The organism is Butyrivibrio sp. AD3002 (genome assembly GCF_000420905.1).
Lineage (GTDB): Bacteria > Bacillota > Clostridia > Lachnospirales > Lachnospiraceae > Butyrivibrio.
Genome location: NZ_ATVV01000006.1, coordinates 57672 through 115342 on the forward strand (window position 1 = coordinate 57672; position 57671 = coordinate 115342).

Annotated in this window: 46 protein-coding genes (2 of these 46 cut by a window edge); 44 read left to right on the forward strand and 2 right to left on the reverse strand. The window is 45.7% G+C overall.

Going from position 1 to position 57671, the window contains the following annotated elements; all coding sequences use genetic code 11:
- The 41 genes from G596_RS21210 to G596_RS0106420 all read left to right on the forward strand — a co-directional run.
- Nucleotides 1-259 carry the final stretch of a VanW family protein gene (locus tag G596_RS21210; RefSeq protein ID WP_022760975.1) on the forward strand. It extends 1457 nt beyond the left edge of the window, so the window shows 259 of its 1716 coding nt (coding positions 1458-1716); the start codon falls outside the window, past its left edge; it ends in the stop codon at nt 257-259.
- 68 nt (nt 260-327) lie between these two features.
- A complete protein-coding gene (locus tag G596_RS23610) occupies nt 328-1389 on the forward strand; it encodes an AIR synthase related protein (RefSeq protein ID WP_022760976.1) in 1062 nt (353 codons plus the stop codon).
- A gap of 66 nt (nt 1390-1455) precedes the next feature.
- Nucleotides 1456-1944, forward strand: coding sequence for an Lrp/AsnC family transcriptional regulator (locus G596_RS0106225; protein WP_022760977.1), 489 nt, complete (start codon nt 1456-1458; stop codon nt 1942-1944).
- On the forward strand, nt 1941-3101 hold the full coding sequence (locus G596_RS0106230) for an aminotransferase class I/II-fold pyridoxal phosphate-dependent enzyme (RefSeq protein ID WP_022760978.1): 1161 nt from the start codon (nt 1941-1943) through the stop codon (nt 3099-3101). Before G596_RS0106225 ends, G596_RS0106230 begins: the two co-directional genes overlap by 4 nt.
- A gap of 13 nt (nt 3102-3114) precedes the next feature.
- On the forward strand, nt 3115-4500 hold the full coding sequence (locus G596_RS21225; RefSeq protein ID WP_022760979.1) for a S1C family serine protease: 1386 nt from the start codon (nt 3115-3117) through the stop codon (nt 4498-4500).
- Nucleotides 4501-4577: 77 nt separating this feature from the next.
- The gene (locus G596_RS0106240) at nt 4578-5525 is read left to right on the forward strand and encodes a 3'-5' exoribonuclease YhaM family protein (RefSeq protein WP_022760980.1); all 948 of its coding nucleotides are present in this window, start codon (nt 4578-4580) and stop codon (nt 5523-5525) included.
- On the forward strand, nt 5525-7906 hold the full coding sequence (locus tag G596_RS0106245) for an endonuclease MutS2 (RefSeq protein ID WP_022760981.1): 2382 nt from the start codon (nt 5525-5527) through the stop codon (nt 7904-7906). Before G596_RS0106240 ends, G596_RS0106245 begins: the two co-directional genes overlap by 1 nt.
- 84 nt (nt 7907-7990) lie before the next feature.
- Nucleotides 7991-8689: a response regulator transcription factor gene (locus G596_RS0106250; RefSeq protein ID WP_022760982.1), complete on the forward strand. Its 699-nt coding sequence runs from the start codon at nt 7991-7993 to the stop codon at nt 8687-8689.
- 6 nt (nt 8690-8695) lie between these two features.
- Entirely contained in the window at nt 8696-10135 is a 1440-nt protein-coding gene (locus tag G596_RS0106255) for a sensor histidine kinase (protein ID WP_022760983.1), read from the forward strand.
- A complete protein-coding gene (locus G596_RS0106260; RefSeq protein WP_022760984.1) occupies nt 10135-10629 on the forward strand; it encodes a tRNA (cytidine(34)-2'-O)-methyltransferase in 495 nt (164 codons plus the stop codon). Before G596_RS0106255 ends, G596_RS0106260 begins: the two co-directional genes overlap by 1 nt.
- A 91-nt stretch (nt 10630-10720) precedes the next feature.
- Nucleotides 10721-12496: a 23S rRNA (uracil(1939)-C(5))-methyltransferase RlmD gene (rlmD, locus tag G596_RS0106265; RefSeq protein WP_044928094.1), complete on the forward strand. Its 1776-nt coding sequence runs from the start codon at nt 10721-10723 to the stop codon at nt 12494-12496.
- 290 nt (nt 12497-12786) lie between these two features.
- Nucleotides 12787-14499 carry a recombinase family protein gene (locus G596_RS0106275; RefSeq protein WP_022760987.1) on the forward strand — a complete coding sequence of 571 codons (1713 nt, stop codon included), beginning with the start codon at nt 12787-12789 and terminating at the stop codon, nt 14497-14499.
- Nucleotides 14500-14552: 53 nt separating this feature from the next.
- Nucleotides 14553-14948, forward strand: coding sequence for a cytidine deaminase family protein (locus tag G596_RS0106280; protein WP_022760988.1), 396 nt, complete (start codon nt 14553-14555; stop codon nt 14946-14948).
- A gap of 260 nt (nt 14949-15208) precedes the next feature.
- Nucleotides 15209-16417: an ABC transporter substrate-binding protein gene (locus G596_RS21230; RefSeq protein WP_022760989.1), complete on the forward strand. Its 1209-nt coding sequence runs from the start codon at nt 15209-15211 to the stop codon at nt 16415-16417.
- 29 nt (nt 16418-16446) lie between these two features.
- Nucleotides 16447-17334 carry a branched-chain amino acid ABC transporter permease gene (locus G596_RS0106290; protein ID WP_022760990.1) on the forward strand — a complete coding sequence of 296 codons (888 nt, stop codon included), beginning with the start codon at nt 16447-16449 and terminating at the stop codon, nt 17332-17334.
- A gap of 3 nt (nt 17335-17337) precedes the next feature.
- On the forward strand, nt 17338-18534 hold the full coding sequence (locus tag G596_RS0106295; RefSeq protein WP_022760991.1) for a branched-chain amino acid ABC transporter permease: 1197 nt from the start codon (nt 17338-17340) through the stop codon (nt 18532-18534).
- Between the two features lie 3 nt (nt 18535-18537).
- Nucleotides 18538-19389, forward strand: a complete 852-nt coding sequence (locus tag G596_RS0106300) for an ABC transporter ATP-binding protein (protein WP_022760992.1) — start codon at nt 18538-18540, stop codon at nt 19387-19389.
- Nucleotides 19386-20099, forward strand: coding sequence for an ABC transporter ATP-binding protein (locus G596_RS0106305; RefSeq protein WP_022760993.1), 714 nt, complete (start codon nt 19386-19388; stop codon nt 20097-20099). Before G596_RS0106300 ends, G596_RS0106305 begins: the two co-directional genes overlap by 4 nt.
- 22 nt (nt 20100-20121) lie before the next feature.
- Nucleotides 20122-21213 carry a substrate-binding domain-containing protein gene (locus tag G596_RS0106310; RefSeq protein WP_022760994.1) on the forward strand — a complete coding sequence of 364 codons (1092 nt, stop codon included), beginning with the start codon at nt 20122-20124 and terminating at the stop codon, nt 21211-21213.
- Nucleotides 21206-22681, forward strand: a complete 1476-nt coding sequence (locus G596_RS0106315) for a histidine kinase (protein WP_022760995.1) — start codon at nt 21206-21208, stop codon at nt 22679-22681. Before G596_RS0106310 ends, G596_RS0106315 begins: the two co-directional genes overlap by 8 nt.
- A gap of 3 nt (nt 22682-22684) precedes the next feature.
- Entirely contained in the window at nt 22685-24295 is a 1611-nt protein-coding gene (locus G596_RS0106320; protein ID WP_022760996.1) for a helix-turn-helix domain-containing protein, read from the forward strand.
- An 18-nt stretch (nt 24296-24313) separates the two neighbouring features.
- Nucleotides 24314-25390: a sugar ABC transporter substrate-binding protein gene (locus G596_RS0106325; protein ID WP_022760997.1), complete on the forward strand. Its 1077-nt coding sequence runs from the start codon at nt 24314-24316 to the stop codon at nt 25388-25390.
- Nucleotides 25391-25578: 188 nt separating this feature from the next.
- The gene (gene chvE, locus G596_RS0106330) at nt 25579-26763 is read left to right on the forward strand and encodes a multiple monosaccharide ABC transporter substrate-binding protein (protein ID WP_022760998.1); all 1185 of its coding nucleotides are present in this window, start codon (nt 25579-25581) and stop codon (nt 26761-26763) included.
- 183 nt (nt 26764-26946) lie between these two features.
- The gene (mmsA, locus tag G596_RS0106335) at nt 26947-28497 is read left to right on the forward strand and encodes a multiple monosaccharide ABC transporter ATP-binding protein (protein WP_022760999.1); all 1551 of its coding nucleotides are present in this window, start codon (nt 26947-26949) and stop codon (nt 28495-28497) included.
- The gene (gene mmsB, locus G596_RS0106340; RefSeq protein ID WP_044928065.1) at nt 28494-29687 is read left to right on the forward strand and encodes a multiple monosaccharide ABC transporter permease; all 1194 of its coding nucleotides are present in this window, start codon (nt 28494-28496) and stop codon (nt 29685-29687) included. The genes mmsA and mmsB overlap by 4 nt, the downstream gene beginning before the upstream one ends.
- Nucleotides 29688-29843: 156 nt before the next feature.
- Complete coding sequence (locus tag G596_RS0106345) at nt 29844-31238, forward strand: GGDEF domain-containing protein (protein WP_022761001.1); 1395 nt, start codon at nt 29844-29846, stop codon at nt 31236-31238.
- A gap of 130 nt (nt 31239-31368) precedes the next feature.
- On the forward strand, nt 31369-32463 hold the full coding sequence (locus tag G596_RS0106350; RefSeq protein ID WP_022761002.1) for a substrate-binding domain-containing protein: 1095 nt from the start codon (nt 31369-31371) through the stop codon (nt 32461-32463).
- A gap of 1068 nt (nt 32464-33531) precedes the next feature.
- Complete coding sequence (locus tag G596_RS0106355; protein WP_022761003.1) at nt 33532-34410, forward strand: DNA glycosylase; 879 nt, start codon at nt 33532-33534, stop codon at nt 34408-34410.
- A gap of 27 nt (nt 34411-34437) precedes the next feature.
- Nucleotides 34438-35352 carry an endo alpha-1,4 polygalactosaminidase gene (locus tag G596_RS0106360; RefSeq protein WP_049944850.1) on the forward strand — a complete coding sequence of 305 codons (915 nt, stop codon included), beginning with the start codon at nt 34438-34440 and terminating at the stop codon, nt 35350-35352.
- Between the two features lie 17 nt (nt 35353-35369).
- Nucleotides 35370-35993: a thiamine diphosphokinase gene (locus G596_RS0106365; protein ID WP_022761005.1), complete on the forward strand. Its 624-nt coding sequence runs from the start codon at nt 35370-35372 to the stop codon at nt 35991-35993.
- A 63-nt stretch (nt 35994-36056) separates the two neighbouring features.
- Complete coding sequence (locus G596_RS0106370; protein WP_022761006.1) at nt 36057-38084, forward strand: glycoside hydrolase family 31 protein; 2028 nt, start codon at nt 36057-36059, stop codon at nt 38082-38084.
- Nucleotides 38085-38095: 11 nt separating this feature from the next.
- Nucleotides 38096-39262, forward strand: coding sequence for a serine hydrolase domain-containing protein (locus tag G596_RS0106375; RefSeq protein ID WP_022761007.1), 1167 nt, complete (start codon nt 38096-38098; stop codon nt 39260-39262).
- 113 nt (nt 39263-39375) lie between these two features.
- Entirely contained in the window at nt 39376-41472 is a 2097-nt protein-coding gene (locus tag G596_RS21235; protein WP_022761008.1) for a glycoside hydrolase family 3 protein, read from the forward strand.
- Between the two features lie 120 nt (nt 41473-41592).
- A complete protein-coding gene (locus tag G596_RS0106385) occupies nt 41593-42408 on the forward strand; it encodes a PHP domain-containing protein (protein WP_026671224.1) in 816 nt (271 codons plus the stop codon).
- 106 nt (nt 42409-42514) lie between these two features.
- Entirely contained in the window at nt 42515-43696 is a 1182-nt protein-coding gene (locus G596_RS0106390; RefSeq protein ID WP_022761010.1) for an ABC transporter ATP-binding protein, read from the forward strand.
- Nucleotides 43693-44592 (forward strand): carbohydrate ABC transporter permease, encoded by a 900-nt coding sequence (locus G596_RS0106395; protein ID WP_022761011.1) that lies wholly within the window; start codon nt 43693-43695, stop codon nt 44590-44592. The genes G596_RS0106390 and G596_RS0106395 overlap by 4 nt, the downstream gene beginning before the upstream one ends.
- A 115-nt stretch (nt 44593-44707) precedes the next feature.
- Nucleotides 44708-45580 carry a carbohydrate ABC transporter permease gene (locus G596_RS0106400; RefSeq protein ID WP_022761012.1) on the forward strand — a complete coding sequence of 291 codons (873 nt, stop codon included), beginning with the start codon at nt 44708-44710 and terminating at the stop codon, nt 45578-45580.
- Nucleotides 45577-47250, forward strand: a complete 1674-nt coding sequence (locus G596_RS21240) for an ABC transporter substrate-binding protein (protein WP_022761013.1) — start codon at nt 45577-45579, stop codon at nt 47248-47250. The genes G596_RS0106400 and G596_RS21240 overlap by 4 nt, the downstream gene beginning before the upstream one ends.
- 114 nt (nt 47251-47364) lie before the next feature.
- On the forward strand, nt 47365-48312 hold the full coding sequence (locus tag G596_RS0106410) for a hypothetical protein (RefSeq protein ID WP_026671225.1): 948 nt from the start codon (nt 47365-47367) through the stop codon (nt 48310-48312).
- 169 nt (nt 48313-48481) lie between these two features.
- Entirely contained in the window at nt 48482-49636 is a 1155-nt protein-coding gene (locus G596_RS21245) for an ABC transporter substrate-binding protein (RefSeq protein WP_022761014.1), read from the forward strand.
- A 176-nt stretch (nt 49637-49812) separates the two neighbouring features.
- Nucleotides 49813-50697, forward strand: coding sequence for a hypothetical protein (locus tag G596_RS0106420; RefSeq protein ID WP_022761015.1), 885 nt, complete (start codon nt 49813-49815; stop codon nt 50695-50697).
- Between the two features lie 211 nt (nt 50698-50908).
- On the opposite strand, the gene G596_RS0106425 is transcribed toward G596_RS0106420, so the two are convergent.
- Both G596_RS0106425 and G596_RS23615 read right to left on the reverse strand, forming a co-directional pair.
- A complete protein-coding gene (locus G596_RS0106425) occupies nt 50909-52720 on the reverse strand; it encodes a methyl-accepting chemotaxis protein (RefSeq protein ID WP_022761016.1) in 1812 nt (603 codons plus the stop codon).
- 714 nt (nt 52721-53434) lie between these two features.
- The gene (locus tag G596_RS23615) at nt 53435-54235 is read right to left on the reverse strand and encodes a hypothetical protein (RefSeq protein WP_022761017.1); all 801 of its coding nucleotides are present in this window, start codon (nt 54233-54235) and stop codon (nt 53435-53437) included.
- 506 nt (nt 54236-54741) lie between these two features.
- Between G596_RS23615 and G596_RS0106435 the strand changes: the two genes are divergently transcribed.
- From G596_RS0106435 to G596_RS0106445, 3 genes are all read left to right on the forward strand, one after another.
- On the forward strand, nt 54742-56286 hold the full coding sequence (locus tag G596_RS0106435; protein WP_196805198.1) for a glycosyltransferase family 4 protein: 1545 nt from the start codon (nt 54742-54744) through the stop codon (nt 56284-56286).
- Nucleotides 56287-56431: 145 nt separating this feature from the next.
- The gene (locus G596_RS0106440) at nt 56432-57361 is read left to right on the forward strand and encodes a GDP-mannose 4,6-dehydratase (protein WP_022761019.1); all 930 of its coding nucleotides are present in this window, start codon (nt 56432-56434) and stop codon (nt 57359-57361) included.
- Between the two features lie 18 nt (nt 57362-57379).
- Nucleotides 57380-57671, forward strand: the 5' portion of a protein-coding gene (locus G596_RS0106445; RefSeq protein ID WP_022761020.1) for a glycosyltransferase. 839 nt of this gene lie beyond the right edge of the window; the window shows 292 of its 1131 coding nt (coding positions 1-292); it begins with the start codon at nt 57380-57382; its stop codon lies off the right edge, out of view.

Consider the following 57671-nt stretch of genomic DNA (forward strand, 5'->3'; position numbering starts at 1 on the left):
CGGTGATGTGGAGGCCGCACAGGCAGCAGCTGCAGCTCAGGCTGCATCGGCAGAAGCACAGCTTGCAGCTCAGCAGGCAGCACAGAATCCTGAAGCAGCTCCGGCAACGGAAGCAGCACCCGCGGAACAGACAGCTCCGGCAGAGCAGACAGCTCCCGCAGAACAGGCAACTCCTGCGGAGACACCTGCACCCGCAGCGGATGATACACCTGCACCGATAGATCCCGTGCAGGAGGAAGTACCACCGCCGGCTGACTGATAGATGCGGTGAATCGGAACCCGAGATATTGCCGATATTGGCAGAGTATTCACGGAGAAAATGAATAAATGAGAATCGGAAAAGTAACTGAGAGCGTTTTAAATCGCTCGGTACTTAAACTTATTAAAAGTGATTCCAATAAGAAAAGCGCAGCTGGAAGGTCAGACTGCGCTTATTCTTTAGATGAAAAAGGAAGCACAATTATGACAGCTGTGTCCACATTTACAGCTATTTCGGAGGAGGCGGCTTATTATGCTGTCCACAATGCGGCAAACAACATATTCTGCGACGGCGGAAAACCTCTGATGGCAGTGCTTAACGTAATGTTTCCTGTGGATACAGAGGAAGCAGAGCTTAAGGTTATTATGAGAAGAGCCATCGCTGCCACGAATGAGCTTGGAATTGCCGTAGAAGGCGGACATACTGAGGTGACGGATGCGGTTTCAAGGCCTATGATAACCGCGGTTGTTACCGGAGAAAAAAGTAGCCAGTTTTCAGAAAAGAAATCCTACGCAGGACTCGATATTGTCATGACCAAGTGGGCTGCTGTAGAAGGAACAGCTATCCTTGCCAGTGAATGCGCAGAGAAGCTGTCTGAACGCCTTCCTGACTACATGATTCGCGAGGCACAGGATTTCAAAAAGCTTGTTTCTGTTAGAAGGGATGCGGAGATCGCGCTGGAGAACAGATTAGAGCAACCGGGTTGCAATTCCTGTGAAGAAACGTCAGCTTGTAGGGAGACATCCGGCGTTGTATTTTTACATGATATCTCATCGGGTGGCGTCTTTGCTGCCCTCTGGGACATTGCCGCCAGAGCTCGCTGCGGCATAGAAGTGTACCTAAAAAAGATTCCAATCCGCCAGGAAACTATTGAGATTACAAATCATCTTGGCCTCAATCCCTACCAGATGATCTCAGGCGGTTCGCTCCTGATTCTCACTGACGACGGTAAGGGCCTTGTCAGAGCCTATGAAGAAGCCGGAATAAATGCTGAAATAATTGGTGTTACGACCGACAGTAATGATAAGAAGATCATCAACGACGATGAAGTCCGCTACCTCGATAAACCCCAGCCGGATGAGATCCTTAAGCTTGCAGGTATAACAAGTGCTGATTTTATGGTACAATAATGAGAATATGTGCAGGGCAAAGTATGCCATTTTACCCGTCTATTTAAATGTTTGGAGGAGAATACCATGGTAAACAGAGATGAATTACTTCGCGCAATTGATAAGAACAGCCGTATAGGCGTTGAGGAACTGGCGGTGATTCTGGCCGCGCCGGAGATCGAAGTCGCGAATGAACTCAGAGCTCTTGAGGATGAGGGAATCATCTGTGGTTATCATACGATGATTGACTGGTCCAAAACCAACATAGAGAAGGTAATGGCTCTCATCGAGGTTAAGGTTACACCTCAGAGAGGTATTGGCTTTGATTCCATTGCTGAGAGAATTTATAAATATCCGGAAGTTACAAGTGTATATCTGATGTCAGGCGGTTTTGACCTCATGGTAATGCTTGAGGGCAAGAGCCTTAAGGAAGTGGCAACCTTTGTTACAAACAAACTGTCACCGCTTGATACTGTCCTTAGCTGCTCTACGCACTTCATACTTCAGAAGTACAAAGAGCACGGAACAATTTTGACAAAAAAATATGAAGATACAAGGGAGATAGTCACACCATGAGGAATCCGCTTTCTGAGAAAATCGTTGAAATCAAGCCCTCGGGAATCCGCAAATTCTTTGATGTTGTGAAGTCTATTGATGGCGCAATATCACTTGGTGTGGGTGAACCCGATTTTGATACACCCTGGCATATCAGGGATGAGGGCATTTATTCATTGGAAAAAGGACGCACTTTCTACACGTCCAATTCCGGTTTGAGAGAACTTAAGGTAGAAGTCTGCAATTACTTAAAACGCAGACAGAACATACAATATGATCCCGACGACCAGGTGCTTGTCACCGTCGGAGGTTCCGAAGCGATTGACCTTGCACTCAGGGCAATGGTTGATCCCGGAGATGAGGTTTTAATACCGCAGCCCAGCTACGTTTCCTATGAGCCCTGCGCAATCCTTGCGGGAGCAAAGCCGGTTATGATCGAGCTTAAGGAAGAAAATGAATTCAGACTTACAGCTGAAGAGATACTAGAGCATGTAACGGACAAGACCAAGATACTTGTTCTGCCTTTCCCCAACAACCCGACAGGGGCAATTATGGAAAAGAAGGACCTCGAGGCCATTGCAAAGGTTATAGAGGAGAAGGACCTCTTCGTAATATCCGATGAGATCTACTCAGAACTGACCTATACCGACAAACATGTGTCAATTGTAGAGATTCCCGGAATGTACGAGAGAACCGTTCTTATCAACGGTTTTTCGAAATCCTATGCGATGACCGGATGGAGACTGGGATACGCGTGCGGACCTAAGGACATCATAGCTCAGATGACCAAAATCCATCAGTTCGCTATCATGTGCGCACCCACGACCAGCCAGTATGCTGCTGTGGAGGCACTGAAAAATGGCGATGAAGACGTTGCCATGATGCGTGAGCAGTATAACCAGAGGAGAAGATATCTTGTAAAGGAGCTCAGAGACCTTGGACTTCCGTGCTTTGAGCCCTTCGGAGCTTTTTACATATTCCCGTGCATCAAGGAATTCGGGATGAGCAGCGATGAGTTTGCAACTAAGCTTCTCCAGGAGGAAAAACTGGCAGTGGTACCCGGAAACGCATTCGGAGACTGCGGCGAGGGCTTCATAAGAATATCCTATGCATATTCACTAGATGACCTTAAAAAGGCAATGGAGAGATTAAAGCGGTTCATAGATAACCACAGATAATCAAGAGGCAGTTATGGAAGATAACAGGGAAAACGTGGACGACGTAAAGCTTGATCCTGAGAAAAGCCCGATAGCCAGGGCAGATTTCCTAAGAGAAAAAATCAAGCAGCGCCCCATAAACAAGAAAAAGCTTCTTAGAAGAACTCTTATAACTATGACATTGGCAGTGGTATTTGGCGCGGTGGCGTGCCTGACATTCGTTTTTCTGGCGCCCGTTATAAACAACAGGCTATATCCGGAGGAGACCCCCACACCCGTGGCACTCACAGAGGAGACGGTTGCGGATGAGATGCAGCCTGAGGATATGTACGCTGATGACAATGCCATTGCGGCCGAGGCTGCCAGCGTTGCCATAGACATGGCATCATCCGAGCTCTCCAAGATGAAGAGCGAGATGACTTCGCACCAGGCAGATCAGACCGATTACATGGATATGTACGCTTCTTTAAAAAGTGTTGCCACAAGTGCTGAGAAGAGCCTTGTGACAGTGACGTCAAAAACCTCGGACACCAACTGGATCAACGATCCCTACGAGAGTGAAGGACAGACCTGCGGCGTGATTGTGGCGGACAACGGGGCTGAGTATCTGATCCTGGTTCAGACTTCGGCAATCAGCGATGCTGAATCGATTCAGGTCACTTTCTGCGATGAAACCGTGGGCAGCGCATATTTGAAGCAGAGCGATGCGGTTACGGGGCTTGGTATTGTTGCGGTAAAATACAAGGATATTTCGGAAAACACCAGGGCGGCAATAGGCGTAGCGCCTCTTGGAAGCTCCAAGACCGGCGGAGTGATCGGAACCCCTGTAATTGCAGTGGGAAGACCCATGGGCACCAGAGGATCCATGTGCTACGGCTTTGTCACATCTGCTAACTCGGATCTTGATCTTGCTGATTCAAATTACAAGCTCCTTACAACGGACATGAACGGAAGCACCAACGCAAGCGGTGCCATCATTAATCTTTCCGGCTCCGTTGTGGGATTCATCGACATGAAGTACAACACGCAGGCTATGCCTAACGTCCTTTCGGCTGTGGGAATTACAGAGCTTCGGGCACTTATCGAGGATCTGTCCAACGGAAAAGGGAGAACCTTTGTGGGCATCCATGGACAGACTGTCCCAAAGGACCTTCAGGAGGGAGAGAACATCCCTGCAGGTGCCTATGTAATACGTACGGAAATGGATTCACCGGCGATGCTTTCGGGAGTTCAGAGCGGAGATATAATAACCGCAGTGAACGGAGAGGAAGTGGCAGGATTTGACACCTTCGTATCAAGAATCAGAGATGTCAAGCCCGGAACTCAGGTGACACTTACATTAATGAGACAGGCAGCCGAGGGCTACGCCGAACTCACAATTGATATATCATCGGACAACTCAACCGATAATGCGGAATAGAACATTTAGCCTTCTCCCTCTGGGAGAAGGTGGCGCGAAGCGCCGGATGAGGGACCTAGAAACAACAGGAGAACTAAATGAAATTCATCAAAGATTTAAACAACGGCGACAGGGTTGCCGACATCTACTTTTGCAAACACATGCAGGCAGCAACAACAAAAAACGGAAAGACCTACTATTCCGTTACCTTGCAGGATAAGACAGGAACTGTCGACGCAAAGGTCTGGGAGCCCAACAGCGAGGGAATTGACGACTTCGATTCCCTGGATTATATAGACGTTTTCGGTGAGGTGACAACCTTCAACAACGCGCTTCAGATCAACATCAAGAGAGCGCGCCTTTGTCATGAGGGCGAGTACGATGAGTCGCTCTATCTGCCGGTATCTTCGAAGAACAACGACGAAATGTACAAGGACCTTCTGGCCATCATTAATACTGTTGGCAACCAGTATCTGAAGGCGCTTCTTGAAGCACTTTTCATTAAGGATGAGGAATTTGTGAAGGCATTTCGCAAGTCTTCTGCGGCAAAATCGGTTCACCACGGCTTTGTGGGCGGACTTTTGGAGCACACCCTGAGCGTTACCAGAATGTGCGACTATTTTTCCAAGGCATATCCTGCCATAAACAGAGATCTTCTTATAACAGCCGCAATCTGCCATGATATAGGAAAAACGAGAGAACTCTCACTTTTCCCTGAGAATGATTACACGAACGAGGGCCAGTTCCTGGGGCACATCGTCATGGGCAGTGAGATGGTTGCAGAGAAGATTAAAGACATTAATGATTTCCCTGTGCTCTTAAAGCAGGAGCTTCAGCACTGCATTTTATCGCACCACGGGAAATATGAGTATGGCTCACCCAAGATGCCCGCTATCATTGAAGCCATGGCGCTTCACCTTGCGGACAACACGGATGCCAAACTCGAGACATTTACTGAGATACTTAATAACACGAATGAAGTGGGTTGGCTCGGGTACAACAAGCTTCTCGAGAGCAACCTGTTTGACACCAGGGTTGAATCATAATGAATGAAAAAGTTTTACACGTATTAGAATACGACAAAATAATTGAAGAATTGAGTAACCATGCGACCTCTGAGCCCGGAAAAAGGGCCTGCAGGGAGCTGTTACCATCCTCTGATCTTCGTGAGATTCAGAAGAATCTGAAGAAAACCGACGCCGGTATCTCCAGAATTTTCAAGAAGGGATCCGTTTCCTTCGGAAGCAACAAAGACATAAGCGGGTATCTGAAGGCTCTGAAAATAGGGAGCAGCCTTGATGCACCGCAGCTCCTTAATATTGCGAGCTTTTTGGATAATGTAAACAGAGTGAAGAGCTACGGAAGATCAGATAAGGAAGAGGATAACAGAGATGTCCTTTCTGATCTTTTTGACGGACTTGAACCGCTGACTCCGGTTGCAGGTGAGATCAGACGCTGTATTATTTCAGAGGATGAGATATCTTCGGATGCAAGCCCTGCACTTCGCCATATAAGGCGCGACATCCAGATCACAGGCGACAGAATTCACGACCAGCTTGGAAAAATGGTTAACGGATCTTTAAGATCCTACCTGCAGGAGGCTGTTGTCACCATGAGAGGCGACCGCTACTGCATCCCGATCAAGGCCGAGTACAAAAGCCAGGTAAACGGTATCGTCCACGACCAGTCCTCTACAGGTTCCACACTTTTCATAGAACCTGCGGTTATCGTTGAGCTTAACAACAAGCTTCGCGAGCTGGCTGCAATGGAGAAGGCTGAAATTGAGGTCATACTTGCAAGACTTTCCGCTGAAGTAGGCGGTTATCTTACTGCGCTTTCCGATAACGCGGCTATCATGACGGAGCTTGACTTTGTGTTTGCGAAGGCTTCACTTGCTCTTTCGCAGAATGCCATCACTCCGATTTTCAATGAGAGACACTATTTCAATATCATAAAGGGGCGTCATCCGCTTCTTGATAAGAAAAAAGCCGTGCCGATAGATGTCTATGCGGGCAAGGATTTTGACATGATCATAATCACCGGCCCCAATACCGGAGGTAAGACGGTTACGCTGAAAACCGTGGGTCTTCTTACATTAATGGGACAGGCCGGACTAGCTATTCCGGCGGCCGACAGATCGGAGCTTTCCGTATTTAATGAGATTTATGCCGACATCGGTGATGAGCAGAGTATAGAGCAGAGCTTGTCCACTTTTTCCTCGCACATGACGAACACAGTGCGCATTCTTGAGAATGCTGATGAAAACTCGCTGTGCCTCTTCGATGAGCTCGGAGCGGGAACCGACCCCACTGAGGGTGCGGCCCTTGCCATATCTATTCTGGATCACCTTCATAAGCGCGGCATCAGAACCATGGCGACGACTCACTACAGTGAGCTCAAGGTTTATGCGCTCACGACTGAGGGCATACAGAATGCCAGCTGCGAGTTTGATGTGGAGTCGCTGAGACCGACCTACAGACTTTTGATTGGAGTTCCGGGAAAAAGTAATGCCTTTGCGATATCGAAAAGACTCGGGCTTTCCGATGAAATCATAGAGGCAGCAGGCGCACAGATTAGTCAGGATAACCGCAAATTCGAGGATCTTTTGACTGACCTTGAAAACAGCAGAGTTACAATCGAGAACGAGCGCATCGAGATCGAGCGTTATAAGAAGGAAGTTGAACAGCTTAAGGAAGAGCTCCAGGGCAAGCAGACTAAGCTCGATGAATCAAGGGACAAGATATTAAGACAGGCCCATGAGGAAGCCAGAGAGATTCTGCAGGAAGCCAAGGATGCAGCTGATGAGACCATCAGAACCATGCGCAAAGCTGAGGCGGGAGTTCCCATGCAGGAGCTTGAGAAAGCTCGTCAGAGCGTCAACAAGAAGATCTCCGATAAGAACCAGAAGCTTTCTATAAAGAATAAGCCGCAGACTCCCGGTCACAAGAAGCTTAAACCTACACAGATTAAGCTTGGTGATTCGGTGCGCATAATTTCCATGGGGCTCAAGGGAACAATCAGCTCCAAGCCCGATAAAGATGGGAATGTCATGGTTCAATGTGGTATTATGAAATCAAGAGCGCACATTGACGACCTTGAGCTTATCAAGGAAGAGGGCGGCAAGGAGCAGATGAAGAAGTTCTACGGACAGCACAAAATGGACCTGTCCGGGGCAAAGAACATCAGAACCGAGCTCAATCTCATAGGATTAAACAGCGCGGATGCTATCGCCGAGCTCGATAAATATCTCGACAGCGCCTATGTATCGCACCTTCCTTCAGTTAGAATCGTACACGGCAAGGGCTCCGGAGTCCTCAGACAGGCCGTACACGATCACCTTAAGGCCGCACCTTACGTCAAGTCCTTTAAACTTGGCGAGTTCGGTGAGGGAGACTCAGGTGTGACAATCGTGACATTTATAAAATAAGAGCCTTTCCTGTGGAGGACGATAAAAATATAATGCCTTCTCCCGCTGGGAGAAGGTGCCCCGAAGGGGCGGATGAGGGCAAATATGGTAACGAAACAGAAAATCTTAATAGTCGACGACGACAGCAATATCGCAGAGCTTATCTCACTTTACCTCGTTAAGGAGTGTTTTGACACCCTTATCGTAGGGGATGGTGAGTCAGCTCTTGCTGCATTTGATACATTTGAGCCGAATCTCGTGCTCCTGGATCTCATGCTTCCCGGAATTGACGGATATCAGGTCTGCAGAGAGCTTAGGACCAGATCTCAGACACCGATAATCATGCTCTCCGCTAAGGGAGAAGTTTTTGATAAGGTGCTCGGACTCGAGATGGGCGCCGATGATTATATGGAAAAACCGTTTGATTCCAAGGAACTGGTTGCGAGAGTCAAGGCTGTTCTCAGAAGATACAAGCCCATCGTGACAGAGACAGAGCCTTCCGACGACAAGGTTGTAAAATATCAGGATCTTGAAATTAACATGACAAACTACTCTGTAAACTATCAGGGTGCAAGGCTGGATATGCCTCCTAAGGAGCTGGAGCTTTTATACTTCCTGGCATCCTCTCCGAACAGAGTTTTCACAAGAGAGCAGCTTCTTGATCAGATCTGGGGATACGAATATGTCGGAGACACTAGAACTGTAGATGTTCACATCAAGAGACTCAGAGAAAAGATCAAAGATCATGAGACCTGGAGAATCGCTACAATCTGGGGGATCGGTTACAAGTTTGAGGTTTCATAAACTTAAATGAAACGAACACTATATCTAAAATTCTTAATTGCATATCTTCTCTTTGCCATTTTCGGTTTCATAATGGTGGCGACCTTCGTGTCAAACATGACGCTGGAGCACTGCCGCCGGAAAAAGGCAGAGAGTCTCTATGCTGAGGCAACGCAGATTGCGAACACCTACGCTGCGGACCTTTATAACAGCGAGACCTCGCTTGAAACGGTTCAGCAGCAGCTCGTTGCTCTCTCAAAATATATGGACGGAGCGAGGATTTGGATAGTCAATCCCTCGGGACGTCTGGTTCTGGATTCTTCCAACGTCATCGAACAGGGCGAGGAGATCAAGATTGAAGGCTTTGATCCCACCGCAACAGGCGGAACCTACTACACCATAGGTGATTTCTGGGGGAATTTCCAAGAGAGCGTACTTTCCGTTTTTGCCCCTATCACAGCCAATTACAAGGTTCAGGCCTATGTTATCATCCATACGCCCATGAGCCAGCTTAGGAAAACTGCGGATGAATTCCTGAATATTTCCTACCTGATGCTCATCGTCATGTTTTTGCTGTCACTGATAATACTCATCTTTTTCACAGAGCTTGTATACATTCCGCTTCGAAGAATTACGCAGGCGACAGAGGAGTATGCTGCCGGCAACATGAACTATGAATTCTCGGTGGAGTCCGAGGACGAGATGGGCTATCTTGCGGCATCCCTGTCATATATGGCGGGCGAGATTGCAAGGCAGGAGGAGGATCAGAAAAAATTCGTGGCGAACGTCTCCCACGATTTCCGTTCACCTCTTACCTCAATTCGCGGATATATCGAAGCAATGCTGGATGGTACCATACCGCAGGAGATGCATGAAAAATACCTCGGCATAGTATTGAATGAAACCGAGCGACTTACCAAGCTTACCAACGGCCTTCTTACGCTCAACAATCTGAACGCCAAAGGAATGCTCCTTGAAAAGGCCGATTTTGACATAAACCAGGTAATACGCAACACCGCGGCCAGTTTTGAGATGACCTGCCTTGAGAAGAAAATTGCGATAGAGCTGGTGCTGACTGATGATAAGATGATAGTTAACGCCGACATGAGTAAGATTCAGCAGGTTCTCTATAACCTTCTGGACAATGCCATAAAGTTCAGCCACCACGATTCGGTTATCAAGATCGAGACCACCGAGAAAAGAAGCAAGGTATTCGTCTCGGTTAAGGATAGCGGAATCGGAATTCCCAAGGAAGACCAGAAGATGGTCTTCGAAAGATTCTATAAATCCGATGCGTCCCGCGGTAAGGACAAAAAGGGAACCGGACTCGGCCTTTCAATCGTAAAAGAAATAATCAAGGCTCACGGAGAAAATATTAATTGTATTTCAACCGTCGGAGTCGGAACAGAGTTCATATTCTCAGTACCTAAGGCCGCTTCAATGGACAGCGACGAGGAGGGACTGTAATGCACATAGTACTTCATCAGCCGGAGATTCCGCAGAATACCGGCAATATCGGGAGAACCTGCGTTGCAACGGGCAGCTCCCTGCATCTTATCGAGCCCCTTGGCTTCGCACTTCACGGAAAAGATATAAAGCGCGCGGGCATGGACTACTGGGATAAGCTCGATTACACTCGCTACATTAATTACGAAGAATTCAAGGAAAAGCATCCGGGTGCCAAGGTCTGGCTTGCGACCACAAAAGCAAAGCGCTCCTATACAGAGGTTAGCTACGGCATGGATGATTTCATCATGTTTGGTAAGGAGAGTGCCGGAATTCCAGAGGAAATCCTCGTGGATAATGAAGAGGACTGCATTAGAATCCCCATGGGACACGACATCAGGTCCCTCAATCTCTCCAATTCCGTTGCGATCGTTTTGTACGAAGCCTTAAGACAGAACGGCTTCCCCGGAATGGAAGAGGAGGGCGAACTCCACAGACTACAGTGGAATCAGTAAAGCCTTCCCATTGGGGAAAGTGAAATCTAATATGCCTTCCCCTTGGGGGAAGGTGTCAGCGAAGCTGACGGATGAGGGGAAAGGAGCCCGCATGATAAAGAAAATCAATTCCCCCTACAACAAGGGAGATATCCTCACGGTGAGGATTGAAGATATAGGAAACGACGGAGAGGGTATTGGCAAGGTTGACGGCTATACCCTTTTTGTAAAGGACGCAGTTATAGGCGATCTTGTAAAAGTTTCCATTATGAAAAGTAAGAAGAACTACGCCTATGCTCATCTTGATGAGATCCTCGAGCCATCAGAGTTTAGGATTAAGCCCCAGTGTCCTGTATCAAAGGCCTGCGGCGGGTGCCAGATTCAGAATCTAGCTTACAAAAAACAGCTCGAATTCAAAACCGAAAAAGTCAGAAACAATATCATAAGGCTGGGCGGTTTCGAGCCTGAGTTTATCGACTCAGTCATGGAACCGATCATCGGGATGGAGGAAGATAAGAAAGGACTTCCGGCTTATTTCAGATACAGAAACAAAGCTCAGTTCCCCATAGGAACGGACAAGAACGGGAAAACCATTGCCGGTTTTTATGCGGGAAGAACACACGCGATAATCCCTGTGGAGGACTGCCTTCTTGGAGTGGAGGAAAACCGCGAAATCTTGAGTATAGTCCTTGATCACATGGAGAAAAACCGCATCCCTGCCTATGAGGAAACTACCGGCAAGGGAGTTGTGCGCCATGTACTTATCAGGAAGGGCTTCACAAGTAAAGAAATCATGGTGTGCCTTGTTATTAAGTATGGTGGGAAAAATGGCACAAACGCAAAGATAAAGTCAGACAATCATTTTTCAAATGAAGAAAAAATCGAGTACATCAGAAATCAGGAAAAACTGATTGAGAAACTTCGCTCGGTAAATGGCGTTAAGAGCATAACTGTAAACATCAATAATGAAAAGACCAACGTAATTCTTGGCCGCGAAATCCATACCCTCTGGGGGGAGGATTCCATAAAAGACACACTCTGCGGTATAAAGTTTAGGATTTCACCGCTCTCTTTCTATCAGGTGAATCCGATTCAGACAGAGAAACTATATAACACGGCGGTCTCTTATGCCGGTCTTACAGGAAACGAGACAGTTTGGGATCTTTACTGCGGAATCGGAACAATCAGCCTGTCCATGGCGAAGAAAGCGGGCCATGTCTATGGTGTGGAAGTCATCCCGCAGGCTATAGAAAATGCCAAGGAGAATGCACGCTCCAATAATATAGAAAATGCTACATTTTATGTTGGAAAAGCAGAGGAAGTCCTTCCTGCTTTCTATGAAGGGAAAATACCGGCTGATAGGGAGAAGGCACTTCACCCCGATGTTATCGTTGTTGATCCGCCCCGCAAGGGCTGCGACAAAGACTGCCTTGATACCATGCTCAAGATGAGACCAGACCGCATCGTCTATGTCAGCTGTGACTCCGCCACTCTCGCCAGAGACCTCCAAATCCTTGTGGACGGTGGCTATGAACTAAAACATGTCCGCCCATGCGACATGTTCCCGAACACAGTGCATGTTGAGACTGTTGTTCTTCTGTCCCAACAAAAGCCTGATGATCATATCGAGATAGAAATTAATCTTGATGAGATTGATGCTACAAGTGCAGAGACAAAGGCTACGTATATGAAAATACAGAACTGGGTACAGGAAAAGTATGGTTTTCATGTCACAAATCTGAACATTGCTCAGGTGAAGCAGAAACATGGGATTATAGAAAGAGAGAATTACAATAAGCCAAAATCAGAAAACAGCAAGCAACCGGGATGCCCGGAAGAAAAGGTTAAAGCGATTGAAGAAGCTCTAAAACATTTTCAGATGATATAAATAAAAACTCGTGACTATCGGTATTTGGTGGTCACGAGTTTTTTTACGTACATTTTACCAATGTTGATAATAGATTTTACATGTATCTGCTAGCATTGCGCTAGGAGGTGCAGAGCATGTCTAAAATATGGAGTTTTGTAAATGACTTGAAGATCAAGAAGAATCATAAAATCACAATGTTTATTTGGCTTACAACAATACTATATGGATTAACTGGCGGTTTGATATGGGGATGATAAAGAAATTATTGCAAAATGGATTATTGCAACTTCCATAGGAGGATGTTCTAAATGAAGAAACAAACAAAATGCTATATCTACACCCGTGTTTCTACAGCAATTCAGGTTGACGGTTATAGCTTGGACGCCCAACGAGATAAGCTAACCAAATATGCTGAATATCAGGATATGGAAGTTGTAAAAGAGTTTTCTGATGCAGGCCACTCCGGCAAGAATATAAATGGTAGACCGGAGTTCTCAAGGATGCTTGAAGAAATCGCAAGTGGTGCGGATGGAATAAGCTACGTTCTCGTTTTTAAGTTGTCAAGATTTGGAAGAAATGCAGCTGATGTTCTCAGTTCATTACAGCTAATGCAGGATTATGGTGTTAATCTGATCTGTGTAGAAGATGGAATAGATAGTTCTAAGGAAGCAGGAAAGCTTATGATTTCAGTTCTATCGGCTGTCGCTGAAATTGAGCGAGAAAATATTCTTGTTCAAACAATGGAAGGACGAAGGCAGAAAGCAAGAGAAGGTCGCTGGAATGGTGGTTTTGCTCCCTACGGATATACGCTTGTTGACGGGGAACTCATAATTGCAGAAGATGAAGCTGAAATCATTCGTATTATTTTTGACAAGTATATTCATACCAATATGTGTGTAAATGGTGTGGCAGATTACCTAAACACGCATGGATATAAGAAGAAAAAGCGTCAGAATAATACACTTGATGCATTTGCAAGTTCTTTCATAAAGGGGGTGCTTGATAATCCTATTTATATGGGAAAGATGCCTTATGGCAGGCGCTCTAATGAGAAAATTCAAGGAACGCGAAATGAATATCATGTTGTAAAACAAGACGAATATGATTTATATGATGGAATTCATGAGGCTATTATTTCAGAGGATGACTTCAGACTTGCAGCTCAAAAACGTAAAGAAACTGGAGTAAAAAGAGAAAAGACGCATAGCCTTGAGCATGAACATATTTTATCGGGAATATTACGGTGCCCTGTTTGTCATGGCGCTATGTATTCTAATGTTAATCGTAAAAAGAAAGTTGACGGCACATACTATAAGGATTTCTTCTATTATGCATGTAAGCATAGGCTTAAAGTCGATGGTCATAACTGTAGCTACCATCATCAATGGGGGCAGGATAAAGTAAATGCTGCCGTAGAAGAGGTTATATATAAGCTCGTCAATAACCCAAAGTTTCAAGATGCTCTCAAAACTAAAGTGGGAGCAAAAACAGATACAGAAGAGTTGGAAAAAGAAAGAGAAATCTGTCGGACCAGACTTCGACAGACAATCGGTGCTAAGAATAAACTGGCTGAGCAGATGGACGCTCTTGATGTTAGTGACAGGTTCTATGACAGAAAATATGATGATATGCAGGAGCGCATGAATAAGCTATATGAGGAAATTGGTGCAATAGAAGATGAGATTGATACCATCTCCCTGAGAATCGAAAACATAAACAAGAAGCAGCTTTCCAAAGACTCTATCTATCGCATCCTTAAGAGCTTTGATAAAATATACGGTGAATTCACAGACGCAGAAAAGAAGCGCTTTATTAACTCTTTTGTAGAGCGTGTTGAAATCTTTGAAGAGGAACAGGAGGATGGTCGCTTCTTGAAGAGTATCAAATTTCGGTTCCCGGTATACTACAATGGGGCCGAGACACAGGAAGTGGATCTTTCTGATTCTGGTTGGGACTATCAAAGAAGCCTCGAGACAGTAGTCCTTTTGACTAGGACCGCAGGGACGACGTCGAAAGGCTAACGCTGTCCATGCGATAGCTGTCCACGATTGAAAAGTATTAGGAGGATGATTCCATGGATAAAATATGGGAAGAAATGTATAACGCAGCCAAGTCAGTACTTGGAGAAGTAACAATCTCCGATTATGTAACGGCAGGAGGAGTTTCTGCGGCGGTTCGTTCAAAATCCGGAAAAATATATACGGGCGTGTGCATCGACACATGCTCAACTCTTGGCATATGTGCTGAGAGAAATGCAATTTTCAATATGATCACCAATGGAGATTATGAGATCGACAGAGTCCTTTGCATCCCGCCCAATGAAGGGAAGGGAGCACCCTGCGGAGCTTGCAGGGAGCTTATGACTCAGCTCATGCCCGGAAAATATAAAGACATTGATATCATGATTGATTACTCAGCGGACAGAGTGATGAAGCTTGGTGAGCTGACACCGGAATGGTGGATTGACTAAGCTGTTAAAAATCCGGTTGAAAAAATATTTTTAATGAGTATACTTGTATACAAACGAAGGCGTTTTGAATCACACAGTGTTTCAAGGCGCCTTTTTTTCATAGGCAGATTTCTGTGGATGTCAGAAAATAGTATGGATTTAATTGTAAATGACACTTTAATGGTTTAAAATGGTAAAGAGTTCTTTAATTTTGTACTATTGTATCCAATAGTAGTTCCGCTTATGTAATTAAAAATTTAATTAGTGAGGAGGAATTAAAAATGGTAATGAAAAAGTTTCTTGCAATGGCAATGGCGGGAGTAATGGCGCTTGGTCTTGTTGCCTGCGGTTCATCTGGCGGTGGAGCAGCAAGCGGCGGAGGATCATCCTCAGGCGATACCATCAAGATCGGTATCTTCGAGCCTTCAACAGGTGACTCTGCTTCCGGCGGAAAGAAAGAGATTCTTGGGATGCAGTATGCAAACTCCGAGACTCCCACAGTTGAAGTAGGTGGAAAGACCTACAACATCGAGCTTGTAATAGCTGATAACGGATCATCGGCAGACAAGGCTCCTTCAGCAGCATCCGAACTGGTTGGTAAGGATGTATCTCTTGTTCTTGGATCCTATGGTTCAGGCGTTTCAATGGCGGGCGGACCTAAATTCGAGGAGGCAGGACTTGCCGCAATCGGCGTAACCTGCACAAACCCTAACGTAACAGCAGGAAATGATTACTACTTCAGAATTTGTTTCCTTGATAACTTCCAGGCAGACGTTCTTGCAAACTTTGCTATGGATAAGTTCTCAGCTAAGAAGGCATACTGCCTCGGTGAGAACGGAAACGAGTATGATCAGGGACTTATCGCATTCTTCAAGCAGGTATTTGAGGGAGCAGGCGGTGAGGTAATTGCCGATTCTTTCCCTACAAACAACTCTGACTTTACTTCATATCTGAACAAGGCAAAGAGCGAAGGTGCAGATGTAATCTTCACACCTGTATCAATCGCTTATGCAAAGCAGATCATGGAGCAGGCAGCTTCACTTGATATCGGAATTCCTTTCCTTGGATCCGATACACTTGATGACAACATGGTTCTTGAAGCAACCAAGGGCACAAACCTTCAGCTCTTCGTATCAACCTTCTATCAGGAGGGTGGTTCCGAGACCTTCGATAAAGGTATCAAGGATTACATTAACAATAACTCAAGTGCACTTACAGCAAACGGCGGAAACGACACAATTTCAGCAGTTACAGCAATGGGCTATGATGCATACTATGTAGCTCTTGAAGCTATCAAGGCAGCAGGCTCAGGCGACAAGGCAGCCATCAAATCAGCAATCCCCGGTGTTAAGTGGGACGGCGTATCAGGCTCCATCGCTTTTGATGATATTGGAGATGCAGTTCGTGACACAGCTTACATCAAGACTGCTGATACAGCTACAGGAACATGGGCATTCGAGAAAGTACAGACAGGTTCAGCATCAAAATAAAACACAATAAGTAAAAGGAAAATAGTTTTATGGAATACGTCATTTCAGTATTGCTCTCGGGAATATCGGTTGGCGGGCAATATGCTCTTATCGCAATCGGCTATACACTTGTATACGGAATACTTCGCCTCATCAACTTTGCTCACGGCGATGTATTCATGGTGGCAGGACTAATGGGAATATACTTCACGGCAACTTTGCCGATAGGAGAGTCACTGCCCCTGGTTATACTGCTTACGGTATTCTTAGGATTTACGATTGAGAGGGCTGCGTACAAGCCCCTTAGAGATGCGCCGAGAATGTCGGTTATGATCTCTGCGATAGGTGTGAGCTATCTTCTTCAAAATACCGCAACCTATGTTACCGGTGGACAGCCGATGACTTATCCCACAATACCGTTCTTATCTGACACGGTTAACGTTGCGGGAACCCAGACTAAATGGGTAGTTATAATAACACCATTCCTGGTACTCATCCTGGTTTATGCTCTTACACAACTCATAAACCGCACAAAGGTCGGAATGGCCATGAGAGCTGTCTCAAAAGATTTTGAAACTTCAAGACTCATGGGAATCAAGATAAATAACGTTATCTCCGCAACTTTCATAATCGGTTCCGCTCTTGCGGCAATCGGTTCCATACTGTTTTTCACAAACTATCCTGCAATTACGCCTACGGCCGGTGCAATGCCCGGCCTCAAGGCGTTTGTGGCGGCAGTTTTCGGAGGCATTGGTTCAATTCCCGGAGCTGTCATCGGAGCATTCCTTATCGGAATCTGTGAGACTATCATCAAGGGCCTTCCCTCAGCATGGGACGTCTCAGTGTTCTCCGATGCGTTCACCTTTGCACTCCTTATCATCATTCTAGTATTCAAACCGCAGGGACTCTTTGGAGAAGCTGCCACAGACAAGGTATAAATTATGAAACAGAAACAATCTAATCTTAAAGCATACATATTCATAGCAGTACTTCTGCTGCTCGTAATACTGCTGGAGAACATAAGCGCTATGATTCCGGGACTCCCGCAGGTATTCCAGCCCACCAGCCCGCTGTTTACGGTTTTGAAAAAAGCGGCCGTTTACTCACTGGTGGCAGTATCAATGAACCTTCTTAACGGATTTACAGGACTGTTCTCACTTGGACAGGCAGGCTTCATGCTCCTTGGTGCGTACACCTACGCAATACTTACAGTTCCTGCAGACCAGAAAGAGCAGGTTTACTACCTTTTCGGAGGCTGCGCATTAAAATTCTCTATAATTGACGGACTTGGTGCCATCTTCGGAACGACCGGAGCCGGCGGTGCGATCAGCATGATACTTGGCTGCTTCATATCACTTATCCTTGCGGGATGCGTTGCTGCATTCTTCGCATATCTTATAGGAATCCCGGTTCTCAGACTTAAGAGCGACTACCTCGCAATAGCTACACTTGGCTTTGCTGAGATACTTCGTGCAATATTCCAGTGGCAAAAGCTTGGAAGAATCACAAACGGAGCCAACATGATTAAGGGCTTCCCGACCTTCTCAAGCTTCAATATCACCGATGCTTCGGGGAACGTACTGGTCAGACTTTCAACATTTATCCCGTTCCTTATTTCATCCGTATGCATCGCAATCATAGTTCTTCTGATCCACAGCTCCTACGGACGCGCCTTTAAATCAATCCGCGACGACGAAGTTGCTGCAGAAGCTATGGGTATCAATCTTTTCAAACACAAAATGCTCTCGTTCGTCATCTCCAGCTTCTTTGCGGGAGTGGGCGGCGCGCTGTTTGCAATGTACGTTGCAAATGCACAGGCAAAAGCGTTTACCTCAGTAATGACTTACGAGATTCTTCTTATTGTAGTTATCGGCGGAATTGGTTCAGTAAGCGGAAGCATTCTCGCAACCTTCCTTTATGTTGCGTGCTCCGAGTGGTGGCTGAGATTCCTCGACAGCGAACAGTACATTGGCGGCTTCAAAGTGCCGCTTCTTAGAAACGGCTTCAGAATGGTGGTATTTTCCATAGTAATCATGGTAATAGTGCTGTTCTTCTCACAGGGCATAATGGGAAACAACGAGCTGAGCCTCAGCGGACTCATGAAAGTATTGTCCGGAAAAAGAGAAAGGAAACACTAGGATATGGGAAATGCTTTACGACTTGAAAATGTAACAATGCAGTTCGGAGGCGTTGTTTCGGTAAATAACCTGACGCTGGAAGTGCCGGAGCACAAGATAATCGCTCTCATCGGACCTAACGGAGCAGGAAAAACCACAGCATTTAACTGTATTACCGGAGTATATCAGCCTACGAACGGCCTTATAGAATTCATGGGAAAGCCCATGGTCAGAAATCATCCGACAGGAAAAGCGGCTAAGACCTATAAGGGTGAAAATGCCGACAAATATGCAAAGGAAGCAGTGCTTGCACCCACACCCGACCAGATAACCGGACTCGGAATCGCAAGAACTTTCCAGAACATCCGTCTCTGGAAGAGCATGACAGTTTTCGACAACGTGCTCATAGCGAAGCACCAGCATGCAAAGCAGAACGTATTCTCCGCAATTTTCAGGGGAAATCTCGCAGAAGAAAAGCGCATGAGAGAAGAGACCATGGAACTGTTGGTGGAGCAGGGACTTGATGCTTACAAGGACGAGCTTGCAGTGAGCCTTCCTTACGGACTTCAGAGACGTCTTGAGATAGCAAGAGCGCTTGCCACAAAACCGAAGCTCCTTCTTCTGGATGAGCCTGCAGCGGGCATGAATCCGCAGGAGACTAACGAACTGGCTGATTTTGTGCGTCAGATCCGTGATAAATACGACCTGACAGTATTTCTTATCGAGCACCATATGGACCTCGTTATGAATATTTCGGATTACATCTATGTTATCGATTTCGGCAGCGAGATCGCGCAGGGTGTACCCGAGGAGGTTCAGAAGAATCAGCGCGTAATAGAGGCATATCTGGGAGTTGCAGACGAGGACGAGAAATGAGTGAAAAAGTTTTACAGATAGATAATTTGCAGGTAAGCTATGGGGGCATCGAGGCTGTTCGAGGTATCAGCTTTGATGTAAATGAAGGTGAGATAGTTACACTTATCGGCGCGAACGGCGCAGGTAAGAGCTCAACACTTCGAACCATATCGGGACTTGTTAAACCCAAGGGCGGAAATATAGTTTTTGAAGGTGATGACATCACCGGAAAGGATCCGACAAGCATCGTATCAAAGGGCATCATGATGGTACCTGAGGGACGAAGGATTTTCCCCAACCTTACTGTTTTAGAGAATTTAAAAATCGGGGCTTATCTTAGAAAAGATGACCTCGAGGAGGATATCGAGAGAGTTTACGGATTTTTCCCGAGACTTAAGGAGCGCTCCTGGCAGGAAGGCGGTACGCTTTCAGGAGGAGAGCAGCAGATGCTTGCTGTAGGAAGAGCCCTTATGGGTAAGCCCAAGCTCCTTATGATGGATGAGCCATCCCTGGGACTTGCACCAATCGTAGTGCAGGAGATTTTCGAGATCATCCGCCAGATACATGAGGCCGGAACAACAGTCCTGCTAATCGAGCAGAACGCTAACATGGCTCTCCACGTTGCAGACAGAGCCTACGTCATAGAAAACGGTAAAATTTCCATGGAAGGTACCGGAACCGAGCTCCTGGAAGATGAAAAGGTACGCGCAGCATACCTTGGCAGCGCTTAACTAATCTGCTACAATTCTTCGTATGGGGACACAGGAAAAAACTGATAAAACATCAGACCAACTTAATAATCAAAAGTATTTACTTATAACAACTGTGCTCTTTACCATAATGACTCTTGTGGTAGGAGCACTTGTTTTTCGCTTTTATCTGGAAGATTACAGGAAATCTTCGGATGCAGAAGAGTATGATAAATACTATGTCATGATCACCGACAACTACAAGAGCGACTTCTGGCAGGCGATTTATAAAGGCGCTTTTGACGCAGCGAAGAGACAGAATATTTATGTGGATTTGCTTGGCCAGAACATCCAGGGACAGTACACCTGCGAGCAGCTTATGAAAATTGCCATCGCATCCAGGGTTGACGGAATCATCGTCTTTGCCAGTGAAAATGAGGAGATGACACAGCTCATTAACGAAGCAAATGAGAAGAAGATTCCGGTAGTCACGCTCTACAGTGACAGCACGCACTCGGACAGACTCAGCTTCGTTGGTGTCGGCAGTTACAACATCGGACGAGAGTATGGCAGACAGATTTTCAATCTTATTAAGGAAAAAAGAAGTGACGATTTTGCCAATTCTCAGGCCGCAATAAGGCGCACTACCACGGACGTAGCGGTGCTTGTTAATACGGATACCAGGGATTCGGGTCAGAACATCATCATCTCTGCGCTTCAGGAGACACTTGAGCAGGAGAACGCCACAGACTCCGAGTTTTCAATATCCCTCGTACCGGTGGACAACAAAAACATATTCTCGGTCGAGGAGTCTATTCGTGATATTTTCATGAATGATGACATCCCGGACGTTATCGTGTGCCTGAACGAGCTGAACACAGTCTGCGCATATCAGGCGGTTGTCGACTTTAACAAGGTTGGAGACGTGAATATTCTGGGATATTACAACTCGGAAGAAATCATGACTGCGATTTCCAAGAATATCGTCTACGCCACAATTTCCATAGATACAGAGCAGATGGGAAGATACTGCATCGATGCGTTGTCGGATTACTACCACTTCGGCAATACCAGCCAGTATTTCACCGCTGACGTAACCCTCATCAACAATCAGAATGTTGATGCATTCATGAAGAGGGAGAAAAGCGATGAATAAATTCTATAACCTCCCCCTGCAGAAAAAAATCGTCAGCATTTACATGCTTGCAAACTTCCTGATTTTTATAGTAAACATCTTCCTGATCTTTGGCATCAACAGCATGTCCAAGGAGATGGAGATGGTCTACCAGGACAACAGACAGCTGAATGAGCTGAATGAGGCGCTGACCGGAGTTCAGGACAGCATGACCGGATATCTGAGTTCTAAGACCACGGACTCTCTGGAAAATTACTACCGAAATGCACAGACTCTGCAGACACTTTCGGAAGAGCTTGGCGGAAAAGTGACAGACCTTTCCTTTAGCAGAATGAGGCGCAACATCAAAAACATGACCGAGAACTATCTTGATCAGGTGTCTCAGACAATCGAAGCAAAGCGTGGACGAAATGTAGAAAAATACAGAAACTTCTATGAAAAATCCACCGAGCTTTACGATTATATAAGTGCGTATATTGAAAGTCTGAACAACGAACAGTTTATCAGTAACTCAGAAAACTACACCGAGCTGACCGCGGCGTTCAGAACCTTCGAGAGACTTAGCGTCCTGGTACTGTCGCTGGTGATGATGGGAAATATCATAAGTATCACCATCATCGTCGGAATGATGATAAGACCTCTCAAGAAGCTTGCCGCTTCCGCAAACGAAGTGGCGGCCGGAAATTTTGACACCAAGCTTCCCGAGACTCCATATCACGACGAAATCGGTATAGTTACAGATGCCTTCGGACAGATGGTCATCAGTATCAAGGAGTACATCATAAGGCTCCGCGACAGTATGGAAAATGAGCGAAAGATGCAGGAAAAAGAGCTCACCATGGAAGCACATCTTAAGGATGCACAGCTAAAATACCTGCAGGCTCAGATCAATCCGCACTTTTTGTTTAACACCTTAAATGCCGGTGCCCAGCTCGCAATGATGGAGGGCGCTGACAGAACCTACGAATATGTCCAGACAGTTGCCGACTTTTTCAGATATAATGTTAAAAACCACGGCACGGAGGTTACCGTAAAAGAAGAGGTAACCCTGGTTGATAACTACATACAAATCCTGAATGTTCGATTTTCGGGAGACATAAAATACAACAAGCAGATCGATGAGAGACTTCTCGGAATTCACATGCCGAATATGATACTGCAGCCGATTGTTGAAAATGCGGTAAACCATGGCATCCGGGAAATGGGGGACAAGGGCGTGATAAGCCTTCGCGTCTACCGCGAGGACGACAATGCCTGCATAAGCATAGCCGATAACGGAAAGGGAATCGAACCTGAGGACATCGACAAAATACTCAGCGGAAGCTGGCACAGAAAAGAGCATCAGTACGACAACAACGGAATCGGCATGGATAACGTAATATCCAGACTTCGCATCTTCACGGAAAATGACGACGCTTTTTCCATTAAAAGTGAGGGGAAGGACAAGGGCTGCGAGGTAATCATAAGACTACCATTAGAGAAGGTATAAAACATGTACAGAATCATGCTTGCTGACGATGAGGGTATCGTCATTGATTCAATGAAATTCATAATTGAGAAGGAATTCGGCGCAGACTGTGACATCGAGTTTGCCAAGACCGGACGCAGCGTCATAGAGCTTGCGGAGCGCTTCAGGCCAGACATCGCCGTGATGGACATCCATATGCCCGGAATCAACGGCATCGAAGCTATGAAGGAAATCAAGAAATTTTCCGCAAACACAATTTTTATCATCATGACTGCGTACGACAAGTTTGACTATGCGAAAGAGGCCATAAAGCTTGGCGTTCTCGACTACATCAACAAACCCGTTGATAGGATGAAAGTCATCGAAGTTTTGAAAAAAGCGATGGCACAGATAGATCGTGAGCGCGAAAAGAGAAGCAACGATCTTCTTATTAAAGAAAAGCTCGAGACGGTCGAGCCCATCATCGAGAACGGGCTTATTTACGACATTCTGCTCCAGGAGCACTTTGACGAGGATATCGACAGCTATAAGACGATACTTGGAATTGATGAGAACTACGGATATATGCTTGCAATTGTCTGCGGTGACTCCCAGGAGGGAAACCACATGACAAACGCAATCGGAAGTTCCGTAAAGCTCTCCGGAAAATATCAGGAAATCAGAGACTGCGTAAAGGAATTTTTTGACTGCAAAATCGGAAACGTAATGGCCAATAAAATCGCAGTGCTGGTGCCGCATCCGGATAATAAACTCGAGTATGCTGAGAGAACAGAGGCGGTGGATAAGGCGAGGGACCTTGCAAGGTATCTCAGGAAGAAAACTGACATCAAGTTCCGCGTTGGAATAGGAAAAGTAAAGCCTCTGCGTGAACTCGGCGACTCCTATCACGAAGCTCTGAACGCTCTTATTGCGACCACAGGAACTGTCGCCCATGCCGATGATCTTCCTATCAGCTGCGACTATGACGAGGGATATCCCATTGATCTTGAAAAGCAGCTGTTTGAAGCTGTTTCCAAGGGAGCCGTGGATGAGGCAGTCGTTATAGCCAACAAATATGCGGACTGGATGAGCCAGGCGGTTGTAAACGGCGACGTCATGGCCATGAGACTAAAGGTCCTGGAATTTTCATTATATGCGGAACGACTCATGTACTTAAATGGTGGACAGACCTACCATTATCAGGGAAGAAATAACTACCTTCCGGAGATCATGGCTCTGGAGACACCGCAGCAACTGCGGGAATGGTTTGTTGATAAGATTTCCTCCGCCTGCAAGAATGTATTAATTAAAAAAGAGGAAAAGTCCAACGACGCGATACAAACCGCAAAGCGTTACATCGAGGACAACTACGCTAAGGACATCTCCCTTGATGATGTTTCAAGAATAGTAAATATCTCGCCCTATTACTTCAGTAAGATTTTCAAGGACGAGAGTGGGTATAACTTTATTGAATATCTGACAAACGTCAGAATGGAGAGGGCCAAGGAGCTTCTGGACAATTCCGATATGTCCATGAAGGAAATTTGTGCGATGTGCGGATACACAGACCCCAACTACTTTAGCAGAAGCTTTAAGAAAAATGTGGGAGTTACTCCTACGGAATATAAGGATGGTAAGACTCCGGTAAGAAACTGATGGCCGGGAAGACTGATTATGAAGACTACAAGATTATCTACTATATTAAGAAGAAGCTGTGCGGTGCTGCTTACGATGTGCCTTCTTGCCTGCACACTCTGTGGGTGTACCGGAGAAGAGTCCGGCGGAAACGTTACCAAGAAAAAGGACAACAATAAAATACAGATCGGAATGACCTTCGATTCCTTCGTAATCGAGAGGTGGCAGAGAGACCGTGATGTATTCGTTTCGATGGCGAAGGAACTTGGCGCCGAGGTTAACATCCAGAATGCCAACGGCGACATCTCGGAGCAGAAAAAACAGATTGAATATTTTATAAAGAAGGGAATGGACGTAATCGTTATCGTATGCATAGATTCCATGGCTGTAAAGGCTAACATCCAGAAGGCCAAAGAGTCCGGAATCAAGGTAATTGCCTACGACAGACTGATCAGTGATTCCAATGTCGATTTTTATATATCCTTCGATAATGAAAAGGTCGGGCAGATGATGGGACAAGCGCTTGTTGACCAAGGCCTTACCGATGGAAAGGTCCTCATGGTATGCGGCCCTCACAGCGACAACAACGTTCCGATGGTTGGCAAGGGCTTCAAGGAAATCATGCAGGAGAACGGAAACGAAATCATCGACACCTTCTATGCAGACGGCTGGAAAGCAGAGCTTGCAACCGATTACATGGAGAAAAACATGTCGAGTGTCATAGAGTGCGATGCGATAATGTGCGGCAACGACGACCTTGCAAGCAGGGTGGTTACAGCACTTTCGGAGAAGAGACTTGCCGGTAAGAAGCTGGTTGTAGGACAGGATGCGGACCTCGAAGCATGCCAGAGAATCGTTGAAGGAACCCAGCTCATGACAGTGTACAAGCCCATTGAGAAACTCGCTCAGGCAGCAGCCGAGATAGCGGTAAAGATGGCTAAGGGTGAGGAAGTTACCACCCAGAGCGGACAGATTAGCACAATTTCGGACGGAACCTATGAGATTCCGTGTGTGAAAATAGACCCTGTGAGCGTCACGGCGGAGAACATGGATGAAGTCATAATTAAGAGTGGCTTCCACCTCAAGGAAGACGTGTACTTAAACGTTCACGAATAGCACAAATTAAAAATGTGAGACCCGTATAGCAAAAAAATGCTAGACGGGTCTTTTTGTGCGCCTTTTTAATTATAAAAATTTGAAGAACATCGTAAATCATTGCTATTCCTTTTATGTTAGAGTAATACTCGTAAACGACGGGGAACAAATCCCCGCAAGATAATTTCTCAATAGGGAGGGAAACAAAAATGAAGAGAAAACTTGTTAGTACTTTTCTTTCAGTAGCAATGGCTGCATCACTGCTTGTTGGATGCGGCGGCGGAAACACATCTGCTCCTGCTACTACTGACACAGCTACAGAGACTGAGGCTCCTGCAGCAGAGGAGACCACAGAGGCTGAGGCTCCTGCAGAAGAGGCAACTGAAGAAGCAGCTGCTGATACAACTGCAGCAGGCGGCGGCAAGGTTGGCGTTGCAATGCCTACAAAGGATCTCCAGAGATGGAACCAGGACGGCGCAAACATGGAAGCTCAGCTCAAGGACGCTGGCTATGAAGTAGACCTTCAGTATGCTTCAAACGACATCGCAACTCAGGTTTCTCAGATCGAGAACATGATCAGCTCAGGCGCACAGGTTCTGGTTATCGCATCTATCGATGGTGATTCACTTGGAACAGTTCTTGCACAGGCTAAGGAAGCAAACATTCCTGTTATCGCTTATGACCGTCTTATCATGAACTCAGACGCTGTTAGCTACTATGCAACATTCGATAACTACATGGTAGGTACAAAGCAGGGTGAGTACATCAGAGATCAGCTTGATCTTGAAAACGCTGATGGTCCTTTCAACCTTGAGATCTTCACAGGAGATCCCGGTGACAACAACGCTAAGTTCTTCTACAACGGTGCTATAGACGTTCTTAAGCCTTTCATCGACGAGGGTAAGCTCGTTGTTAAGTCTGGTCAGGTTGACTTCGATAACGTTGCAACAGCTAACTGGGCAACAGAGACAGCACAGTCCAGAATGGATGCTATCATCTCTGCTAACTATGCAGATGGCACAAAGCTTGACGCAGTTCTTTGCTCTAACGACTCTACAGCACTCGGTGTTACAAACTCACTCGAGGCTAACTACACAGGCGATTGGCCGATCATCACTGGTCAGGACTGTGACGTAGCAAACGTTAAGAACATGATCGCTGGTAAGCAGTCAATGTCTATCTTCAAGGATACTCGTGACCTCGCAGCTAAGACAGTTGAGATGGTTGACGCTATCATGAAGGGCACAGAAGCACCTGTTAACGATACAAAGACATACGACAACGGCACAGGAGTTATTCCTTCATACCTTTGCGAGCCTGTATTTGCAGACGTTAACAACTACAAAGAGCTTCTTATCGACTCTGGTTACTACACAGAGGACGACCTCAAGTAATTTGAACTGAATTATCTTTCGGGCGGGTTCGAACAGGACCCGCCCAAATATTGAGAAATTCACTGGCGAGCAGTTTTAGTCCGGTGAACTACTTATGTAATAAGCAAGGCAACAAACAATAGAAGAATGGAATTAGGGTGTTTTTAACAATGAAGAATATAATTTGGAAAAGGAGGGGTTAACTTGGCGAAGATATTACTGGAAATGAAAAATATCACCAAAACCTTCCCCGGTGTGAAAGCCCTGGACAATGTAAATCTCCAGGTTGAAGAAGGCGAAATTCACGCACTGGTAGGTGAAAATGGAGCAGGAAAATCTACACTGATGAATGTTCTTAGTGGCATATATCCGTACGGAACCTACGAGGGCGATATTATATATGACGGAAATGTGTGCCAGTTTAACGACATTAAGGACAGTGAAGGAAAAGGAATAGTTATTATCCATCAGGAGCTTGCACTTATTCCTTACATGACAATTGCGGAGAACATGTTCCTCGGAAACGAGAGAGGAACTAAGTTCAAGATCAACTGGAATGAGACCAGCGATCTTGCACGCAAATATCTTGATATCGTTGGATTACCGGATAGCGCACAGACACAGATTAAGGATATAGGTGTTGGTAAACAGCAGCTTGTTGAGATTGCAAAAGCACTTTCAAAGAATGCAAGACTTCTTATTCTCGACGAGCCTACATCATCACTTAATGAGACAGATTCCAAGGCTCTGCTTGATCTTATGCTTAAGCTCAAGAAGGAGCAGGGACTTACATCAATCATCATCTCACATAAGCTCAACGAGGTATCTTACGTTGCAGACAAGATCACGGTTATCCGTGACGGTTCTACAATCGAGACACTGACTAAGGGCGTTGATGACTTCTCAGAAGACAGAATCATCAAGGGCATGGTTGGTCGTGAAATAGCAGACCGTTTCCCGAAGAGAGAACACCATGTCGGCGACGAAGTCATGATGGAAGTAAAGAACTGGAATGTTTACCATCCTTTATATAGCGATAGAAAAGTTGTTAAAGATGTCAGCATTCACGTTAAGAAGGGTGAAGTACTCGGCATATCAGGACTCATGGGTGCAGGCCGTACCGAGCTTGCAATGAGCCTATTCGGAAAGAGTTATGGAGACAACATCTCCGGACAGCTTTTCATAAAAGGACAGGAAGTTCACCTCAATACAGTACAGGATGCAATAAAGCACAAGCTTGCATATGTTACTGAGGACAGAAAGGGTAACGGACTTATCCTGACAAACCCGATCAAGATTAACACAACACTTGCTAATCTCGATGCGGTAAGTAAGAAGACAGTAATTGATAAAGATAAGGAATACAGTGTAGCAGTAGACTACAAGGAGAAGCTTAAGACTAAGGCTCCTTCAGTAGAACAGAACGTAGGAAACCTCTCCGGTGGTAACCAGCAGAAGGTACTTCTTGCAAAGTGGATGTTCGCAGACCCTGATATTCTTATACTCGATGAGCCTACAAGAGGTATCGACGTAGGTGCTAAATACGAAATCTACTGCATCATCAACCAGCTGGTAGCTGAGGGCAAATCAGTAATCATGATTTCTTCAGAGCTTCCCGAGATCCTTGGTATGTGTGACAGAATTTATGTCATGAACGAAGGCAGAATGGTAGGAGAGCTTGATGGAAAAGAAGCTACTCAGGAAAAGATTATGGCTAAGATTTTACAGTCATCCGGAAATAAGGAGGTTAAATAATGAATAAGGACCAGGTTCTTGGCTTTTTAAAGAAAAATACTATGATCATCGTACTCATCATAGTAGTTGCATTCTTCTCATGGAGAACAGGCGGAGCAATTCTGCTTCCCATGAACGTTAGTAACTTGATTTCACAGAACGCTTACGTGTTCGTACTTGCAACAGGTATGCTCCTGTGTATCTTAACCGGTGGTAACATCGATCTTTCAGTTGGATCGGTTGTCTGCTTCGTAGGTGCGGTTGGTGCGACTCTCATGGTTAACATGAACATCCCGATCCCGCTTGCAATTCTTATCATGATTGCTCTTGGTACAGCAATCGGTGCTTTCCAGGGATTCTGGATCGCATTTGTTAGAATTCCTCCTTTCATCGTAACACTTGCAGGAATGCTTGTTTTCAGAGGACTTTCAAACGTAGTACTTAACGGACTTACAGTTTCCATCAAGGATAAGACAACATTCGTTAACCTCTTCGGTGGCGGTGCTGACTGCTATATCCACGACATCTTCGGAAACGGAACACTTAACCTTACATGTCTCTTTGGCGGACTTGTTGCAACAGCAGTATTCATCGTTCTTCAGGTTTCATCACGTATTCAGAGATCCAAGAAGAACTATGACGTAGAGCACTTCGGAGCATTCGTTGGAAAGCTTGTTGTTATCTCAGCTGTAATCGTTCTCTTCGCTTACAAGCTTGCACAGCACAAGGGTATTCCTACAGTTCTCATCTGGGTTCTCATCGTAGTACTTGTTTATGGTTACATCACAAACAACACAACTGTTGGACGTTACTTCTACGCAGTAGGTGGTAACGAGAAGGCTACAAAGCTTTCAGGTATCAATACAAACAGAGTTTACTTCCTTGCATACACAAACATGGGATTCCTTGCAGCACTTGCAGGAATGATCACAATAGCTCGTCTTACATCAGCTCAGCCTACATACGGCCAGAACTACGAGATGGACGCTATCGGATCCTGCTTCATCGGTGGTGCATCTGCATACGGCGGAATTGGTACTGTTCCCGGAGTTATCGTCGGTGCGGTTCTTATGGGTGTTATCAACCTTGGTATGTCACTTATGGGTGTTGATGCCAACATGCAGAAGGTGGTTAAGGGTGTCGTTCTTCTTGCAGCCGTTATCTTCGACGTTGTATCAAAGCGTGGCGGTAAGATGATCGTTAAGAACTGATTTTGATATTGGAAAATGCCCGATTTTTCAAATAAATGAAATGAATTTCAAGGCCTCTCCCTTTAAACGGGGAGAGGCTTGTTTATGATTATTTAACTATTTCTCGTTAAAAAGTATGGTAAAATAATCATAACTACGAGGATAGGAGGTATCCTGATGAATCCGGCATGCAGCACATATGATAAGTACAAGATTATAGCTGAATCTGTTGAGAATCCGTGTGCAATTTTGGCAGTTACAAGAGACGAGGATGGAACTGCAAAGGATGTCCAGATTTTTGCTGCTAATGATAAGTTCAGCATGACCGGAGAAAACGTGGAGGGAGATTCCTATACCAAATATCTTCCCAAGGAGCCTGAATTTGAAAATATGTGCATCAAGGCTGCTTTTGAGGGAGAAAAATTCCATAATTATGTAGATACCACAAAGTCCCTGGGAGTCTGGACAGACAATATAATTCTACCGCTAAAGCAGGAGGAGGACGGAAGCGTTGGATATTGCCAGTATATCTATGAGCTTACAAAGGAAATGGATGCCGGCAAGTTTTCATCTCTGTCGCCGATAATTGCGGGATTTGTGATAAAGAGCTGCCTTGAGCTTCGTACGGATCACGATTTTAAGACCAATCTGGGACAGGTAATTAAGGATATTCGCGAGTTTACGGATGCTTCTTCCGCATGCGTAATTTCCCTGAATAAAGAAAAGAAAAAGGCTGAGATAATCAGTCAGGACCATAAGGAAGGAATTCTTTGGGCTGCGCAGATTTACATGAAGGTTCCTTATGACATAGCGGAATCCTGGGGTGAGATCGTCGGTGAGAGTGACTGCTTTATCATGAGAAATAAAGCGGAGATAGAAAGAATCGAAGAGATTGCTCCCGGGTGGGCGAAGGCTTTAAAGAGCGAAAACGCTGAAAGTCTCTGCCTTGTGCCTTTAAAGCAAAGGCTTGAGACCGTGGGATATATTCTTCTTACAAACTTTAACGTTGATAATGCAAACATGATAAAGGATACGCTGGAGATTCTCTCGGTTTTCCTGTCATCGGAGATGGCTAACAGCCAGTTCTTAAAGCGCCTTGAGTGGCTGACAAGCGTTGATATGCTCACGGGCGTACGAAACAGAGCGGCTATGAATCGCACAGTGGACGAATTTGCCGAGCTCCTTAAGTGGAAAAAAGAGCCCTTTGGCGTTGCATTTTGCATGATGAACGGCCTTCAGTATCTGAATGAGAAAAACGGACATGACGCCGGAAATCAGGCTCTTGAAAAAGCTGGCCAGATACTCAGAGAGACCTTCGATGAAACAGAGGTCTTCAGATCAAGCGGCGAGGAATTTTCCATTGTCTGCGAGAACATAGATAAGACTGAATTTACAGAAAAAATTGAGAAGCTGCGTGAGAGATGCAGCGATCCGGATGGCGTCTATTTTGCCATTGGCTATGAGTATGACGACACCGAGGGAGATATCAGACGCTCTCTCCGCCATGCGAATAAACAGATGCTTCGCGAGAAGGAAGCATTTTACGAGAAATATCCGGAGAAGAAGTATTGAACAATATGAAGCCTTCCCCTTGGGGGGCGCTCGACGTCCGGGGGACGTCGGTTCAGCGCGGACCGAAGCGGAGCGAAGACAGGTGGCACGAAGTGCCGGATGAGGGGTAAAACAGGAGGACAACAATATTATGAAAAATAAACTGGTAAGTATTATGATGGTGGCAGCACTTATGGTATCGATGATATCAGGCTGTTCTTCAGGTAATACAAACAATGAGACAGCAGGAACAGAGCAGACTTCTACTGAGAACACCACTACAACATCTACAGGCGGTAACGACGCCAAAGCAGCCAGCCTTCTTGATAAGAAGGTCGGAATTTGCATCTATCAGTTCGATGACGATTTTATGGCTCTTTTCAGAAATGAGCTCAAAAGCTACATGGTTGCACAGGGATTTTCCGCTGACAACGTAAGCATAGTTGATAGCGAGGGTAATCAGGCAGTGCAGACAGCACAGATTCAGGATTTCATAAAGGATGGAGTGGATGTACTCATCGTGAATCCGGTAAATACTTCATCAGCTTCCGATATAACTGATCTTGTAGTCGGTGCCAATATCCCGCTTGTGTACATCAACCGTGAGCCCGATAACAAAGAAGAACAGAGATGGAGAGATAACAACTGGAAGGTATGCTATGTTGGCTGCGATGCCCGCCAGTCCGGAACATATCAAGGCGAGATCATCTCAGATCTTGGTATGGATACCATTGACATGAACAAGAATGGTAAAGTTGACTATATCATGATACAGGGCGATCCCGAGAATATCGACGCACAGTATCGCACAGACTTTTCAATAAAGGCACTTCAGGACGCAGGAATGGATGTTAACTGCCTCACAAGCGGAGTCGGCAACTGGGATAAGCAGCAGGCGAAAAAGCTTGTTGCGGATGCACTCGAGGCTCATCCCGAGACCGAAGTTGTATTCTGCAACAACGATGCAATGGCCCTCGGGGCCCTTGAATCCATCGAAGATGCCGGCAGAACAGTCGGAACCGACATCTATCTTGTAGGTGTGGATGCCCTTGTGGAAGCCCTTGAAGATGTTATCGACGGCAAGATGACAGGAACAGTCTTTAACGATCATTTCTCACAGGCTCACAGTGCCGCCGACGCAGCTATCAACTACATCAAAGGCCAGAGCAACGAGAACTATATCGGCTGCGACTACGTAAAGATCACAAGCGACAACGCACAGAAGATTTTGGATGCAGTGAAGTAATTGGGGCTGCAGAAAATACTTGGTGATAAAAAGGCTAGAATAAGACTCAATATATTGAAAGGGCTGGAGACTCCAGCCCTTTAAGACTTTTATTTTCGGAAAGTATAGGTATTATTTCTGCATGAGACTTACATTTGAGCTACGGATGTGCTTGATCAGGCAAGTCATAAGTCAAAAACAGGGAAATCTTGAAGTAGACTTGCAGAAAAAGAGACGGTAGTAGGAACATACAAGTCAAACAGAGAGAACTGATGAAATAGACTTGGGGAAATTGAAAAGGTAGGGGAAACTTGCAAGTCAAACAGAGGGAAATGATGAAAATAGACTTGTAGAAATTGAGAAAGCAGGAGAAAGCCATAAGTCAATCAGAGGAAAATATGATAATAGACTTGCAGAAATTGAAAAGGTAAGTAAATGACGTAAGTCAAAGATAAGGAAATTTTGAAGTAGACTTGTAGAAATTGAAAAGGTAAGTAAATGACATAAGTCAAATAGAGAGAAAATCCTAAAATAGACGTGCAGAAATAGAAAATGTAAGAGAAAGACAAAAGTCTATAAGTGAGAAAACTCGAAATAGACTTACGAAAATGAAAAAGCAAGCAAGTTAAAGAAAAAAGATAAATCCAATAGAGGAAAAGCCACAAAAGGTTTTATCTCGCGGAATAAATGTTGGGCCTGAGATAAATCCAATCGCGAAGAATTATTGATTGGATTTACGGAAGGAAGCAGGTAAAAAGATAAAGATAAATCCAACCGGGGAAAATACCTAAAAAGTTTTATCCGCGGGAGTTTAGTATAGGCAATAGATAAATCCAATCGCGAAGAACTGTTAATTGGATTTACGGAAGGAAGCAAGTAAAAGAAAAAAGATAAATCCAATATCAGAAAATTCCCAGAAGGATTTATTTGTTTAAACAAGGAGAAAGAAAAAGATAAATCCAACAGAGCGAAATTCCTAAATGGATTTATGTACTTAAACAAGTAGAGTAAAATCAATAGATGTAAGAGCAATATCAAGCAAAATTTGACAGAAGAAGCAAAACATAGATGGAGTAATATAGGCACAATATGAACATAACAATTACAGATGATTTCGACCTTAAGAAAATACAGCTGAGCGGGCAGTGTTTCCGCGTAAAAGAAGTGGCTCCGGGAATATTTAGATTTATTACCGGGGAGAATGTAGTTTACATAAAGAAATTTGAAGAAGCACATACTACAGAGAAAAACCCTAAGGATAACGATAGAAAAAAGAATAGCGCAAACACCTACGAAGTTTCCTGCTCTGAAGAAGAGTGGAAATCCATCTGGGAACCCTACTTCGATTTCGAAAGAAACTACGCGGACATATGCAATAAAGAGCGCGGAAAATATGCATTCTCGGATAAGGCCATAGATTTTGGCAGAGGCCTCAGAATCCTAAAACAAGATAAGTGGGAGATGCTGATATCCTTCATAATTTCGCAGAGAAAGAGTATCCCGGCAATATCTAGCGCGGTAGAGGCCGTTTCCAGAAAATTTGGAACAAGAATAACTACAGCAGGTCAGATCCAGCAAGACGATACTGAAATCTACGCTTTTCCGACCGCTTATCAGATGGCAACGGCGACCCTTGAAGATCTGAAGGAGTGCGGGCTTGGTTACAGGGCTCCCTACGTGCTCGATGCAATCAGAAAAGTCTGCAATGGTGATATCGACCTAGAAGCAATAGATTCCCTCGATGATGAAACTCTTTTTGAGAAACTCATGGAAGTTCACGGAGTAGGAAAAAAGGTGTCCAATTGCATCTGCCTTTTCGCCTATGCAAGAATGGGCAGAGCTCCGGTGGATGTGTGGATAGAGCGAGCAATTAATGAAGAGTTTGGCGGAGTCAATCCGTTTCCGGAATATGGTGAAAACGCGGGCATCATACAGCAGTACATATTTTACTATCAGAAAAATGCATGAGAGAGGCAATAATTGAGAAGAGTTTTTATGAAAGATTTGATAAGTTTAATTAAACATATAAAAAGTGCCTCGGTAAGCAGGCCGGTACGTATGGCAGCAGGTGCATTCATAGCCATTTTCATCGCAATCCCGCAGATTGCCCATGCCGGCTACGTGGTGGACATTGATTCTCCCGATGGGCCAAGGGGCTACGGGGTGTACATTGGCGCGAGCGCGGAGCAGCTCCACAAGAAGCTCGACGGCGACACCAACATTGGCCTTGCGGTGGTCGATGCGCAGTACCTTTCGGCAGAGGATATAGGCTCTTTGAAAAAAGCCGGCAGGCGGATATACACCTACCTGAATGTAGGCTCACTCGAGGATTTCAGGGATTACTACAAGACTTTTTCAGATATAACACTTGCTGAGTATGAAAATTGGCCCGGAGAATACTGGGTTGATGTATCAGAAGAGTCCTGGCAGGATTTTATTTGTGAGACTCTTGCTGCACAGTATGTGGCAAAGGGAGTTGATGGATTTTTCATAGATAATCTGGACGTATATTATATGTATCCGCATTCCTGGATCTACAAAGGAATTGTGAAAATACTTCAGAGGCTTGACGACAAGTACCATCTTCCGATCATTGTGAACGGCGGAGATACGTTTGTGTCGCAGCTCATGGATGAGAACAAACAGGACATTATCGCCGGAATCAACCAGGAGTCGGTTTTCAGTACGATCCTGGATTATGAAAAGGGCGAGTTTGGCGAGCAGACCGCATTTGACAGAAAATATTACACGGAGTATCTGGCCCGTGCGAAAAAAGAAGGCCTCGTGGTATTCATGATCGAGTACACCAACGACATGAGGCTTGTGGATAAAATCAGTGAATTCTGCACGCAGAATGGTTACAAATGCTATGTCACGGATTCGCTGAAACTCGATGGAAACGTGGAGTGAAAAGTTGTGGGGGATTTATGAAAAGATGTGTTGTAGTTGGGGGATCACCAATTGAAAACTATGAGTTTGTCCGCGGGCGCCTCAGTGATGATGAATTTTTCATATACTGCGACTGCGGGCTTTCTCACATGGAAAGGCTTGGTTTCAAGCCTTCTTTAATTGTGGGGGACTTCGATTCCCATGAAAATCCCGAATTAGATGTAGAAACCATAGTGCTGCCCACAGAAAAGGATGACACAGACACCGTTTACGCCGTAAAGGAAGCAATAAGCCGCGGCTTTACTGAGTTTGTGCTAGTTGGCGCGCTTGGAAAAAGATTTGACCATACACTTGGAAACCTCGCAATTTTGCTAATGCTGGATTCTAAGGGGCTATCGGGAATCATTTTAGATGATTACTCTGAGATCAGAGTCGTATCGGGAAAATTCACAATATCCGAAAAGTGCAAGTATTTCTCAGTGCTGGCGGCAGGCGGTGACGCCCACGGCGTAACAATAAAAAATGCAAAATATAACATTGAAGATGCGGACATTATCTCGGATTTTCCGCTGGGAGTTTCCAATGAAATTCCTGATGGCAATATCGCCGAAATCAGCGTACGAGAAGGCAGGCTGTTTGTTATTAAAATATTTAATGAATAAAGAACTGTTCGATAAAAATTGAATGGCAAAAAATAGAAAGAGTTTTCACGAGGGAGGAAAGACATGATATTTCTTGAAAAAGAAGGAGCACTTATAGCAAAAAGACAGGGGGAAACACTGAGAATAGAGCCCTGGGGCAAGAATTCACTGAGAGTTCGAAGCACGATGTATCCGGAGTTCACCGGAAGAAACTGGGCGCTGACAGATGAAGACGGGTGCATGGGAAAAGGTGCATCTACCGGTGGCAGCGCGGCCAAAGGCGAAATTTCTATCACAGAGCGCGAGGACGGCCCATTTGCGAGCATTGAAAACGGCAAGATCAAGGCAACCGTGAACTTTGCGGGGGTAATCACTTTTTATAAAGATGAAAAGAAGATCCTTCGCGAGTACTTCCGCTGCTACGGTGGAACCGAGTCAAAGGAATCAAGATGCCTTAAATACATTAACCGCGATTACAAGCCGCATGTGGGCGGCGACTACCGCATCACACTAAAATTCGAGAGTAACGACGGCGAGAAAATCTTCGGAATGGGCCAGTACCAGCAGCCCTACACGGATTTAAAGGGATGCATCCTCGACCTCGAGCAGAGAAATTCCCAGGTGTCCGTGCCCTTTGCGCTTTCAAGTCTCGGCTACGGATTTTTATGGAACAATCCGGCCGTAGGCCGTGTAACCTTCGGAAATAACTACACCGAGTGGGTGACCGAGGCCTCAAAGGAGCTTGATTACTGGATCACAGCCGAGGATACACCCAAACAGATTATTGAAAATTACACCGAAGTGACCGGCCGCGCGCCTGAAATGCCTGACGATCTTTTAGGACTCTGGCAGTGCAAACTCAGATACCGCACACAGGAGGAAGTCCTAACTGTAGCCCGCACCTGCAAGGAAAAGGGCGTTCCGATCGACTGCATCGTCATCGACTTCTTCCACTGGACCGTTCAGGGCGACTGGAAATTCGACGAGACCTATTGGCCCGATCCCAAGGCGATGGTGGACGAGCTCCACAGCATGGGCATCAAGGTCATGGTTTCCGTATGGCCTTCAGTCGACAAGCGCAGCGAGCACTTTTACGACATGTTGGAAAAAGGACTCCTTGTGAAAAACGAAAGAGGCGGACTTCAAAACTATGATTATCAGGGTGATTGCACAGTTTTCGATGCGACCAATCCCGAGGCCAGAGACTATGTATGGCAGGTCTGCAAGAAGAACTACTATGATCTCGGAATCGACATGTTCTGGCTCGATAACTCTGAGCCTGACCTTATCAAGTATGACTTCGACGCCCTGAGATACTACATGGGCCCCGCGCTGGAAGTCAGCAATATTTATCCGCAGTGCTATAGCCGCACTTTTTATGACAATATGAAAAAGGAGCAGAAATTACCGGTAGTCAACCTTCTCCGCTCAGCCTGGGCCGGAAGCCAGAAGTACGGAAATGTTGTCTGGTCCGGAGATGTACCGAGTACTTTTGAAGCATTAAGGGACCAGATCGCTGCAGGCCTCAATATGGGACTTGCCGGAATTTCATGGTGGACAACCGATATCGGCGGCTTCATGACCGACGATGTGAATGATCCCGATTTCAGACAGCTCCTTATCAGATGGTTTGAATTTGCGGTATTTTCACCAATCCTCCGAATCCACGGAGACAGAGGTCCCTATGACATTCCTCCGCTTGATAACAGAGATTTCGGCGGCGGATATCTTCACACCGGCCAGGACAATGAACTCTGGAGTTACGGCGAAGACAATTTCAAGATAATGAAGGATCAGCTGAATTTAAGACATGAGCTGAAGCCCTATATAAAATCACTTTTTGAAGAAACAAGCAAAAACGGCTCACCTATAATCAGGACACTTTTCTACGAGTTCCCGAATGATGAAAAGTGCTGGGAAACCTACGATGAGTACATGTTCGGAAGTGACTACCTGGTTGCTCCGATCCTTGAACTGAATCAGTTTGAGAGGCAGGTATACCTTCCTCAAGGAAAGTGGGAAGACATAAGAGACGGCAAGATTTACGACGGCGCGCAGACAATTACTGTAAAAGCTCCGATTGAATCAATTCCTGTATTTAGAAAAAAGTAAGGAGAGACACAATGCGAGACAAGAAAAAACTATTCACAGAATGTATTGACAGAATCATAGACTCAGGAGAGCTGGTGGGTTTAAATGCTCTTGTCCTGAAGGATGGTGAGGAAAAAATGTACGCAGAGGCGGGCTTTGCGGATCTTGAAGCAAAAAAGCCGTTTAAGCGTGATACCATCGTAAGGCTCTACTCCCAGAGTAAGCCAATAACTGCGGCTGCAGCGATGCTCCTCATTCAGGACGGAATAATTGAGCCATACGAGCCTGTCGGAAACTACATCGAGAGTTTCAAAAATCAGGAAATAGTTGAAGGCGGAGTAAGAAGGCCCGTGAGATGGGATCGCCCGATGTTCATAAAGGACCTTCTCGACATGACCTCAGGGCTTGTTTATCCCTTCGACAACACGGCGGCGGAGATCACAACAGGGCAGCTTTATAACGAGCTGATCGACAGACTTCCCACCGATAACATGATGAGCACCATGGAGTTCGCTGAGCGCCTGGGCAGGCTCCCGCTTGAATTCCAGCCCGGTGACCACTTCCGCTACGGCACAAGCGCCGACGTACTTGGCGCTGTAATAGAGAAGGCTTCCGGAATGAAGTTCGGAGACTTCCTGAAGGAGCGCATCTTTGAGCCGCTTAACATGAAGGACACAGGATTCTATGTGCCTGAAGAAAAAATGGACCGGTTCGCAACTGCCTATGATTGCTATGGAGAAGCTCCTGTAAGATACAGCGGCAACAACCTGGGTATCCGCGATGATGGAAAAAAGAATGCCTTCGAATCAGGCGGCGCGGGCATCTTCTCAACAATTGACGACTACGCGAATTTTGCAAGAATGCTCATGAACGGCGGAGTTTTTGAAGGAAAAGAAATCCTCACAAAGAATACCGTGCGCTTTATGACAGGAGCTCAGCTCACAGATGAGCAGCAAAACGACATGAAAACCTGGAGCGCCCTCGGCGGATTTTCTTACGGCAATCTTATGCGCATAATGAAGAATCCCGGAAGAGCCGGAATAATCGCAGGCGAAGGCGAGTACGGCTGGGATGGCTGGCTTGGCCCCTATTTCTGCAATGATCCCGAGAGCGGAACAACCTTCCTTATGCTGACGCAGAGAGTTGATTACGGCACCGGAGTTGCCACAAGAAAACTGAGGAATATAATCTTTTCATAAACGGAAAAACGCTACTTTTTTATAGTTATTTAACGAATACTTCAGCGCCGGTGTGCTAAGATTATTATGGATAAAACCGTAATTTGTGATTATTATAATCGGAAGGGCATATTATGGAAGGAAGCATTCAAACTTTAAAATACCGCGCGGAAGAAATTTTAGAGGCGATGACCCTTGATGAAAAAATCGGGATGATCCACGGAAATGAACTCTTCAAAACGAAGGGAATACCGAGACTTGGGATACCGCCGCTTGTAATGTCCGACGGCCCCATGGGAGTTCGCGCGGAGTTTGAAAAAGACGACTGGATTCCGATAGGAAACACCGACGATTATGTTACCTATCTTCCCTGCAACAGCGCGGTTGCAGCGACCTGGAACAGAAACCTTGCGAGCAGAACCGGAAGCGTTCTCGGCGAGGAGACCAGAGGCCGCGGCAAAGATATAATCCTTGCGCCCGGAATGAACCTCAAAAGGTCGCCACTTTGCGGAAGAAACTTTGAATATTTCAGCGAGGATCCTTTCCTGACCTCCGAGATGGCATCGGAATACGTAAAAGGCGTCCAGAGCTGGGATGTTTCCGCATGCCCGAAGCACTTCGCCCTGAATCACCAGGAAACTGCAAGGCTTGAAGTCGATGAAGAAATCGACGACGATGTTCTTGATGAACTATACCTCCAGGTGTTCAAGGACGTCATAGACGCTGCAAATCCTTACTGCATCATGGCTGCCTACAACAAGCTTCGCGGCGAGTACTGCTGCGAGAGCAAGCTCCTTTTGAACAAGATTCTCAGGGAAAAATGGGGATTCCAGGGACTTGTGATCTCCGATTGGGGCGGCATCCACAATACCAAAGAAGCTGCCGAAGCGGAAATTGACCTGGATATGTCTGTTACAAGCGATTTTGATAATTACAAATTTGCGAAGCCGCTAAAGGACATGGTTTTAAGCGGCGAAATCGACGAGGAAATAATCGATCGCAAGGTAATCCGCATTCTGATCCTGATGCTTCGCCTCAACATGCTTGATGAGGACGTGATGATCAGGAAAGATGCGCCCTACAACTCATTTGCAGCAAGACAGGATTGCCTTGACATCGCAAGGGGAAGCATCGTACTTTTGAAAAATGAAGACAAGCACCTTCCTCTCTCACGATACGAAATAAAGAATAAGAGAATTCTTATAATTGGCGAAAATGCAAACCGCACCCATTCAAACGGCGGCGGAAGCGCAGAAATCAAGGCCCTTTACGAAATCACTCCGCTTCTTGGAATTAAGGGAAGAATCGGCGGAGCGGCAAAGGTCGACTACCTGCGGGGTTACGCCAGCTCTCAGGAAGCGATTTTCAGCTATGAGGGCACAAACTGGCAGGCTACAAGCCTTGATGACATTGAGGAAACCAAGGACTCTGCGGAAGATGCAAAAGAAAAAGAAGAGCTTTCAAAGCTTCGTAAAAACCTAAGAGACGAAGCTCTTGCTGCCTGCGATGACTATGATTATGTAATTTTCGTAGGCGGATTAAATCACGATATCGACCTCGAGGGTAAGGACAAAGAGAATATAAAGCTCCCTTACGAGCAGGATGAACTTCTTGAAGAACTTTTGGAAAAACGTCCGGATACCATAGTTTGTATGATAGGCGGCGGCGCCGTTGATATGACAAGATGGCTTGATAAGTGTAAAGCAATTGTGTGGATGTATTATAATGGCATGGAGGGCGGAAACGCGCTCGCAGAGGTTATCCTTGGGGACATCAATCCCTGCGGACACCTGCCGGAGACTTTTTATAAATCGGAAAAAGACTGCTCAGCCCACAGTATAGGTGACTTTGGGGACACTGAGATGGTTCATTACAAAGAGCGTTTCCACATCGGATATCGCCACATTTACAAGGAAAATATTCCCGTGCAGTTTCCTTTCGGATACGGACTGACCTACTCCGATTTTGAGATATCGAAGCTGTCCTTCAACACCGGACGGCGCATGGTCTGCGGCAAGCTTACCAACAAATCCGATGAGGACGGCGCAGAGATAATCCAGGTCTACAGACTGCCCGACGAAGCGCACGACTACCTTGAACTTGTCGGCTTCGAAAAAGTATACACCAGGGCAAACGGAGAAATAGAATTTGAAATAGCTGTCCGCGACAGAGTCGGAATCGGCAAATATGCCGTCGGCTTCAACAGCGGAGAACTAACGACGATAGAATAAAACAATAATATGCCTTCTATGCCTTCCCCTTGGGGGGCGCTCGACGTCCGGGGGACGTCGGTTCAGCGCGGACCGAAGCGGAGCGAAGACAGGTGGCACGAAGTGCCGGATGAGGAGAAAATGCTAACCATAAAATGTGACCTGCACACCCACACATTATACTCGGCGCACGCCTACTCAACCATCGAGGAGAACGTGCGGGAGGCCGAGTCCATAGGACTGGAGCTTCTTGCCAGCACCGACCATTTCAGTTCCATGGTCGTTGCAGAGGACGAGGATCTGCGCTCCTACCAGTTTTTCACCAATCAGGGGTGCTGGAAACGCTTTTGGCATGGCGTTAAACTCCTTCGCGGATGCGAGGTGGACATAGTCAATCCCGAGGGCTACCTCTTCGGAATGGGACTTCCTATAAAAAGATCAATCGCAGGCGATCCCTACAAGGAAGACAAAGACCTCTTTCACAGAGCGACAGAGAACCTGGACTTTATCATAGCAAGTGTGCACGGAAAATGGGGACTTCAGGGCATCACTAAAAACCAGGCGACTCAGATGTACATCACCGTTCTGGAAGATCCGCAAATACTGATGCTCGGACACATAGGCCGCGCCGGAATACCTTTTGAAACCGACGAAGTCCTAAACCGGGCAAAAGAACTACACAAACCGATCGAGATAAATGAGCACAGTGTTATCTGGAGCGGCGACGTTATGGACAGATGCAAGGAAATCGCCATAAGATGCGCAGAGCTTGGGGTAAGCATCTGCGTCAACACCGACGCTCATATCGCGACAGATGTTGGAAGATTTCCCACAGCGATATCAATGCTTGAGGAAATCCATTTCCCGCAGGAACTCATCATGAACCGCGACAGCGAAAGCTTCCTTTCGCAGTACTACGCGGCCGGGTTCCCGGAAATCAAATTCGACGAGCAGTAAATTGCAGAAAAGAATTATACAAGCCTTCCCCTTGGGGGGAAGGTGGCACAAAGTGCCGGATGAGGGGAACATTAGGTGTCTGCGAAGCAGACGGATGAGGGCAAGTATGAAAATAGTTTTAGAAAATCTAACAAAAAAATTCCCAAACAGAAACAAAAAAATTAAGGGCGATGTCATCGCCGTAAATAACTTCGACCACGAAATCCCGGACGGGAAGCTCATTGGGCTCCTCGGTCCTTCGGGCTGCGGAAAAAGTACGGTCCTTAACCTTATAAGTGGCCTTGAAAAACCGACTTCCGGCAAGATTTTCTTCGGAGATGATGACGTGACAGAGCTTCCGGCTGAAAATCGCGGAGTGGGGCTTGTTTTCCAGAATTATGCGCTGTACCCACATCTTAACGTGCGTGAAAACATAAGGTTCCCGCTTGAGAACCTGCGTGGAAAGGATAAGCTTACAAAGGACGAGATGAACAGCAAAGTTCTTAAGACCGCAAAGCTTGTGCAGATTGAGAGCCTTCTTGACCGCAAACCCTCCGAGATGTCGGGCGGACAGCAGCAGAGAGTTGCGATTGCGAGAGCACTTGTTAAGCAGCCAAGAGTCCTCCTTCTGGATGAGCCCTTGTCAAATCTTGACGCAAGACTCCGCCTTCAGACAAGAGAGGAGCTCAAGAGAATTCAGATAGAGACCGGAATTACCACAATTTTCGTAACCCATGATCAGGAAGAGGCGATGAGCATCTGTGACTCCATCGTAGTTATGAAGGACGGCTGCATCATGCAGTACGGCGCGCCTCAGGATGTCTACGACTATCCGGACAACCTCTTTGTTGCGAAATTCCTGGGGTCTCCCCAGATCAACGTCTTCAAGGGCGAGATCAGAGGCAGTTCACTTTTCATAGGAAAAGACTATGTGATGGATGTGAAGGACCTCTGCGGGCATGCCGGAAGAAATTGTGAGAAGGGAGAAATATCCCAAAATGCCAATGGTGCCGGAAGCTCGGAAATCAGACCGTGCTACGTCGCTATAAGACCTGAGGGCTTTGAAGCCCTGTCCGAGAATGATACAGATAATTCTTTTGGAACCCTTCGCTGCGAATTCAGAAAAATGGAAGTAATGGGGCGTGACACCAGCATTATCTGTACACACGAGGCTTTTGAAGGAACCGTGATAAGAGCGATAATCCCTTCGGAGACACGTCCCCAGTTCATCGGAGGCGAAGTCTGCTTCAGACTTAAACCCTCGAAGGTCCACATTTTTGACGCTGAAACGGAGGATGTAATCCGGTGAGCAATAAGAAACAGACCCTAACCGCCTGGCTGTGCCTTCTACCGGCGATCATATTCCTGGGAGCATTCCTCGTCTATCCGATGATAGACGTATTTGTGTACTCCTTTGAGGAGGGCTACAACTTTGCGTCGCAGAGCTATTTCGGACTCGGAACCTACAACTATTCCTACGTGCTGCACGACCCGTATTTCATACAGGCTCTGAAAAACACCTTCATAATCGTGCTTATAACAGTGCCGCTTTCCACAGGTATTGCGCTGATTATTTCGATAGCCTTAAGCTCAATTGACAAACTGAGGGAGCTTTTCCAGACGATCTATTTTCTTCCCTACGTCACCAACACTCTGGCGGTGGGACTTGTTTTCATGATCCTCTTCCAGAAAACCGCGTACACCGATGGCATGGTTAACGTACTTATAAACGCGTTCGGCGGCGAAAGCATCGATTTCATTGACGGCCCCTACTGGGCAAAAATGTTTGTCATGTGCTTCTACACCATCTGGTGCGTGCTGCCCTTTAAGATCCTGATTCTGACGAGCAATCTCGCTTCCGTCGATCCCATCTACTACAAAGCGGCTAAGATAGATGCAACTCCCAAGTGGAGAATTTTCACGAAAATCACGCTCCCGATGATCTCGCCCATGATCTTTTACCTGGTCATCACCGGATTTATCGGGGCTTTCAAAGCATACAGCGACGAGGTTGCGCTTTTTGGAACCGACCTCAACGCGGCAGGCATGAACACAATCGTAGGCTACATCTACGACATGCTCTACGGCAACAGCGGCGGCTACCCGTCCTATGCCTCGGCTGCAGCGATCATCCTGTTCGCCATAGTATTCACCATCACCGTCATCAACCTGCTCGTCAGCGAGAAGACGGTATATTACCAGTAAATTAGAAAAAGCCTTCCCCTTGGGGGCGCTCAACGTCCGGGGGACGTTGGCTTAGCGCCGACCGAAGCGGAGCGAAGACAAGGTGGCACGAAGTGCCGGATGAGGGGTACACCCAATGAATGACCTTAATTACGAAAAAATCGAAGCCCGCGACCGGGCCGCCACAATAGCCCAGGGAATTGTGAAATACCTTTTCCTGACCTTCTGGGCCCTAATTGTTCTGTTCCCTTTTTACTGGATGATTCTCACATCCTTTAAAAGCTACAGTTCCTACAACAGCGAGTACGTGCCGAGACTTATCGTGACATCGCCCACATTCCAAAACTATGTGAGCGCGTTCACGGAAGTTTCTCTGGGAAGGTACCTGATAAACACCTTCATTTTCACGGTGGTTACCACGGGCATAATGCTTGTAATCGTGGTTCTTTCCGCATTCGCGTTTTCAAGACTCGAATTCCCCGGAAAAAACCTGGTATTTGCGCTGTTTTTATCACTGATGATGATTCCAAATGAACTCGTCATCATCACAAACTATGTCACAATCACCGACCTGAATATGCGCAACTCCTTCCCCGGCCTGGTGCTGCCGTCCGTCATCTCGGTTTTTTACATATATCTTCTTAAGGAAAACTTCGAGCAGATTCCGGATGAACTCTACAAAGCAGCAAAGGTAGACGGGACCAGCGACATGCGCTATCTATGGCGCGTCATGATTCCGATTGCAAAGCCCACACTCATCACCATCACAATCCTGAAGGTCATCGAGTGCTGGAATTCTTACATCTGGCCGAGACTCATCACTGACGACTCCAACTATTTTCTCGTCTCCAACGGAATTCAGGAGATACGTGAAAACGGCTTTGGCCGTGAAAATATCCCCGCCATGATGGCAGCAGTGGTGGCAATTTCCGTACCGCTGATGATTTTGTTCCTTGTATTTCGAAGGAAAATCATGGCCGGAGTTGCAAGAGGAGGTACGAAGGGATGATGCCGAATTTTTGCAACAAAAAATCCATAAAGAAAATTGCGCTTGCAGCCACTATGGTACTTACGGTCGCCATAAACGGACTTGCATTATCCGCCTGCCACGGAAGTAAAGAAGCCCGCGGATTCGAGATACCGGAATCTTTTGATGAGAACAAGAAAATTGAAATCACCTTTTGGGCAAAGAATGATACCAACAAAACCCAGACAAGAATATACGAAAAAGCGATCAAGCATTTTGAGGAACTTTATCCGAATGTGGATGTAACAATCCGACTATACACGGATTATGGCAAAATATATAATGACGTAATTACAAATATCGCGACAGATACCACGCCCAATGTCTGCATAACCTACCCCGATCATATCGCGACTTACATGACCGGCGCGGACACAGTTGAGCCATTGGACGATCTTTTCGCAGATGAAAAATACGGACTTGGCGGCAGCGAGCTGAAATACGACGCTCCGACCATTGACGAGATTGTTCCTGAGTTTTTATCAGAGTGCAAGATTGGAGGCAGCCACTATGCAATCCCGTACATGCGCTCGACCGAGGCCTGCTATGTAAATAAAGACTATGTTGAACAGCTTGGATTCGAGATGCCTGAAGTCCTCACCTGGGATTTTGTATGGGAAGTTTCCGAGGCAGCACTTGCGAAAAACGAGGATGGCACCTTCAAGCTAAATGACCAGAAGGTCATGATACCTTTTATATATAAATCCACCGATAACATGATGATTCAGATGCTGAAACAGCAGGGGGCAGGATACTCAAACGATAAGGGGGACATAGAGCTTTTCAGTGATGATACCAAGGCCTCCCTCATGACAATAGCAGAGCATGCGAAAACCGGTGCATTCTCGACCTTCAAGATTTCCGGATATCCGGCAAACTTTCTGAATGCAGGACAGTGCATTTTTGCAGTCGACTCAACCGCCGGCTCCACCTGGATGGGCTCCAAGGCACCACTCCGCGACATCGCGGAAGACAAAGTGGTGGACTTTGAAACCGTAGTATATCCCATTCCACAGTACTACTCGAAAGATGGAGAGCTTCTGGATGACAGTATTAAGGCAGCGGGTGGCCGCTATGCCATGATTTCTCAGGGACCGTCTATCTGTATCTTCAATAAAGAGGATCCGCAGGTTGTGCTTGCATCCTGGCTTTTTGCGCAGTACATGCTGACGAATGATGTCCAAATGGCTTATGCCGAGACCGAAGGCTATGTTCCTGTCACCACTAAAGCTCAGGAATCTGCTGAATATAAGGACTACCTGAATAGAGCAGGTGAGGATAACAGCACATATTACGATGTGAAAATTGCTGCTACAAAGCTTCTTCTCGATAACCAGCGCTATACCTTTGTTACCAGTGTATTCAACGGCTCCACCTCGCTTCGCGACGCAGCAGGTGCCCTGATCGAGAATGTCACCAAGTCGGTTCGCAGAAAGAAAGAAGTGGACGACGACTTCATTGCCAAGCTCTACGATGACACCAGAAGCCTCTACCACCTTGATTCCGGCAGCGCAGTAAACGCCGGCAAAGCAGACCTCGGCGAACTTCCCGAGGAATCCAAGTGGCTCATCAGGATATTGATTGGCGCCTGGGTACTGATCGGCGCGTACTTCTTCTATTCGAGGAAAAGTGGCAAGATTTCGAAAGAATAGTTTTTTCACCAATAGAGTGATATAATAGTCGGCGATAACAGATAACGGCAGTGAGCCAAGTGCACATACAACAGCACAAACCCGGCAGCTGACCATTACAGGAGGAAAAAAATTATGAAAAAGAAGACTATCGCAACATTATTGACACTTGCATTTGCTGTAAGCATGATCGGATGCGGACAGGCTAAGACAGAAGCTCCCGCAGAGACAGCTACAGAGGCTGAGAGCACAGAAGCAGCTGATGCAGCTGAGACAGAAGAGAGTGTAGCAGAGACAACAGAAGAAGCAGCAGAAGAAACAGCAGAAGAGACAACAGAAGAAGCAGCTGAAGAGACAACAGACGACGCAGCAGAAGAAAGTGATGCAGCAGAAGACACAGAAGCAGCAGATGACGCAGATGCTGCAACAGGCGATGTTATGAGCCATGACGATTTCGCTGCTGCTGATCTTGATGCAGAGGTTACAGTTGAGACCTATGTACAGGCTAAGCAGGGCTGGTGGGAGAAAGACGGCGTAGGCGTTGCTACTTTCTACACACAGGCTGAGGATGGTGCTTACTTCCTTTACAACATGCCTTGCTCTGAGGAAGACTACGCTAAGCTTGAGCAGGGAACCAAGATCAAGGTTACCGGTTACAAGACAGAGTGGGAAGGCGAAGTTGAGATCATCGATGCAACTTACGAGATCGAGGACGGAAACTTTGTTGCTGAGGCAGAAGATGTAACAGCTGACCTTGCAAGCGATTCTATCATCGACCACCAGAACGAGTTCGTATCTTTCACAGACATGACTGTAGAAGCAAGCAAAGATGCTGACGGAAACGAAGTTGCTTTCCTTTACAACTATGACGGATCAGGCTCTCAGGGCGACGACCTTTACTTCAACGTATCTGCTGATGGAAATACCTACACCTTCACAGTTGAGTCTTATCTTTGCGACAAGGATTCCGACGTTTACAAGGCTGTTGAGGCACTTAACGTTGGCGACAAGGTTGACATGGAGGGCTTCCTTTACTGGTACCAGGGCGTTAACCCCCACATCACCAAGGTTACTGTTAAGTAATAAAAAACCGAGACATGCAAATCGCTCAGACTTTGCAGTATTTTGAGGAATTTTTAATAGAAATTAAATAGTATTGGCATATATAAGGCGCTATCATAATATTGGTAGCGTCTTTATTTTTTTGAGATATATATGAGTTTGTGAAAAGACGCCATGAGGGGAAACACAAATGGATGCAAAAGTTGTCCAATTCAGCGACTATGTAAAAAAGAGAAAAAGTACGCCGATCAGAAGACTTCTGAGCTATTTCAAAAAACTGAAAAAGTCAGGCGCATTCACAGGCAGAAGCATCGCGTTTCTGATATTTTTTGTGATGATTGCATGCCTTATTTCAGGCTGTAAAGCGCCTAAAGGAAGGGGAGACAAGCTCCTTGGCCGTGAGGTCACAGTGGGTTTTGCGCAGGTTGGTCATGAATCAGACTGGCGAATAGCGTCCACCAATTCGGTGAAACAGGCACTTTCTGAGGAAAATGGCATAAAGCTCGACTTCATTGACTGCGACAACGACACCGATGTTCAGATAAAAGCCGTTTCCGGCTTCGTTGACAAAAAAGTTGACTACATCGTCATTGATCCCATAGTTTCCACAGGCTGGGAAGACGTCCTTACAAAAGCGGAAGAGGCCGGGATCCCGGTGATTGTAATCGACAGAACCATTGATGATTCCGAGAAATACGTCACCTGGCTCGGGTCTGAATTCACAGATGAGGGCCTGGCCGCCGGCGAGTGGCTTAAAAACTATGCAGCAAAAAAAGGCCTCAGGGAGATAAATATTATAGAGGTTACGGGAAATGAGGGTTCTTCAGCGGAAAACGGGCGCTCAGCCGGTTTTCACAAGTATATCGAGTACGAGGCCTGGAACATCATTGACTCCCGGGACGGCGAATTCACCGAGGAGGGCGGAAAACGCGTCATGGATGAATTCTGCGAGGAATATAAGGGCGAGTTCAACGTGATCGTGGCCCAGAATGACAACATGGCCTTTGGGATCATGAAGAGCCTCGACGAGCACGGTATCAGCTACGGAGTTGGCGGCGACATGATAATAATTTCTTTCGACGCCTGCAAGAACGGACTTAAAAATGTACTCGATGGTAATATCAATGCAGACTTTGAGTGCAATCCACTCCAGGGCCCTGCTTGCCTTAAACTCATTTATGACCTGGAAAAACAGGCCAAAATTCAGAAGGAAACCTTCATGTCAGAGACCTGGTACGCCGCCGAGGACATCGTCCCCGAGATAACTTATTTCAACAGCATGGGTGAAGAAGTGACCGAACCGATCGTGGTTGTGGACAAGGCGGCAGTTGAGGCTGCTTACTAATTTGGTCTCCGATTTTTTTAAAAAATCCAAAATTTCATCAACCACAAAAACCATATTTGTGGTATAATACATTCATGGCAAACACAATATATTGTGTTTTGGGGAAAGCCAGATAATCTGCAATCTTGTTGGTAAAAAGTCACTTTTCTATTTGAAAAAAGTTTTTTGGGGGAGTCATGGACTACGATTATCTATCTTCAATTGTTTCAAATTACAGTAATCTGACATCGCTTAATTCCATGTCCGGAGGATTGCTCGGAGGCAGTTCGGCTCTTGGAAGCGCATCCGCATTGGCGAGCATCGGAAGCTCACTTGATACAGCTGATGCCACAAGTGCTCTTGCAAGTGCCAACTCTTTTTCAAGCATACTTGGGATGGTTATGAAGTCGGATCTTCTCGGGCAGACAGCTTCTTCCGAAGATTCTGCAGAGGCCATTGTTAGTGACCTTTCGAAGGAGGCAGAGGATAGGCTGATAGGTATCGCCGGTGCCGCTTCTGATGGCACAGCAGAGGGCGAAGCCAGAAGCAACCTGATTCTCCAGAATTACCTCTACACTGCGATGATGAAGGATTCTATCGACAATTCCCTTACAGATAAGGCGGATTTCACATCGGGACTCTTTTCTAATCTAGCTGTCGGATCCGAGGATGGTGAGGGCAATTCAGCACTCAGCGCGCTCACGGATACAGCACTTTCCGCAATCGGCAATTACTCAGGTTACAAGAGTTTACTTGATAACTCGGCAGAAGATCTGCAGAACCTGGTAGCATCAGCATCATCCGGCTCAACCAATAGAAGCACGGCTAATGCAATCAGCTCATCGCTTGGCTCAGACGTAGCATCGCTTGATAGTTCTGATGAGGACAGCATCATCTCTTCCTACACCGGACAGGGATCGCTCCTTCGCGAGATGCTAAACAGCCTTTCAAGTGATCTCATGAGCACCTCGGTTGCAAGCCAGGAGACCAGAACTTCTGACAGAAGCATCGACTCACACCTTAGAAGCGCCGACAATCCGAATACACACCTGAGACTTCGCTCAGCTTACGGCAGAGCATGATCAGGAATAGCATGCGACCTAGCGGCCTGATGAATTAAAATCGAGTCATACAAATTCTAAAAGAATGGCGTAGAAAACCGGTAACCACCTGATTTTATTAGGCGATTACCGGTTTATTAGTTATTTACCTATATTTCTTTATGAAGAAGCAAACGATATTTTTAAATTCACCTTAAATGCTGCGAAGCATTTCTTGTATGTTATCTTTTTATTACAGATTCTCAAAAATACTTGTACTCTGATTCAGTCTCTCTGTAACCTTGTTATTCTCAATCATCGCACTATCGATACCCTGGATTTCACCAACAATCTCAGTAGAGTTCGTAGCGGAAAGACCGATGGCCTCTGTACTCTGCTTAACCGACTCAGTGATGGACTCAACGGAATCAGCCATGCGATCCATGATGGTATTGAGGTTGTCTGCCTTGTTCGAGAACTTCTCAAGCATGTCATCCATCATAATAGCAGCCTGCTCGTACTTGTCTCCGGTTTCCACGAAAGAATCATAGTCAGCGATAACGGTATTATTGATGAAATCGATAACTTCCAGAGCATTATTGGAAAGGCTCTTAACAGCGGTTGTCACCTCATTACTGATAACCTGAATGTTACCGGCTGTCTGGCGGCTGTTTTCAGCAAGGGCACTGATTTCTTCAGCAACAACGGCGAAACCTTTTCCTGCTTCACCTGCTCTTGCAGCCTCAATAGAAGCATTCAGAGCAAGGAGGTTTGTCTGAGAAGCGATGTCGAGAATGACATTGGTAAGCTCGTTGATCTGGGAAACCTTCTCACTATCCTTAACGGAAATCTGGAGAACCTCGCCAAGTTCTGTAATCTTCGCGCCGGTATTCTCTTTCTTCTGAGTTGCAGCGGTCTTGATCTCGTCTGCCTCATTCTTGATTGTGATAGCGGTCTGAGCACCTTCTGCAGCTTCTTTTCTGATCTCGTCCGCAGCGTCCTTAACTTCTTCAAGACGTCCGTTGATCTGATCAGCTGTTGAAGAAACAGTATCCATACTTGCAGACAGCTCTTCCAAAGCAGCTGAAGTATTTGTGATGTTATCACTTGCCTTCTGAATCTGGTCAGTCATCTCATCGGCAGAAGTACGAAGTACAACAGTACCGTCTTTTACATCCTTAATAATATCCTGAAGAGTGCCTATAAACTGGTTGATTCCATCCACAATTGACCAAAGCTCTGTCTTGGTCTGTGTTCTTACACGAGTGGTAAGATCACCTTTTCCTGCATTGATGTTGTCGATGATACCAACAACTTCATTAGAGATGGCACTGATCTTGTTACTGATTCTGACAATGCTAAGTACAAGACCTGCAACTATGCAGAGAATGATAATTATAATTCCGATAACAGCCTTTTTGGTACCATCGTTGAGAGTCAGCTGAAGGTAGGCACCTAAACCAACTGACAGCCCCTGTATTGATGCCTCGGCAGTATCGAAAGCAGCGTTCATGCTGGTCATATTTGGATAATAAGATGAAGAAAGAACAGTGAAAGCAGGCTCCATGTCCCTTGCCATGCAGCTTTCCATTATAGAGTTTGCATCAGCAAGAAATGCGTTAAGGGAGTTTTCAAGAGCTGCATATTGCTCAGCGCCATCAGCAACCTGAGTAACCCAAAGGCTGGTGCTGAGATACTCGGTGAGCTCAGGTATCTGTGCTTCTGCAGCCTTAAGAGTATCTGCGTATCCCTGCAAAGTTTCATCATCTACACTCTCCATAGAAGCTGCACCTATAAGTGCACTAAGACTACCGTCTATCTGAAGAGTAGCTTGTTTGAGTTTTCCTTCTGCAATAAGAGTGTCAACTTCATTTGTGCTGGCCGTAACCGCAGTATTCATCATGCCTTTCATACTGTTAACCAGAATGATGGTAACAATCACAACTGCTAACAGAATCACCAGGTTTACTGCAAGATTCTGAAATGCAATCGTCTGGAAAAAACCACCCTTTGTAGTGGCCTTTGTGCCTGTTGCACCTTCATTGATATTATTTTTGTTTGCCATTTCTTCGCCTCCCCATAAGGTAAAGTGATTACATGAATAATCTAACTAGCACAAGAGGATTTGCCTCTTGCGCATAGTGGTTGCTATATACAATTATTATAGCGCGTTATGGGGATTCAAATCATTAAATAAGAATAAAATAAGCGTGAAATCGTTAATAACAACCCCTCTGATTAATTTTTGTCGAGTGGGAGGAGCTATGCGGGTAGGAGTAAGTCAATCAGGGTTATATTTTCATTTTTGACTTGCACGCGGGAGCTTTGTAGTGCCTGAGTGTAAGTCTAAAAGGGTGATATTCCCATTTTTGACTTGCTCGCGGGAGCTACTACACGGCTAGTCTTAAGTCAACTCGCGAAGAAATTATTAATAGACTTTCGTTTTGGACGAAGTAGGCTAAAAACGATAAGTCAAACAGAGCAATAATCCCACTTTAGACTTATGCGCGGGAGTAAATACACGGTTAGGTATAAGTCAATTCGCGAAGAAATTAATAATAGACTTGCGGTCTGGACGAAGTTGGGCAAAAACGATAAGTCAAATAGAGCATGAATCCCGCTTTAGACTTGGTCGCTAAAACTAATTTGGCAAAACGATAAGTCTACAAGACATAGAATCCCAAAGTAGACTTGCACTCAGAGACCAACTATACATCTTAAAAAGAGTTATCATACAACATTAAAGAGCAACAACACATAATTGCAGCACGTAACCAACTTACATAAGATAATGCTCTATAACTGCCATAACCTTCTTAATATTTAATGGTATCTCAGAAGTCTCGCGGGTAATAATCAGCCCATCACCAAGAAAGATTCCATTCTCTTCATACTCATCCAGCTTGTGCATAAGATTTTTATCCAAATATTCAGGATCATCCAATCTTCCCAGATGTTCCCAATACACAACCTTTCGAGAAGGCATCTTGAGAATAGTAAAGTCAGGATGAACCTTGGTATTCCCAAGAAATAATGGACATTCATACTTATATGCGATGCCGGTTTTTCTGAGAGCGTTGGCAATCATAACCTCCGATTTTGAGCGCACTTGTTCTCCGGAATCAGTAAAATGCTGAGCTTTTTCATCTTTTCTTGCATAAACTTCATAAGGCTCTTCGAGCCAGGATTTCACAAATTCTTCATCAGGAAGAAAGTGTGGTGTAATCAGAACTTTTCTTGCTGAAATCAGATCTTCATAGGCATGCTCGTATGTTTTAGGTGGCATCTTCTTTTTGAAGCTGCTTATGGCAGATAACTCCTTGTTCACTGCATTTTTTACATCAATCTCATAATCTCTCTGAGCTATTCGCTTGGCCTTATCAAATTCATTTTTCTTAACATATTTTCCGGCTTTATCGTAGCCATCTTTCCTTAAATAATATGATGTTTTGCCTTTGTGGTTTATTATCTTTAACTTCCCCGAAGGTGCTTTCTTAAGCTTGTTCTCGCAATCTTTAAGAACCTTATTTAACTCATTCTCCCTCTTAACTAATTCTGTACTAATACTAATTTCAGACATGTTTGTTCCTTCCTTTCCTCAAAACCTTCGACTGATATCTCTGATAGCAGATCTGTCTTGTAACTGCCGAACTCGTTACCTTTTTCACGTACGGCCGTACGTCCTGTTGTACGCCGCTTAAGTGCAAAAAGGGCATAAAAAGCGCAAGTAAGGCGCAAAAACTGCGCAAACAGCAGCATGTAATGTTATATAGTTATTGCAGGAATGGATATATTGATTGAAACTTCAGTTAAATTGTTGTTTCAAATTGGATAAATGTAAGCCGAACTGACTTACAAAATGATTTGTTCCAACGAACGGAAGATACAATAACACAAAATCATATTCTGTGTCAATAATGCAATCAAGGCTGTTTGATATGATGGCGAATGCAAGGGCAATAGACCCGCTATTAGTGCACAATGTCAGTACAACTGTAAAAATGATAAGAATAGCCGAAAAGCATGCTAAAGCTCCAATTATCAGTTATTATAGGATATAGAAAAATAAACCTAAAGAGAATGATTATGACTAAAAAACCGGAAATACCAACCTCAAAATCCAACTCCATACAAACTAACACCCTACAAGTAAACTCCACACAAACCAACTCCACACAAACCAACTCGCCCTCACCCCGCATCAGTCTGCATCTTCGCGAGTTTGTCATAAGATTCTGGCCTGTGACGTTGGCAGCTTTGATTGGTATGCTGATTCCGGCAACAGGCTTTATCAGAGTACTCGCAATATACATCGCCATCTATGCCGTCTTTTTTTTCTGGAAGAATTATGCAAAAAAACACAAAAACGCAATAAGGAAAAACCCCCACCCCGGGTTTAGCAAAGAGCACCCGCTCATCATTAACGGAAGAATATTTGCCCAGCATGTGACTGGCGTTCAGCGCTATGGCATAGAAATAATCAAAAAGCTTGATGAAATGGTAGAGCCCGGAGAGGCCATACTTGCCCTCCCCTACGGAGAACTCCAAACACAGCCTGAACTTAAAAACATCGAGATGGTACGCATAGGAAAAGGAAATGGAAATAAGTGGACGCAGTTCCACCTGCCCATTCTCGCCTTCAAAAAGAGAGGCACGCTCCTTACCCTCGCAGCAATAGCGCCGGCTGTAAAGCCGGATTACGTCGTGGCGCACGACATCTCCTTTATAAGATACCCTGAGTCCTACGGCAAAGCTTTCCGCTTCATGTATCGCTGTGGTTACCTCATAACGCTCTACAGATGCAAAGGAATCATAACCATCTCTGAATTCAGCAGGGACGAACTGATAAAGTACTATGAGCTTGATGAGGACAAATTTGCGATTGCAGGAAACTCAGCAGAACAGATCCTGGAAAAACCGGAAACATCACAGGATTCGCAAAAAGGAACCCTCAAACCAGACCAAAACTCAACCCTTAAGCCAGACCAAATCTCAACCCTCAAATCAGACCAAAACAAAGACGAAGACATACTTTCGAGATGGAACATCGCTCCGGGAGAGCGCTATTACCTAAGCGTCGGAAGTAAGAATCTTCATAAGAACCAAATATACATCAAAAAGCTTGCACAAAAATATCCAGACAGAAAGTTCATCGTTGCCGGGGGCAGTGCCACCCGCTCTTTCAGCGCGGCAGGAGATATTTCCAGGACTGAGAGCCCCGAAAACGCACATAACAAAATGGGAGACTTATCGGACAGCACTAACAAAGGCCCTGCAGACAATCCTTCAAACCTCGTTCTTACAGGCTATGTCCTGAACGAAGAACTCCGCACCCTCTACAACAACGCTTACGCCTTTATATTCCCATCATTATATGAAGGCTTTGGTATACCGCCAATGGAAGCGATACTCTCAGGCGTGAAGCACATAGCGCTGGCGGACATATCTGTACTCAGGGAGATATATCCTGTGGGCTGCTACTTCTTTGATCCCCGAAACGCAGACACATTCGATATTGAAAAACTGGATGGAACGAAGGAACCCATCATTACGCCCGAAATCCAAAACTTCTATAAAGAGAACTACACCTGGGAAAAATCTGCAAAAAACATCATGGATTTCATTAGATAGAGCCGCATATTTAGAGACAGAATCAGCCTTCCGCTTGCCGCGACCTTTTCAAACAGCCTAAAATGCGCTATTATATACAATTATCTGACAATATAAGGCCAGATTTAATATTTAGATATAAATATTGGAATGAGGAATAAATGGTATGAAAAAAGTTCTGATCTTTGGCGTGGGTGGCTTTGTTGGGAGCCATCTTGCGACAGAATTTAAAAACCATGGATATGATGTCTATGGTAGTGATAGAATGAGCGTCCATGCTATCCCTGATGTTGACGGCACTTTTGTCTGTGACCTCAACGACACCGACAGTGTGAAATCTATAATCGCTCTGGTAAGACCCACCCATATAGTGAACCTCGCTGCAGTCAGCAACGTAGGTATTTCCTGGAAAATACCCCGCACAACAGTAGACGTCAATGTCTGCGGATCACTGAATATACTCGAAGCTGTAAAGGACCTCGACCTTGATATCAAAGTGCTTCTTGTCGGATCCAGTGAAGAATACGACATCACCTACGGAGCAATTAATGAAGAAACAAGGCTCCAGGCAAGGAATCCCTATGGAATTTCCAAGATAATGCTCGAACAGTTCGCGACTCTTTACCGCGAACACTACGATATGAAAGTTTTTCACGTAAGAGCCTTCAACCACACAGGACTCGGACAGACGGACAGCTTCGTAATACCCTCCTGGTGCAAACAGGTAGCGGACATCTCGAAAAGCGGCAAGCCCGGCGTGATGAGAGTCGGCAACCTCAACGTGAGCCGCGACTTCAGCAACGTCAAGGACATCGTTCGTGCGTACAGACTCATCATTGAGAGTGAAAAATACAATGAGGTCTATAACGTTGGAAGCGGACAATCCGTCTCCCTCAAAGACCTTCTCGATTACATCATAGGTCTTTCCAGTCAGCCCATTACCGTGGAAACTGAGCCCAAGCTCGTTAGAAAAGGCGAGAACCCGGTTATTTGCTGCGATCACAGCAAGATTACAAAAGACCTCGGCTGGGAGCCTGAGTACAACATATTCGATACGGCCAAAGAGGTATACGATTATTATATGAATCACGCGTAATTGAAAGATGAGGGCTTAATGAGAGTAGCAATAGTACATGACTGGCTTCCCTTCATGGGAGGCGCAGAAAACGTAATAATAAACATGCACGAAGTGTTCCCGGATGCACCGATCTACACATCCATGTGCAACAGGATGAACATGGCAGGAGCCCTTCGTACCGCGGATATCCGCACCACACACCTTCAGAAGACTGAGAAAAAAATGCTCAATCACAGACGACTTTTCCCGTTCATGCCCACCGCAATGGAGAGCATCAATCTCAACGGGTACGACGTCGTAATCAGCAGCAGCACAAGTGTGGGAAAAA

Coding starts and splice junctions, on each gene's coding strand:
- G596_RS0106425 (WP_022761016.1), bottom strand. CDS start 52,720: ATGGCAAACAAAAATAATATCAATGAAGGTGCAACAGGCACAAAGGCC.
- G596_RS0106360 (WP_049944850.1), top strand. CDS start 34,438: ATGAAAGATTTGATAAGTTTAATTAAACATATAAAAAGTGCCTCGGTA.
- G596_RS23615 (WP_022761017.1), bottom strand. CDS start 54,235: ATGTCTGAAATTAGTATTAGTACAGAATTAGTTAAGAGGGAGAATGAG.
- G596_RS0106225 (WP_022760977.1), top strand. CDS start 1,456: ATGGTAAACAGAGATGAATTACTTCGCGCAATTGATAAGAACAGCCGT.
- G596_RS0106375 (WP_022761007.1), top strand. CDS start 38,096: ATGCGAGACAAGAAAAAACTATTCACAGAATGTATTGACAGAATCATA.
- G596_RS0106260 (WP_022760984.1), top strand. CDS start 10,135: ATGCACATAGTACTTCATCAGCCGGAGATTCCGCAGAATACCGGCAAT.
- G596_RS0106295 (WP_022760991.1), top strand. CDS start 17,338: ATGAAACAGAAACAATCTAATCTTAAAGCATACATATTCATAGCAGTA.
- G596_RS0106275 (WP_022760987.1), top strand. CDS start 12,787: ATGAAGAAACAAACAAAATGCTATATCTACACCCGTGTTTCTACAGCA.
- rlmD (WP_044928094.1), top strand. CDS start 10,721: ATGATAAAGAAAATCAATTCCCCCTACAACAAGGGAGATATCCTCACG.
- G596_RS0106400 (WP_022761012.1), top strand. CDS start 44,708: ATGAATGACCTTAATTACGAAAAAATCGAAGCCCGCGACCGGGCCGCC.
- G596_RS0106230 (WP_022760978.1), top strand. CDS start 1,941: ATGAGGAATCCGCTTTCTGAGAAAATCGTTGAAATCAAGCCCTCGGGA.
- G596_RS0106300 (WP_022760992.1), top strand. CDS start 18,538: ATGGGAAATGCTTTACGACTTGAAAATGTAACAATGCAGTTCGGAGGC.
- G596_RS0106390 (WP_022761010.1), top strand. CDS start 42,515: ATGAAAATAGTTTTAGAAAATCTAACAAAAAAATTCCCAAACAGAAAC.
- G596_RS0106250 (WP_022760982.1), top strand. CDS start 7,991: ATGGTAACGAAACAGAAAATCTTAATAGTCGACGACGACAGCAATATC.
- G596_RS0106320 (WP_022760996.1), top strand. CDS start 22,685: ATGTACAGAATCATGCTTGCTGACGATGAGGGTATCGTCATTGATTCA.
- G596_RS0106410 (WP_026671225.1), top strand. CDS start 47,365: ATGAAAAAGAAGACTATCGCAACATTATTGACACTTGCATTTGCTGTA.
- G596_RS0106385 (WP_026671224.1), top strand. CDS start 41,593: ATGCTAACCATAAAATGTGACCTGCACACCCACACATTATACTCGGCG.
- G596_RS0106245 (WP_022760981.1), top strand. CDS start 5,525: ATGAATGAAAAAGTTTTACACGTATTAGAATACGACAAAATAATTGAA.
- G596_RS0106350 (WP_022761002.1), top strand. CDS start 31,369: ATGAAAAATAAACTGGTAAGTATTATGATGGTGGCAGCACTTATGGTA.
- G596_RS21225 (WP_022760979.1), top strand. CDS start 3,115: ATGGAAGATAACAGGGAAAACGTGGACGACGTAAAGCTTGATCCTGAG.
- G596_RS21245 (WP_022761014.1), top strand. CDS start 48,482: ATGGATGCAAAAGTTGTCCAATTCAGCGACTATGTAAAAAAGAGAAAA.
- G596_RS0106440 (WP_022761019.1), top strand. CDS start 56,432: ATGAAAAAAGTTCTGATCTTTGGCGTGGGTGGCTTTGTTGGGAGCCAT.
- G596_RS0106280 (WP_022760988.1), top strand. CDS start 14,553: ATGGATAAAATATGGGAAGAAATGTATAACGCAGCCAAGTCAGTACTT.
- G596_RS0106325 (WP_022760997.1), top strand. CDS start 24,314: ATGAAGACTACAAGATTATCTACTATATTAAGAAGAAGCTGTGCGGTG.
- G596_RS0106315 (WP_022760995.1), top strand. CDS start 21,206: ATGAATAAATTCTATAACCTCCCCCTGCAGAAAAAAATCGTCAGCATT.
- chvE (WP_022760998.1), top strand. CDS start 25,579: ATGAAGAGAAAACTTGTTAGTACTTTTCTTTCAGTAGCAATGGCTGCA.
- G596_RS0106290 (WP_022760990.1), top strand. CDS start 16,447: ATGGAATACGTCATTTCAGTATTGCTCTCGGGAATATCGGTTGGCGGG.
- G596_RS0106435 (WP_196805198.1), top strand. CDS start 54,742: ATGACTAAAAAACCGGAAATACCAACCTCAAAATCCAACTCCATACAA.
- G596_RS0106420 (WP_022761015.1), top strand. CDS start 49,813: ATGGACTACGATTATCTATCTTCAATTGTTTCAAATTACAGTAATCTG.
- G596_RS0106240 (WP_022760980.1), top strand. CDS start 4,578: ATGAAATTCATCAAAGATTTAAACAACGGCGACAGGGTTGCCGACATC.
- G596_RS0106370 (WP_022761006.1), top strand. CDS start 36,057: ATGATATTTCTTGAAAAAGAAGGAGCACTTATAGCAAAAAGACAGGGG.
- G596_RS23610 (WP_022760976.1), top strand. CDS start 328: ATGAGAATCGGAAAAGTAACTGAGAGCGTTTTAAATCGCTCGGTACTT.
- G596_RS0106305 (WP_022760993.1), top strand. CDS start 19,386: ATGAGTGAAAAAGTTTTACAGATAGATAATTTGCAGGTAAGCTATGGG.
- G596_RS0106345 (WP_022761001.1), top strand. CDS start 29,844: ATGAATCCGGCATGCAGCACATATGATAAGTACAAGATTATAGCTGAA.
- G596_RS21240 (WP_022761013.1), top strand. CDS start 45,577: ATGATGCCGAATTTTTGCAACAAAAAATCCATAAAGAAAATTGCGCTT.
- G596_RS0106365 (WP_022761005.1), top strand. CDS start 35,370: ATGAAAAGATGTGTTGTAGTTGGGGGATCACCAATTGAAAACTATGAG.
- G596_RS21235 (WP_022761008.1), top strand. CDS start 39,376: ATGGAAGGAAGCATTCAAACTTTAAAATACCGCGCGGAAGAAATTTTA.
- G596_RS0106310 (WP_022760994.1), top strand. CDS start 20,122: ATGGGGACACAGGAAAAAACTGATAAAACATCAGACCAACTTAATAAT.
- G596_RS0106255 (WP_022760983.1), top strand. CDS start 8,696: ATGAAACGAACACTATATCTAAAATTCTTAATTGCATATCTTCTCTTT.
- G596_RS21230 (WP_022760989.1), top strand. CDS start 15,209: ATGGTAATGAAAAAGTTTCTTGCAATGGCAATGGCGGGAGTAATGGCG.
- G596_RS0106355 (WP_022761003.1), top strand. CDS start 33,532: ATGAACATAACAATTACAGATGATTTCGACCTTAAGAAAATACAGCTG.